General features: G+C 66.1%; 53 protein-coding genes and 1 pseudogene (1 of these 54 cut by a window edge). 14 read left to right on the top strand and 40 right to left on the bottom strand.

The window, feature by feature from the left end; all coding sequences use genetic code 11:
- Positions 1-18: 18 nt before the first annotated feature.
- The 12 genes from ACQHI0_RS11065 to ACQHI0_RS11010 all read right to left on the bottom strand — a co-directional run bounded on the left by ACQHI0_RS11065 (position 19) and on the right by ACQHI0_RS11010 (position 12,182).
- The gene (locus ACQHI0_RS11065) at positions 19-846 is read right to left on the bottom strand and encodes an alpha/beta fold hydrolase (RefSeq protein ID WP_427907842.1); all 828 of its coding nucleotides are present in this window, start codon (positions 844-846) and stop codon (positions 19-21) included.
- A 164-nt stretch (positions 847-1,010) separates the two neighbouring features.
- The gene (locus ACQHI0_RS11060) at positions 1,011-1,202 is read right to left on the bottom strand and encodes a hypothetical protein (protein WP_427907841.1); all 192 of its coding nucleotides are present in this window, start codon (positions 1,200-1,202) and stop codon (positions 1,011-1,013) included.
- 219 nt (positions 1,203-1,421) lie between these two features.
- Positions 1,422-2,843 carry a three-helix bundle dimerization domain-containing protein gene (locus tag ACQHI0_RS11055; RefSeq protein ID WP_427907840.1) on the bottom strand — a complete coding sequence of 474 codons (1,422 nt, stop codon included), beginning with the start codon at positions 2,841-2,843 and terminating at the stop codon, positions 1,422-1,424.
- Positions 2,844-3,059: 216 nt separating this feature from the next.
- The gene (locus tag ACQHI0_RS11050; protein ID WP_427907839.1) at positions 3,060-3,647 is read right to left on the bottom strand and encodes a DUF308 domain-containing protein; all 588 of its coding nucleotides are present in this window, start codon (positions 3,645-3,647) and stop codon (positions 3,060-3,062) included.
- The gene (locus ACQHI0_RS11045; RefSeq protein ID WP_427909135.1) at positions 3,644-5,953 is read right to left on the bottom strand and encodes an ATP-binding cassette domain-containing protein; all 2,310 of its coding nucleotides are present in this window, start codon (positions 5,951-5,953) and stop codon (positions 3,644-3,646) included. The genes ACQHI0_RS11050 and ACQHI0_RS11045 overlap by 4 nt, the downstream gene beginning before the upstream one ends.
- Before the next feature lie 140 nt (positions 5,954-6,093).
- The gene (locus tag ACQHI0_RS11040) at positions 6,094-7,299 is read right to left on the bottom strand and encodes a GNAT family N-acetyltransferase (RefSeq protein ID WP_427907838.1); all 1,206 of its coding nucleotides are present in this window, start codon (positions 7,297-7,299) and stop codon (positions 6,094-6,096) included.
- Between the two features lie 118 nt (positions 7,300-7,417).
- Positions 7,418-7,582, bottom strand: coding sequence for a hypothetical protein (locus ACQHI0_RS11035; RefSeq protein ID WP_427907837.1), 165 nt, complete (start codon positions 7,580-7,582; stop codon positions 7,418-7,420).
- 112 nt (positions 7,583-7,694) lie between these two features.
- Entirely contained in the window at positions 7,695-9,137 is a 1,443-nt protein-coding gene (locus ACQHI0_RS11030) for a S8 family serine peptidase (protein WP_427907836.1), read from the bottom strand.
- 69 nt (positions 9,138-9,206) lie between these two features.
- On the bottom strand, positions 9,207-9,479 hold the full coding sequence (locus ACQHI0_RS11025) for a hypothetical protein (RefSeq protein WP_427907835.1): 273 nt from the start codon (positions 9,477-9,479) through the stop codon (positions 9,207-9,209).
- On the bottom strand, positions 9,476-11,026 hold the full coding sequence (locus ACQHI0_RS11020; RefSeq protein ID WP_427909134.1) for a radical SAM protein: 1,551 nt from the start codon (positions 11,024-11,026) through the stop codon (positions 9,476-9,478). The genes ACQHI0_RS11025 and ACQHI0_RS11020 overlap by 4 nt, the downstream gene beginning before the upstream one ends.
- 5 nt (positions 11,027-11,031) lie before the next feature.
- On the bottom strand, positions 11,032-11,430 hold the full coding sequence (locus tag ACQHI0_RS11015) for a hypothetical protein (protein ID WP_427907834.1): 399 nt from the start codon (positions 11,428-11,430) through the stop codon (positions 11,032-11,034).
- Complete coding sequence (locus ACQHI0_RS11010; protein ID WP_427907833.1) at positions 11,427-12,182, bottom strand: prolipoprotein diacylglyceryl transferase; 756 nt, start codon at positions 12,180-12,182, stop codon at positions 11,427-11,429. The genes ACQHI0_RS11015 and ACQHI0_RS11010 overlap by 4 nt, the downstream gene beginning before the upstream one ends.
- Before the next feature lie 231 nt (positions 12,183-12,413).
- On the opposite strand from ACQHI0_RS11010, the gene ACQHI0_RS11005 reads away from it, so the two are divergent.
- Positions 12,414-14,126: a glycoside hydrolase domain-containing protein gene (locus tag ACQHI0_RS11005; RefSeq protein WP_427907832.1), complete on the top strand. Its 1,713-nt coding sequence runs from the start codon at positions 12,414-12,416 to the stop codon at positions 14,124-14,126.
- A gap of 52 nt (positions 14,127-14,178) precedes the next feature.
- Here the strand turns inward: ACQHI0_RS11005 and ACQHI0_RS11000 are convergent, their stop codons facing one another.
- From ACQHI0_RS11000 to ACQHI0_RS10955, 10 genes are all read right to left on the bottom strand, one after another.
- Complete coding sequence (locus ACQHI0_RS11000; RefSeq protein ID WP_427907831.1) at positions 14,179-14,394, bottom strand: hypothetical protein; 216 nt, start codon at positions 14,392-14,394, stop codon at positions 14,179-14,181.
- A 31-nt stretch (positions 14,395-14,425) separates the two neighbouring features.
- Positions 14,426-15,376: a hypothetical protein gene (locus ACQHI0_RS10995; RefSeq protein ID WP_427907830.1), complete on the bottom strand. Its 951-nt coding sequence runs from the start codon at positions 15,374-15,376 to the stop codon at positions 14,426-14,428.
- Positions 15,377-16,122: 746 nt separating this feature from the next.
- Positions 16,123-17,076, bottom strand: a complete 954-nt coding sequence (locus ACQHI0_RS10990; protein ID WP_427907829.1) for a recombinase — start codon at positions 17,074-17,076, stop codon at positions 16,123-16,125.
- A complete protein-coding gene (locus tag ACQHI0_RS10985; RefSeq protein ID WP_427907828.1) occupies positions 17,073-18,350 on the bottom strand; it encodes a site-specific integrase in 1,278 nt (425 codons plus the stop codon). Before ACQHI0_RS10985 ends, ACQHI0_RS10990 begins: the two co-directional genes overlap by 4 nt.
- A gap of 139 nt (positions 18,351-18,489) precedes the next feature.
- Positions 18,490-19,554, bottom strand: a complete 1,065-nt coding sequence (locus ACQHI0_RS10980) for a zinc-dependent alcohol dehydrogenase (RefSeq protein ID WP_427907827.1) — start codon at positions 19,552-19,554, stop codon at positions 18,490-18,492.
- A gap of 88 nt (positions 19,555-19,642) precedes the next feature.
- Complete coding sequence (locus tag ACQHI0_RS10975; protein ID WP_378629248.1) at positions 19,643-20,875, bottom strand: MFS transporter; 1,233 nt, start codon at positions 20,873-20,875, stop codon at positions 19,643-19,645.
- Positions 20,876-21,071: 196 nt separating this feature from the next.
- Positions 21,072-21,956 (bottom strand): intradiol ring-cleavage dioxygenase, encoded by an 885-nt coding sequence (locus ACQHI0_RS10970; RefSeq protein WP_427907826.1) that lies wholly within the window; start codon positions 21,954-21,956, stop codon positions 21,072-21,074.
- Positions 21,953-23,029 (bottom strand): maleylacetate reductase, encoded by a 1,077-nt coding sequence (locus ACQHI0_RS10965; RefSeq protein ID WP_427907825.1) that lies wholly within the window; start codon positions 23,027-23,029, stop codon positions 21,953-21,955. The genes ACQHI0_RS10970 and ACQHI0_RS10965 overlap by 4 nt, the downstream gene beginning before the upstream one ends.
- Complete coding sequence (locus ACQHI0_RS10960; protein WP_427907824.1) at positions 23,029-23,430, bottom strand: nuclear transport factor 2 family protein; 402 nt, start codon at positions 23,428-23,430, stop codon at positions 23,029-23,031. Before ACQHI0_RS10960 ends, ACQHI0_RS10965 begins: the two co-directional genes overlap by 1 nt.
- Positions 23,427-24,317 (bottom strand): NAD(P)-dependent oxidoreductase, encoded by an 891-nt coding sequence (locus ACQHI0_RS10955; protein ID WP_427907823.1) that lies wholly within the window; start codon positions 24,315-24,317, stop codon positions 23,427-23,429. The genes ACQHI0_RS10960 and ACQHI0_RS10955 overlap by 4 nt, the downstream gene beginning before the upstream one ends.
- A gap of 404 nt (positions 24,318-24,721) precedes the next feature.
- On the opposite strand from ACQHI0_RS10955, the gene ACQHI0_RS10950 reads away from it, so the two are divergent.
- Complete coding sequence (locus tag ACQHI0_RS10950) at positions 24,722-25,468, top strand: cupin domain-containing protein (protein WP_427907822.1); 747 nt, start codon at positions 24,722-24,724, stop codon at positions 25,466-25,468.
- A gap of 22 nt (positions 25,469-25,490) precedes the next feature.
- On the opposite strand, the gene ACQHI0_RS10945 is transcribed toward ACQHI0_RS10950, so the two are convergent.
- Positions 25,491-26,699: an acetyl-CoA C-acetyltransferase gene (locus ACQHI0_RS10945; protein WP_427907821.1), complete on the bottom strand. Its 1,209-nt coding sequence runs from the start codon at positions 26,697-26,699 to the stop codon at positions 25,491-25,493.
- A gap of 18 nt (positions 26,700-26,717) precedes the next feature.
- On the bottom strand, positions 26,718-27,497 hold the full coding sequence (locus ACQHI0_RS10940) for an IclR family transcriptional regulator domain-containing protein (RefSeq protein ID WP_378710897.1): 780 nt from the start codon (positions 27,495-27,497) through the stop codon (positions 26,718-26,720).
- A gap of 254 nt (positions 27,498-27,751) precedes the next feature.
- On the opposite strand from ACQHI0_RS10940, the gene ACQHI0_RS10935 reads away from it, so the two are divergent.
- Positions 27,752-28,498, top strand: a complete 747-nt coding sequence (locus tag ACQHI0_RS10935; protein ID WP_427909133.1) for a CoA transferase subunit A — start codon at positions 27,752-27,754, stop codon at positions 28,496-28,498.
- On the top strand, positions 28,495-29,148 hold the full coding sequence (locus ACQHI0_RS10930; protein ID WP_427907820.1) for a CoA transferase subunit B: 654 nt from the start codon (positions 28,495-28,497) through the stop codon (positions 29,146-29,148). Before ACQHI0_RS10935 ends, ACQHI0_RS10930 begins: the two co-directional genes overlap by 4 nt.
- A 76-nt stretch (positions 29,149-29,224) precedes the next feature.
- Here the strand turns inward: ACQHI0_RS10930 and ACQHI0_RS10925 are convergent, their stop codons facing one another.
- The gene (locus ACQHI0_RS10925; protein WP_427907819.1) at positions 29,225-29,854 is read right to left on the bottom strand and encodes a TetR/AcrR family transcriptional regulator; all 630 of its coding nucleotides are present in this window, start codon (positions 29,852-29,854) and stop codon (positions 29,225-29,227) included.
- A 77-nt stretch (positions 29,855-29,931) separates the two neighbouring features.
- Complete coding sequence (locus ACQHI0_RS10920; protein ID WP_378710899.1) at positions 29,932-30,810, bottom strand: hypothetical protein; 879 nt, start codon at positions 30,808-30,810, stop codon at positions 29,932-29,934.
- Between the two features lie 173 nt (positions 30,811-30,983).
- On the opposite strand from ACQHI0_RS10920, the gene ACQHI0_RS10915 reads away from it, so the two are divergent.
- Positions 30,984-31,775, top strand: a complete 792-nt coding sequence (locus ACQHI0_RS10915; protein WP_378710900.1) for a hypothetical protein — start codon at positions 30,984-30,986, stop codon at positions 31,773-31,775.
- On the opposite strand, the gene ACQHI0_RS10910 is transcribed toward ACQHI0_RS10915, so the two are convergent.
- A complete protein-coding gene (locus ACQHI0_RS10910) occupies positions 31,729-33,084 on the bottom strand; it encodes an MFS transporter (RefSeq protein WP_427907818.1) in 1,356 nt (451 codons plus the stop codon). The genes ACQHI0_RS10915 and ACQHI0_RS10910 overlap by 47 nt on opposite strands.
- Positions 33,085-33,322: 238 nt before the next feature.
- Between ACQHI0_RS10910 and ACQHI0_RS10905 the strand changes: the two genes are divergently transcribed.
- The 6 genes and pseudogenes from ACQHI0_RS10905 to ACQHI0_RS10880 all read left to right on the top strand — a co-directional run bounded on the left by ACQHI0_RS10905 (position 33,323) and on the right by ACQHI0_RS10880 (position 38,651).
- The gene (locus ACQHI0_RS10905) at positions 33,323-35,218 is read left to right on the top strand and encodes a TetR/AcrR family transcriptional regulator (RefSeq protein ID WP_427907817.1); all 1,896 of its coding nucleotides are present in this window, start codon (positions 33,323-33,325) and stop codon (positions 35,216-35,218) included.
- Positions 35,219-35,404: 186 nt separating this feature from the next.
- On the top strand, positions 35,405-37,240 hold the full coding sequence (locus ACQHI0_RS10900) for an acyl-CoA dehydrogenase (protein ID WP_427907816.1): 1,836 nt from the start codon (positions 35,405-35,407) through the stop codon (positions 37,238-37,240).
- Positions 37,241-37,292: 52 nt separating this feature from the next.
- Entirely contained in the window at positions 37,293-37,490 is a 198-nt protein-coding gene (locus ACQHI0_RS10895; protein WP_427907815.1) for a TetR/AcrR family transcriptional regulator, read from the top strand.
- Positions 37,448-37,912, top strand: coding sequence for a TetR/AcrR family transcriptional regulator (locus ACQHI0_RS10890; protein ID WP_427907814.1), 465 nt, complete (start codon positions 37,448-37,450; stop codon positions 37,910-37,912). Before ACQHI0_RS10895 ends, ACQHI0_RS10890 begins: the two co-directional genes overlap by 43 nt.
- 27 nt (positions 37,913-37,939) lie before the next feature.
- Positions 37,940-38,218: pseudogene (locus ACQHI0_RS10885) on the top strand (TetR/AcrR family transcriptional regulator); the annotation flags it as partial.
- A 97-nt stretch (positions 38,219-38,315) separates the two neighbouring features.
- Positions 38,316-38,651, top strand: coding sequence for a TetR-like C-terminal domain-containing protein (locus tag ACQHI0_RS10880; RefSeq protein ID WP_427909132.1), 336 nt, complete (start codon positions 38,316-38,318; stop codon positions 38,649-38,651).
- Positions 38,652-38,685: 34 nt separating this feature from the next.
- Here the strand turns inward: ACQHI0_RS10880 and ACQHI0_RS10875 are convergent, their stop codons facing one another.
- Genes ACQHI0_RS10875 through ACQHI0_RS10850 form a run of 6 tightly spaced genes read right to left on the bottom strand, consistent with a single transcriptional unit; the run spans position 38,686 to position 45,901 of the window.
- Positions 38,686-40,143: an NAD-dependent succinate-semialdehyde dehydrogenase gene (locus tag ACQHI0_RS10875; protein WP_427907813.1), complete on the bottom strand. Its 1,458-nt coding sequence runs from the start codon at positions 40,141-40,143 to the stop codon at positions 38,686-38,688.
- On the bottom strand, positions 40,140-41,135 hold the full coding sequence (locus ACQHI0_RS10870; RefSeq protein WP_427907812.1) for an alpha/beta hydrolase: 996 nt from the start codon (positions 41,133-41,135) through the stop codon (positions 40,140-40,142). Before ACQHI0_RS10870 ends, ACQHI0_RS10875 begins: the two co-directional genes overlap by 4 nt.
- A complete protein-coding gene (locus ACQHI0_RS10865) occupies positions 41,132-42,589 on the bottom strand; it encodes a flavin-containing monooxygenase (protein ID WP_427907811.1) in 1,458 nt (485 codons plus the stop codon). Before ACQHI0_RS10865 ends, ACQHI0_RS10870 begins: the two co-directional genes overlap by 4 nt.
- Complete coding sequence (locus ACQHI0_RS10860) at positions 42,586-43,701, bottom strand: alcohol dehydrogenase catalytic domain-containing protein (RefSeq protein WP_427907810.1); 1,116 nt, start codon at positions 43,699-43,701, stop codon at positions 42,586-42,588. Before ACQHI0_RS10860 ends, ACQHI0_RS10865 begins: the two co-directional genes overlap by 4 nt.
- Positions 43,698-44,939, bottom strand: coding sequence for an MFS transporter (locus ACQHI0_RS10855; RefSeq protein WP_427907809.1), 1,242 nt, complete (start codon positions 44,937-44,939; stop codon positions 43,698-43,700). Before ACQHI0_RS10855 ends, ACQHI0_RS10860 begins: the two co-directional genes overlap by 4 nt.
- A gap of 41 nt (positions 44,940-44,980) precedes the next feature.
- On the bottom strand, positions 44,981-45,901 hold the full coding sequence (locus ACQHI0_RS10850; RefSeq protein WP_427907808.1) for an alpha/beta hydrolase: 921 nt from the start codon (positions 45,899-45,901) through the stop codon (positions 44,981-44,983).
- A gap of 263 nt (positions 45,902-46,164) precedes the next feature.
- Here ACQHI0_RS10850 and ACQHI0_RS10845 point away from each other — a divergent pair, with 263 nt between their 5' ends.
- Complete coding sequence (locus ACQHI0_RS10845) at positions 46,165-47,856, top strand: sigma-54-dependent Fis family transcriptional regulator (protein WP_378629293.1); 1,692 nt, start codon at positions 46,165-46,167, stop codon at positions 47,854-47,856.
- Between the two features lie 253 nt (positions 47,857-48,109).
- Here the strand turns inward: ACQHI0_RS10845 and ACQHI0_RS10840 are convergent, their stop codons facing one another.
- Complete coding sequence (locus ACQHI0_RS10840; protein ID WP_378629295.1) at positions 48,110-49,012, bottom strand: hypothetical protein; 903 nt, start codon at positions 49,010-49,012, stop codon at positions 48,110-48,112.
- A gap of 297 nt (positions 49,013-49,309) precedes the next feature.
- On the opposite strand from ACQHI0_RS10840, the gene ACQHI0_RS10835 reads away from it, so the two are divergent.
- Entirely contained in the window at positions 49,310-49,504 is a 195-nt protein-coding gene (locus ACQHI0_RS10835; RefSeq protein WP_427909131.1) for a type II toxin-antitoxin system ParD family antitoxin, read from the top strand.
- A gap of 86 nt (positions 49,505-49,590) precedes the next feature.
- Here ACQHI0_RS10835 and ACQHI0_RS10830 read toward each other — a convergent pair whose 3' ends face one another.
- The 6 genes from ACQHI0_RS10830 to ACQHI0_RS10805 all read right to left on the bottom strand — a co-directional run bounded on the left by ACQHI0_RS10830 (position 49,591) and on the right by ACQHI0_RS10805 (position 56,420).
- Positions 49,591-50,412: a DNA-binding protein gene (locus ACQHI0_RS10830; RefSeq protein WP_378629297.1), complete on the bottom strand. Its 822-nt coding sequence runs from the start codon at positions 50,410-50,412 to the stop codon at positions 49,591-49,593.
- Positions 50,409-51,845: a hypothetical protein gene (locus tag ACQHI0_RS10825; RefSeq protein WP_427907807.1), complete on the bottom strand. Its 1,437-nt coding sequence runs from the start codon at positions 51,843-51,845 to the stop codon at positions 50,409-50,411. Before ACQHI0_RS10825 ends, ACQHI0_RS10830 begins: the two co-directional genes overlap by 4 nt.
- A gap of 98 nt (positions 51,846-51,943) precedes the next feature.
- On the bottom strand, positions 51,944-52,729 hold the full coding sequence (locus tag ACQHI0_RS10820; protein ID WP_427907806.1) for an AAA family ATPase: 786 nt from the start codon (positions 52,727-52,729) through the stop codon (positions 51,944-51,946).
- A complete protein-coding gene (locus ACQHI0_RS10815) occupies positions 52,726-54,282 on the bottom strand; it encodes a Mu transposase C-terminal domain-containing protein (RefSeq protein ID WP_378630019.1) in 1,557 nt (518 codons plus the stop codon). Before ACQHI0_RS10815 ends, ACQHI0_RS10820 begins: the two co-directional genes overlap by 4 nt.
- Positions 54,283-54,916: 634 nt before the next feature.
- Positions 54,917-55,078, bottom strand: a complete 162-nt coding sequence (locus ACQHI0_RS10810; protein ID WP_427909130.1) for a zinc-ribbon domain-containing protein — start codon at positions 55,076-55,078, stop codon at positions 54,917-54,919.
- A 91-nt stretch (positions 55,079-55,169) separates the two neighbouring features.
- Positions 55,170-56,420, bottom strand: coding sequence for a hypothetical protein (locus tag ACQHI0_RS10805; protein ID WP_427907805.1), 1,251 nt, complete (start codon positions 56,418-56,420; stop codon positions 55,170-55,172).
- A 554-nt stretch (positions 56,421-56,974) separates the two neighbouring features.
- Between ACQHI0_RS10805 and ACQHI0_RS10800 the strand changes: the two genes are divergently transcribed.
- Positions 56,975-57,474, top strand: partial view of a hypothetical protein gene (locus ACQHI0_RS10800; RefSeq protein ID WP_427907804.1) — the start only. The gene runs 670 nt beyond the window's last position; only the first 500 of its 1,170 coding nucleotides appear in the window; its start codon is at positions 56,975-56,977; the stop codon falls past the right edge of the window.

The raw sequence follows: 57,474 nt of genomic DNA, 5'->3' as shown, positions 1-57,474 counted from the left end.
GGGTGCGAGCGACCACGCTCACGGCTCGTCGAGTACTTCTTGGAGGCGGGCGGCGAAGGTGGCGGGGTCGTGGACGAATCCGGTGTGGTCGCCGGGGAACAGGACCGGGTCGACGCCGAGCGCCGAGGCCAGTTCGCGGGCGGTGTGATCACAGAACTGCCCGGTGGACTCGGCACCGATCCCGACGATCACCCGGGTGGGAATCGAGCGCAGCAACGGCGGGTCCGGAACCCAGGCGGTGGTCGAACGCAGCTCGTGGGCGAACCAGAAGCGTTCGCTGGCAACCTGTTGCGGGTCGCGGTCGCCGCCGAAGATCTGTTCGAGCATCGGCTCCGGGATGGGAATCGCGGCCTGGGCGAAGAACTTTCGCCAGGCGCCGATCACCGCACCGGTGTCGTAGGTGGCGATGATGTCCTCGGTGAGCGCGCGCTGGGCGTCGGCGTCGGGCAGCAGTTCGCGCAGCGGCGGTTCGTGGGCGACCACGGTGGTGACCAGGTCGGGGTTGGTCTGGGCCAGTGCCAGCGCGGAGACGGCGCCGCCGCTGGATCCGAAGACCACGGCCGGGCCCGCGTCGAGGTGGGTGATGAGCCCGGCGAGGTCCGCGGCGCGGGCGAGCACCGTCGAATCCTGGTTCGGGTCGTCCAGGGGGCTCGCGAAATGGCCTCGCGGGTCGGTGGTGAGGACGGTGTTGGTGGCGGCGAGTTGTTCGGCGGCCGCGGCGAACGAGGCGGCGTTCATCGGCGCACCGACGAGGACGAGCAACGGTCCCGCCCCACGGACCTCGTAGTACAGGCGGGCGTCCGGCACCACGAGGGTGCCGGTGGTGACGGCGGAACTGGCGGTCATGAGGCTCTCCCGGATCTCGGCTACAGGTAGCACTCATAGAGACGGTGCACGCCGCGAGAACTCATCGCTCGCTACGAAAATTCTTTTCCCGCAGGATTTTCCGCAGGTCAGAGACATTTCGACCAAAGGGGCCTGGCCGCCCTCGCAGCGAGAACCGCTGACCTCTAACGACGGCGGCGCAGCTCGTCGGCCCGAGCCCGCAGGGTCCCGGCGACCAGTTCGCGCCCCTCGTGCGCCAGATCGACGACCTCACGAGCGCTCTTGCGCCCGGCATCACTGAGGATCGCGGCGAGTGCGGTGCCGGTGCGGCGCGCCGCGAACGACAACTCGTCGAGCAGTTCCTTCTGATAGCTCATCGAACACCACCCACGACAACTGGTTCTCGACCGTGATCGGATTGATCCATCGTGGGACTCCATTCGCAGCGCGGGCCAGCTCGAGTTACCTGGCAATGCTGAGTGTACAGTCGTGCACTGAACTGGTGTCAAGACCTTCGGGGCCATTGCTTCAGCGCCGTCCGCACCGACCACGAGTGCCGCACAGCGAAAGCTGCACAGCACCGGTGGCGGGCGGATTCAGTTGTAGGAGTTGGCGACCCCGTCGAGCAGGTGCTCGAGGGTTTCGTAGGCGGGCACGTCGACCACGTCGATCAGGTCGGCGGCCACCGGTACCGAGCGCTCGGCGGCGACCGAGGTGAACTGGGCGGTGTCGCCGGTGCGGAAGCCGTGTTCGGCGGCCAGGCGGCGCAGTTCGGGGTTGTCGGTGAGGAGTTTGCCGATCTTGTCGCCGGTGCCGGTCAGCGGGACCAGGGTGTGGCTCGACAGAACCGTGGGGGTCGGGTAGGTCAAGACCATGTCCGGCTTGATCCGGCCCTCGCCTGCCGCTTCGACGAACTGTGCCTCGTAGATGCAGACCAGCGGGGTCGGGCCCATACCGTTGGTGAGGTACTGGTTGAACGGCCCTTCGCTGCTGTTGTCGGTGTAGCCCTGCGCGAGGAACAGTTTCGACAAGGCGGGCAGCACGTGCTGTTCGGCGGTGGCCCCGCGCACGATGGTGTGGTCGTTGGCCACGTAACTGGCGATCGACAGGTACATGGCGGCGGAGTTGGAGCTGCGCGGGTCGGTGGTCGAGACCAGGATGTTCTTGGCGACCGGGTAGGTGGTGTTGTCGGGCAGGTCGTCCCACTGCACACCGGTCCCGGCCAGCTCCAGGTACTTGTTCATGTCGAACGTCGAGACCGGACCTGGTTTGATCACCCCGGCCGCGGTCAGCAGGTCCGCGATCGGCCGGTAGGTGGCGATCGCGATCGGTGACGAGAACGGGGTGTACTTGGTGGTGATGTTGCGTTGACGCTGGATACGTTCCGCGGCCGGAATGCTCGACGGGAACGCGAAATCGAAGGCGCCGAGGTCGACGGTGGTCGCGATCTGCCGCGAACCGGCCGGCTCGACCTGCACCTGGATCCCGTTGTCGGCGAGCACCTGCACCACACGCTCGTCGGCGAAGAACGACATCTTCTCCGACCCGACCACGCCACGCACCACCGTGGCCGGCGTCGCGACGGTGGCGGCGGGAGCGTCGGCGCCGCCGGGCAGCAGCACCACACCGGCGACAACACCGGCCACGACCACGGCCGCGCCGACCGACAAGGGCACCACCGCGCGCCTGCTCAGCCTCCGCGTCGCCTGCTCCTCGGAGCTGTTCGTCTCGCGCGCGATCAGCTCGGCGGCCCGCACACTCGCCGTCGGGGCGGGCACCCGCACCGTCGGATCGGGATCGGCGAGCTCACGGCGCACGATCCGCTCGACCAGGATCGGCACGAACTCCCGGATCGGCTTGCCGGTGAAACGATGGTGCGCGGCGCCTACCGCCGACGTCACCTGGTCGACGGGGACGTTCTCGGACAGGTCTTCGACCAAACTCTCGGTCATCCGCCGCATGGCCAGCTCTTCACGCTGGACGGCATCGGCAGCTACGCCGGGGACTACGCGCGACACCACACTTCTCCTGGGCTCACAATCGGGGGAGCGAACGCGGCGCACCGAACACCCGTGCGCACGCCGCGGGCCACGCTACCGTCGCGCAGCACAGTTACCCCAGCTGCGAGCGAGGGTGCACGCAGAGTTCAGCGCGCGCTCGGCTGCCCGCAACGTCGCGTTGTCCGTGAGTTCGCGTAAACCTCCAATTGCGCACTCACAGTGTGTGATTCGCTACTACAGCTCGGTCGCGGCGCGAATCGGCGCGACCGGCTCCTCGGTCGCAGGCCCGTGCGCCGCATCCCACGCCGCGCGACCGAGCCCACCGGCGAGCAGTTCCATGACACCGATCACGACCAACCCGGTACCGGACATGGTGGCCAGCCCGGTGACCGTCTGGAACGTGATCGCGATGATCGCGATGCCGATCACGGTCGTGACGAGCCCGCACACCTCGTGTATCCACCCGTCGACGACGGTGTCGTCCCATGCCGCGACCAGCGCCTCCACGATGCCGCGCACCGACCAGCCGATGCCGATCCACAGGGCGAGCAGTTCGATATTGCCGCCGTCGAAGACCAGCCCGGCCAATATCCCCGTCAGGCCCGCACTGACCAAGACCAGCACCCGGAGCAAGAACGCGATCCGCGCCATCATCGCCAGATAGGCCTGCACCGTCGTGCTCAGGATCAGCGAGACCCCGAACAGTATCGCCAGGATGTTCTCGTCGCGCCCCGGCCACAGCAGCAGCGCCAGCCCGAGCGCGAACGAGCACCCACCGGCGACGAGCATCGCGCTCCGGGTCCGATCAGCGTCGCGGTTCATGCCAGTCGCTCCAGCAGATAGGGCGAAGTCCGGCTGACCGGATTGTTCGCGACCTGTTCCGGTGTCCCCTGCGCCACGATCCGGCCTCCCTGCCCGCCACCGCCCGGCCCCATGTCGATCACGTGATCGGCGGCGGCGACAACGCTCATGTCGTGTTCGACAACGACCACGCTCGCGCCGCTGTCGACGAGCGAATTCAGTTGTGTCATCAGGATATCGGTGTCGGCCGGATGCAGGCCGGTTGTTGGTTCGTCGAGCAGGTAAACGGTGTCGCTGCGCCGGGCCCGCTGCAATTCGGTCGCCAGCTTCACCCGCTGCGCTTCCCCGCCGGACAGTTCGGTGGCCGGTTGCCCGAGGCGCAGATAGCCGAGGCCGACGTCGCGCAGGGTGTGTAGTGCGCGCGCGACCACTGCCACGTCGGCGAGGAAGCCGGCGGCGCGGTCGACGGTCATGTCGAGCACCTGCGCGATCGTGGTGTCGCGGTAGGTGATCTCGAGGGTTTCGGGGTTGTAGCGCGCGCCGCGGCAGGCCGGGCACGGACTGTAGGTGCTGGGCAGGAACAGCAGCTCCACGGTGATGTACCCCTCACCCTGGCAGGTCGGGCAGCGTCCCTCGGCGACGTTGAACGAGAAACGGCCGACACCGTAGCCGCGGGCCTTGGCGGCGTCGGTCGCGGCGAAGAGTTTGCGTACCGTGTCGAACAGGCCGGTATAGGTGGCCAGGTTCGACCGTGGCGTGCGCCCGATCGGGGCCTGATCGACTTCGACGACGCGCACGATGCGGGGATCGGTTGTCGCGGTGATCGAAACAGCGTGCAGCAGAGTCGATTTGCCGGACCCGGACACACCGGTGATCGCGGTGAACACACCGAGGGGGATGTCGACGTCGAGATCGCGCAGGTTGTGGCTGGTGATCGCGCGTAATCGCAGCTCGCCGGTGGCGGTACGGGCCGCGCGGGGCGGGCGCACGATCTCGCCGAACAGGTAGGGCCGGGTGACCGACTCGCTCACCTCACGGAGACCGTCGACGTCACCGGCGTAGAGCACTGTGCCGCCGTGTACGCCCGCGCCCGGGCCGATATCGATGAGCCAGTCGGCGTGGCGCACGACGTCGAGGTCGTGTTCGACCAGGAACACACTCTTGCCCGAATTCTTGAGCCGATCCAGCACTTTCGTCAGGGCGGCGGTATCGGCGGGGTGCAGTCCCGCCGACGGTTCGTCGAGAATGTAGACGACACCGAACAGGCCCGACCGCAACTGCCCCGCCAACCGTAATCGTTGCAGCTCACCGCCCGACAACGTCGGGCTTTCCCGATCGACGCTCAGGTAGCCGAGGCCGAGCTCGATCAGCACGTCGATCCGCGAGGTGAGGTCCTGGGTGAGCACCGCCAGCGCGGTCGTGCCGCAGGTGTAGGGCCGCAACACCTCGACGAGCTCGCTCAGCGGTTGGCCGGCGAGTTCGGTGATGTCGAACCCGGCGAACGTCACCGCGAGCGCTTCGGGTTTGAGTCGTCGCCCCTCGCACAGTGGGCAGACGGTGGTGTGCAGGTATTCGGCGGCGCGGGCCTTGGTGGCCTCGCTCTTGGATTCGGCGTGGGAGCGCAGCAGCAACTGCTCGGCGCTGGTGTAGGTGCCCTGGTAGGGGCGGTGGATGCGATGGGGTTCGCGCACGGGTTCGACTGTGACGACCGGTTTTTCCGCGGTGAACAGGATCCAGTCGCGGGCGGCGGGTGCCAGTTCACGCCACGGGCGGTCGATGTCGTAGCCGAGCGCGCTGAGCACATCGCGCAGGTTCTTGCCCTGCCAGGCGCCGGGCCACGAGGCGATCGCGCCGTCGCGGATACTCAGCGACGGGTCGGGGACCATCGACGCCTCGGTGGCTTCGTGGATCACGCCCTGGCCGTGGCAGCGCGGGCAGGCACCTTCGACGGTGTTCGGGGAGAACGCGTCGGAGTAGAGGCGGTTGGTGCCTTCCGGGTAGTGACCCTCGCCGGTTCTGGGCGGGCTCTCGGGATAGTCACCTTCGCGGGACATGAGCATGCGCAACGTGTTCGAGATCGCGGTGACGGTGCCGACGGTCGATCGCGACGACGGCGAGGACCGGCGTTGAGCCAGTGCCACCGTGGGCGGTAGACCGGTGACCGCGTCGACGTCGGGGGCTTCGATCTGGTGCAGCAATCTGCGGGCATACGGGGCAACCGACTCCAGGTAGCGGCGCTGCGATTCCGCGTAGAGGGTGCCGAAAGCCAACGACGACTTCCCCGAACCCGAGACACCGGTGAACGCGACCAGGGCGTTTCGCGGCATGTCCGCGTCGACATCGCGCAGATTGTGGACCCGGGCGCCACGCACCCGAACCGAAGAATCGACCTGGTGCGAATCCACAGCTACCTACCGTACTCCCGAGGTAGTGCGCAGTGAGGCGAACGCGCCCGTTGTCGTTCAGGTCAGAAGAACCAGCCCAATTGTGGTGCGCGGTCGGCGGTGAACGCTTCGTCGAACGCGCGCAGCACACTCGGGTCGTCGACCTTCAGCCGGTGAGCGGCGGCGAAAGTGCTCGCGCGCTGACCGCCGAAGTAGAGGGCGCCGAGGATGTTGATGTCGGCGCTGAGTGTCGCTGCGCGGGTGGTCGGTTCGCATTCGGCGATGCCGTCGCGGATCCGCAGGGCGAAGTTCCCGCCCGCGCTGCGGAACGGGTCGTGCACGGCCAGTACGGTGTCGAGGTCGGCGCGGTAGGTGCGGGCGGTCAGTGCCGCAGGCACGTCCATGACCCGCGCCCACAGCGAGTCGCCGCGGCGGGTCAGCTGCACCGCGCGGGGGTCGGTGAGCATGTGGGCCAGGGGATCGTCGTCGGCGATTTCGGCTTCCACGGTGTCGACGAGGTCCATGCCGAGCAGGACCCGCCACAGTGCGGCGTGCGCGTCGGGGGTCACGGCACGGAACTCCCACACCGAGGCGATGTCACGGTCCTCGCGCCGGGAGCGCCGATACAGGGCGTACCCGTCGGCGTGGAGCAGCACGAACAAACTCGTCGCACCCTGACGGTGACGCTCCACATCGGCGAAGAACAAGTCCCACTTGGCGTTCGGGCGATCCTGTGCCCCTGCCGTCACCTTCTGCCAGCGTTCGTAGATCTCCCGGATCCGCGGGGCGGCGTCGACGAGCGTCTCCAGGGTGACACCACCGGGGCCTGGTGTGGTGGAACGGAATTCGGCCCGCCGGGTGTCGATGCGGATCGAGGTGTCGAGAATGGCCACTTCGTACCCGAAGCGCCCGTAGATCGTGCCCTCGCTCGCGGTGAAGATGGTCAGCGGCACCCCGTCGGCCTCGGTCCGCGCATGCTGGGCGGTGTAGAGCTCCCGCAGAATCCCGCGTCGCCGGTGCGTTGCCGCGACCGCCACCCCCGACACACCCGCGGCCCGCACGGTTCGCTCCCCCGGCACCGTCACCGTCATCGTCCGGTCGACGGTATGTCCGACGATCCGGTCACCCTCCACGGCCACCAACGACCGTTCGACCGGAAAGATCTCGCCCCGGAACTCGTTCTCGTCACCCCCGTACCGCATCCCGAACCCAGCCTCCTGCAACCCGGTGATCGCAGCCAGGTCCGCTTGCGTACCCGCCCGAACGGAAACACTCTTCGCCGATGCCATCCTCGTACCATCCCACGCCACCCCACCCCCGCACATCTGGTTATCGGCACCACGAAGTCGTCTGCGCGTCGCGCCTAGCTCCTGCACGCCGATTCCGGCCGATTCGAGCCCGCAGGGATCAGGCGTGCCGCTGGTCGGCGGCAGGGTCCGCGGCACCGATTTCGGTCGCCGCCTGCTGGAAGGCGTCGGCGGCCCGGGCGAAGTAGTCGAAGAGGGACTCCCGCTGTTCGGGCGTGTAGCCGCCGATGATGTCGCCGATCTTGCGGCGCGCGGGGGTGAGCACCGCGTCGACCGCCGAAAGATCTGACCGGGGTCTGTGTCACCTCCGACGTACGCAATCACGGCGTTGCCGAATGCACGTACCAAGCCAGAAGCGAACGATGAGAGCGCTGGTGCTACTCGCTCGCGATCATGGCCCGGAGGTCGGGCAGGCTGCCGATGCGTTGGGTGGTCGGTCGCCCCGGTGCCGCGGTTTGGGCTGAGCCGGTGGTGCGCAGGAGGGTTCGGATCTGGTCGGGGGTCGCGCGGGTTCGGGCTCGGCTGCCCTGGTAGGCGGCGATGGCGCCGACGACGATCGGGGAGGCGCTGGAGGTGCCGCTGAATTCGTCGGTGTACCAGAGGTCTTCGTCAGCGCCGCCTTGGAGGTCGCCGTAGCCGGTGGTGGTGACTTCGCGGCCCCAGCCCTGGGCGTCGAGGCGGGCGCCGTAGTTGGAGAAGTCGAGGCGGGACCGGGCGGGGCCGTGGTCTCGGCCGTGCAGACCCGGTGGTGGGGCACCCGCGCCGACCAGGATGGCACCGGAGTCGGCGGGGCCCGCGCGGAACGGGTTGTGCCAGGTGGCGGGGAAGTCGCCGGGGCGGCTGTCGTAGACGACGTCGTCGAGGTTCTCACCGCCGTTGCCCGCGGCTTCGACGACGACGATGCCGCGGCTCACGGCATAGCGGATGGCGGCGAAGTCGTCGGGCCACCATTCGACGGCGATGTAGCCGCGCTGATCGGCGGTGCCCTGGTAGTCGAATCGTGGTCCGGGACGATGCAATTCGATGAGGACGATGTCGCCGGGGTGCAGCGCGTCGGCGGCCGAGCGGATCGCGGCAGCCGAGCCGATACCGAAGATGGAGATGGCTCTGATATGAGCCTCGGGAGCGATTCCGGTGACGCCGACCGCGTTCAGGTCACCGCTGATCTCACCGGCGACAGCGGTGCCGTGATTGCGCCAGCCCAGATCGGCCGACGCCGTGCCGCCGATCATCCCGCCTTGATTCTGCCGCAGGTCTTCATGGGTGAACCGCCACGCGCCCTCGACGTCGATCACCCGCACACCGGTGCCCAGCCCGCCGGGCTGGCCGTGCGCCCACACCGCATCGATACCGTGGGGTGCCGCGTCCAGATAGGCCTGCCTGACCCGGAAATCGGGTGTCACGGCCGGTGCGCGCGGTGCGACGATGTTCTCCGCGAGAGGTGCCAGTGGCGGTTCGGCCGCGGGCTTCACATACGCGGCGGCGACGGTGTCGTCCTCGCGCAGTCGATGGGCGAGGTCACCGAGATCACCCAGCTCACCGTGCACCGAGTAATAGCTGAGGTACTCCCCCGCCACGGGCGCCTGCGAGGTGCCTGCCAGCCTGGCCGCGAGCCGATTGTCCGGCCCGAAGATCGGCACCAGACGCGCTGCGGCGGGCAGCAATTCATCGACCCTGGTGCGCACGGAACGGTTCTCACGCAAAGCGATCGGGGTGATCTCGGGGCCGGTCGGCGCGGTGACGACGATCAGTTCCCCCGGCGCGACGGCGGGTGCGGGCACCCCTGATCGGCGCTGCCTGCTGGATCGAGTGGAGGCCATGGCTACCAGTCAACCGTGCGCCGCGCTCGCCCGCTACCGTTCTGCCGCACCAGCATTGGCGACACGCCGTCACCACACCGCGGCGACGACCCCGACCACGGCGATCGCCCCGACATACACCAGTACCAGCCGGGTATCGCGCAACCAGCAGCGACTGCGCCGCAACCCGGCCCGCCACGCTCGCCAATATCCGGCGAACGCGAGCGCACCGAACCCCACCACCGCCCACGGCCCCACCAACCACGTCAGCAACGCCACGGTCGCGACCACACACAACGTCAATGGGTCGTGCGGTCGCTGCCCGCGCACCGCTTCCTCGTAGTAGACCCCGCGCTCGCTCACCGCACCTCCACCGGCAGCAATGCCCGCCCGGCCGGTGCGACCGCCGGCAACCGCTGCCGCGACAACGCTGGCCAGGCCTGCACCGCGCAGAACGGCGCGCACTGATCGGCATCAGCGCGGGTGCCCACGTGCACGCAACACTGGGTGAGCCGCTCCTCGATCATCGTCGACATGTCCATGAACGGTTTCACCGTAATCCGCACGACCCGTTCCCCGAGCAGCGTCCGCAACCGCTGACGCCGCCCCGGCAGTGCCGACGAGGCCAGTGTCAGCAGGGTCGACATTCCCAGATCGCAGTTCTCACAGATATTGCGCCATACCCGCCCGATCTCCGGATGCGACAGCGACGACTGCTCCGACAGCAATCCCAGCAGCGATTCCCGCACCGCCACCCGCAGCTCGGCGGGCAATGCCGAGTCCGCGATCCGGTTCGACACCAGCCCCAACTGCTGTTTCAACCGGTCGTGCCCGATCAGCGAGACCAGCGACCGCCAGTCCCCCGCGTCGTCGCGCAGCAGGTAACCGACCGAGCAGCAGTGCGGGTGCGAGCACGGCAGCGCGGTGAGGTCACGCCAAGTCACCAGCCCGTCGGTCTGCGGGCCCAGCCGGCGCAGTACGCCGGTGTGGGTGAGCCGCCGCATCGGGTCGATCGTTCCCGAACGCCCGGAACCGAATTGGGGCTGGATCGAGACGCCGCCGACGAACGGCGTGGCCATGGCGGTGCGCAGGACGGCGCCGATCTCGTCGTCGTTCACGTCCAGCGCCACCGTCATCACCAGGGTGGTGAAGACAGAGTTCGCCGAAAGCCGTTGCAGCGCCTGCTGTTTACGCACCCGCAAGTCGCCGCCGCGATGATGGCGGGAGGCCTTCGCCGTTTCCCCGTCGTACTGCAGATACACCTCGACCCGGTCGCGATGGGCACGTAGCAACGCCACCAACTCGTCGTCGACGGCGATCCGCAGACCGTTGGTATTGAGCAGGATCCGGGTGATCGGCCGCGCGGTCAGCTCCGCGAGCAACCGGGCCAGCTGCGGATGCAGGGTCGGTTCGCCGCCGCTGAGCATGAGCACGTCGAGGCGCCCGTTCTCGCGGGCCAGCCGCTGGTCGACATTGGCGAGCACATCCTCCACCGAGACCACGCCACGCAGTTCCGGCGAGGAGTCGGCGAAACAGGTGGGGCAGCGCAGGTTACAGCTGTCGATGATGTCCTCGAGCAGGATGCAGGTGTGCTGGGTCTGCATCTCGGGCAGCCCACGCAGATACGCCGAGGGCACCGGGTCGAAATTTCCCGCGGTGTCGGGCAGGTGCGCTTTGGTCGGCGCGGTCCATTCTTCGAGGTAGGCCAGGATTTCGGGGTCCTCGTCGTAGAGGGTCCGCACCATGCCGTGGGTTCGGCAACCGCGTTCGAGCAAGACCTGGCCGTCCCGTTCGGCCAGCCACCCCGACAGCCGCTCGACATCGGGCAGCGGTGTGTCGGGGTGTTCGTCGTGGCAGCGGGGGCAGAACGCGGTGACATAACGCAGGATTCGATCGCCCCGCAGCGGCATTCCGGTCATCGCGCCATCCCGAAGAAGCCCGTGTACAGCTCCGGGTTGATGGCCGTGCACAGACCTGCGGTGAACACGGTGACCAGCGACCAGCCGATCATCAGCCCCAGCCCGAACCCTTTGGGCGCGGGCCGTTTGCGCCGGATCAACAGCCAGCCACCCCCGAAAGCCGCTCCCGCGCTGGCCACCGCGGTGAGCCCGAACAGCACCTTGGTCGCGGTGTCGTCGTTGACGGAGGCGACCACCATGAACATGAAGAACCCGGCTATCGCGTTGGCGACGATGAACGCCATCGCGCCCGCCAAGGCCATCGCCGCGACCTGCCCGCCCTGCCCCGGCGGTTTGCCGCCCTGATCCGGTGGCGGGGGTGGCATGTTCGGGGGCGGTCCGGGAGGAAAGTTCATGCCGCGACCTTTCGTCGAAGTACACCGTCGTAGTTGCCGCGCCGGTAGCCGACGGTCCAGCGCACCGCCACCAGGACCAGGCCCGGCAGCAGGAACCATTGCGGGCGTGTCAGATCCAGCCACACCGTGTCGTTGGCACGGGTGAACTCGACCAGAAACCGGAATATCGCGTACGCCCCGACGTAGAGGGTGAACAGCTCCCCCGGTGTGCTGATCCGGTCCCGCAACCACCACAGTGCGCCGAATGCGGCCAGCTGGAACACGATTTCGTAGACAAAGCTCGGATGCATCGCCACGCCGGCCACGCATCCGGGGCACTGCGGAACCGTCGCGGGCGCGTGGATTCCCCACGGCAGGCTCGTCGGCCGTCCCGGCGCTTCGGTGAGCAAGCATCCGATGCGACCGACCGCCATGCCGAGCGCCACCGCCGGTGCGAACAGATCACCGGTCCGCTCCCGATAGCCGATGATCCGTTTCGCGATCAGCACACCCACATACGCGCCGAGCAATCCGCCGAGCACACTGCGCGCACCGAACATCCAGCTCTCATACGGGTCGAGCGTCGCGGCCAGACTCGACAACCGCATGCCGATCGCCCCACCGACCAATGCCCCGGTGACCGCGACCAGCGACTCCTCGCGCAGTGCCTCCCGGCGCCTGCACTCGAGGAAGAACACCACCGCGGCGACAGCGACTCCGAGCGCGACGAAGAACCCGTGCGTCGGGATCCCCCACATCAGCTGCGCCGTCATGGCGAAAGAGTATCGGGCCACACCGTCACCGGACGTGAGTGAAACTACTCCTCATTGTGGGTACTACCCTGTTCGTCGGCGAACGACGATGCGGGAGTAAGTGTTTCATTTAGAATGAGACAGGGTGAGTTTCTCACTCCGGTACCGATCCTCGGGCACCAGCGTAAGTCATCGCGATAGTTCCACCATCTCGGAATTCCATCGGATACGCAGTCATACAGGGGGTCAATCATGTCCACAGCTGTCGATTTCGCGGCCAGGCTCATCGATCCGCGGGCAATCGCCGCGGCGGGCCATTCCGCGGTTCTCGCCTACATCTCACCGAGCAGGCCGGGCGCGAACTTCGGTGCCAAACCGATCACCGCCGACTACGCCCGCGCGCTCATCGCCGCCGGGCTCGACATCGTCTCCATCTGGCAGTACGGCAAACCCGGCGACGCGACACCGTCGGACTGGACCACCGGTTTCGACGGCGGTCGGCGGATGGCGGAGCAGGCCATGGCCACCCATCTGAGCGTGGGCGGGCCGCGACAGGCACCGATCTTCTTCGCCGTCGACGAGGACATCTCGCTGTCGCAGTGGAACAGCACGGCGGTCGAGTTCTTCCGCGGGGTCAACTCGGTGCTGGGTACGGCATGGACCGGGATCTACGGGCATGCGCGGGTGTGCGCGTGGGCGATCGAGGACGGGGTGATCGGTGCGCGCGGGGAATTCAGCTGGGCCTGGCAGACGCGGGCCTGGTCAGGGACCGAACGGGAACCGCGCGCCGTGCTCTACCAGCGGGTGATCGACACCCCGAGCAACCCCGGACCGCTGATCGACGGCACCCGCGTCGACGTCAACGACATCCTCGCCCCCGATTTCGGGCAGTGGGCGCTCGACCGCGAGGTGTCGGTACCGCAGTTCACCGAGATCGACCGGCTCGGCGGCTCGCACTCTGCGCGCGACGGCGCCCGGGTCACCAACTTCCTGCTGCACACCCAGGAAGGCAACGGCACCGCCGAATCCCTTGCCGCCTACCTGAACAACCCGGACAACGGAGTGTCCTACCACTACACGCTGCGCGATGCGGTGGTGGTGCGGGTGGTGCCGGAAGAGCTCGCGTCGTGGTCGGTGCTGTCGGCGAACCCGTTCACCGTGAACCTGTGCTTCGCGGGCAGCCGGATCGCGTGGTCGCGTGCACAATGGCTGGCCATCGACGGCGATCTGCGGATCGCGGCGTTCCTCGCGGTACGCAGCGCGCACCGGCACGGGTACTCGACCGAGGTGATCGAGCCGGATTACCACGTGGGCGAGGGCATCTCCGATCATCAATACGTCACGCGGGCTCTCGGCATCGGCTCGCATACCGATGTCGGCCCGAACTTCCCGTGGGATGTGTTCGCCGCCCATGTCGCCTCGTTCGCCGGGGGTACCGGACAGACCGCGATCGATGCCCGTGCGGCCGCGTCCCCCTGGTTGGGCGCGCGCCGCACCGACGGCGAACTCACCACCCCGGACAGGTCAGGGCGTTTCGCCGAATTCGAGCACGGTTACGTGTACTGGCATCCGGCCACCGACGCCCATTCCATCCCGACCGCGATCATGGCCAAATACGCCGAGTTGGGTTGGGAGGCAGGCCCATTGGGATACCCGACGGCCGAGCACGCCGAGCTCCCCGACCCCCGCGGCACCGGGCCCGGGCTGGCACAAGCCTTTCAAGGCGGCACGGTCTACCGCCGCGCCGCGCAACCCGCGCACTGGGTGCACGGTGCGATCGGCGCGCGGTGGGCGGCGGCCGGTCACCAGAACGGCGAACTCGGCTGGCCTGCATCCGACGAGATCGCCCACGACGACGGTGTTTACCAGGCGTTCGAGTTCGGGCGGATCTACTGGGTGCCCGAACAGATCGTGGCACTGCGCAATTCCGGTGATCCCGACACGCCGTTGGCCCGCCCCGCGTAGAGATCGTCGACGCCGCGAGATCCGGCGCTGACGTGAACCCACCAAACCCGAATCAGGACAGCAGGATCGCGAGGGTGGTGGCGCCGGCGCTCAGCACGAGCGCCGCCACCACCAGGATCGCGATCAATCGCGTCCGCGATGACGGGGCGGTGTAGGTGTCGTCGGCGTTCAACATGTCGTTGATGTCGATGGCGGCGAACTCACGCGTCGATTCGAGAGGGCCGGGCTGCTCGGTCATGTGGATACGGTAGTCCAGGTCGCTACTCACCGCCGCATCATGAGGCTCCTCGGCGAGACCCTTATGGCCGCGGCACCGGCGTGCGGGCGGCGGCGAGGAGTTCGTCGAGTTGCGCTTCGGCGCGTTCGGCGCGGGCCAGGGTTTGTTTGCGGGCGTCGTCGAGTGCGGCCCATCGTTCGGCGGCTTCGGCGCGAACCTGCTCCAGGGCGGCCGCCGATTCGTCCCGGCGTTGCTGTGTTTCGGTGCTGACGGTTCGGCGTAGGTCGGCCAACTCGGTTCGGGTGCGGTCGAGCTCGCCGCGTGCGGTGTCGAGTTCGGTGCGGGCGCGTCGCCATTCCTCGCGCGCTTCGGCGGCGGCTTCTACGCGTTCGGCGGTGGCTTGCTCGGCGCGTTCGGTGGCACGGTCGGCGTCGGCGGCCCGCTGGATCGCCAGGTCGCGTTCGGCGTTCGCGGCGGCGATCCTGGCCTCGGCATCACGGCGCTGATGGGCGATCTCGGTGTCGGCGCGCTGTTCGGCGCGGGCGACGGTGTCGGCGGCTTCTTGTTTCGCTGTGTCGATGTCGTCGGCCGCTTGTCGTTGCGCCGCACGGACTTGCGCCTCGGCCTCGCTGCGTGCCGCGAACACGTCCTCGGCGGCCTGGCGGGTCAGCACGTCCACCGAAGCCACCACTTCGTCCCTGGCCGCTAGTGCCTCACCCACGGCCTGCTCGGCCTGTTCCGCGGCGGTGACCGCCTCTTCGGCCACCGATTCCGCCAGCGCCCGTGCTTCTTCGGCTTCGCGCCGTGCCTGTTCTGCTGCCACTGTCGCCATTTCCGCCTCGGCGATTCGTCGAGCCGCGTCCGCTTGCGCGGCCTGGACCTGCGCCTCGGCCACCGACGGGTCCCCGATCGTCTGCAGTTCGGCCACCGCCGCGTTCAACGTGGTCCCCAACTGCTCGGCCAGCCCACGGAACTGCCCGAGCAGTTCATCGGCCCGCAACCGCGCCACCGTCACCGGCCCCTGAGTCGTCACAGTGACAGTTGCCGCGGCACTGTCGGACTCCTGTTGTTGCCGTTGCCTTTCCCGCCATGCCCGCCACCGGGTGTGGTCCGGGTGATCGCAGTACTCGGAGGGACGACCCGGTCCACCGGCGCGAGTAATGGACCGGGCACAGCCTGGATAGTTGCAGACATTCGACACGAGAGAATCGTAGCGTTGGTTTCGTCATTCACACACGTATTAGACGAAACGAAACGCGTGTCGCCCCTGGGGAAGTTGAATCCGACCATCCGTGTCCTGACCACCGATAAGTGAACATTATCGGCGGTCAGGACACGGGCCGGTTTCAAATGACCTTGAATAATTTACGTTTACGTTTGTGAGACCCGTCATCAAAAGGTCAGTGCCGCGACCAGGCGATACGTCGGTCGTGTCAGTAGAAGGCGTCACTGGATGTCAGTAGTTGAAAGCCAGCTGGAGGTAGTTGGCGTCCACTTGTATTGCGGAAGTGACGCTTCCGGCGTCCGGCGCAACGCCGTCTTCAGCAAGGCCTGGTATGGATGCCACAGGCACCGCTCCCCCGCCTAGTCCATGTCCAGCGCCACAAGGAGGAGGCAGCTGAGGGCTTTTGCTGTCATCCCATGACGTGCGTCATGTCATGTCAGTGCGGATGACCTGGCGCTACGTCACTCGATGTCAGTGATTGCGTCACTGGAATGTCAGTCGATTTGGACGGGTGTAGTCGACTTCCATCGGGAACAACGGATCGCCGCTTCGTCTCAGGTCCAGTGGAGTCGGTTCAGGATCTCGTCATACCGGCGCGACACCTCGTCATACACGTTGTCGAGGTCGAGGTCGTCAAACAGAGTGACTGCGTTCTTGCGTGCCTGCACACCGCGGTCGTGGACGTCTGGAAGCGGCGAGTCAGGGACCAACGAAAGCTCGGAACGGCCGGGACGCGCATCGCCGCGGTCTGGTATTCGGGACCGGTGCGACCGAACTTGCCCCGAGAGGTGGTTTCGGACGATACTGCGGACCGAGGTAGCGGCCATGTGCGTCATCGGCAGCGGCGGTCGGCCGTCCCGGTCGATGGACACCAGCAACGGCACCGCGAGCTGCGTGGAGTCGAGCGTGCTGGGCTGGCGAGCTCCGGTGGTGAGCCAATCCCGAGCCGCTGCCATGGTGGCGGGCGCCTGAACCAGCAGCGGAACAGCGGCGGTCCATCGGTGCAGCACCGCCACCGGACACGAGTCCTCGTTGTCGGTCGCGTGCAGGACCGCCAGCGGTACGGAGCCGATGATCACCTGATCAGGGTGAGATTCGAGATCGCTGAGACGGAGTTCGGCGATGGTCTTGTACGGCAGACCCGCGGCGGCGAGAACGAGCATGGCCGCGTCGCGGCGCCCGAACAGCCCCTCGGGCCAGCCCCATTCCGGCAGCGGCAGCACTTCCTGCACCCGAGCCCTCAGCGTAGCGGTTCGGTCGTAGCGGGCTGCGGTGAGCGCATCACGCAGTGCAGCGGCACGTCCTGGCGGAGGGTACCCGAAGGTGGTGTGTGCGTGGTTGATCGCGGCGAGGCGTCCACGCTGGGTGCTGTCCGCGGCGGGGTGGCTGATCAGGTAGTCCAGGATCACCAGCGGGCCAGCCGGTAGGAACGTCTCACCGCGAGAGCGTGCCCAGTCGGTGAACCGGGCCCAATCGTAGCGATACCGTGCCGCGATCTGCCAGGTCATAGCAGCGGCAGCAGGGTGACGGCGTTGTCGGCCAGAGGCGCATCCTCGCGTTGGTAGCGGCGGACCATCGCTTCGGATTTATGGCGGGTTTGGCGCATGATCTGTCGTTCGGTCGCACCGGCTCGGATCGAATCCGTCACGAATCCCGCGCGCAGGCTGTGTCCGCTGAAGGTCTTGATCTCGGCGGTGGTGTAGCCGAGGGCGCGTAGGTGTCGGCGCAGGATGTCGCCGAGAGACTCAGCACCCAGCGCTCGTCCTGTCGAGAGATTGCCGTGCCGGTCGATGCTGCAAAACGCGGGCATTTGCTGCGGCAACTCGGTGAGTTCGCCGCGACAGATGTGGTGGTCGAATGGATCAGCGGGATTGTCTCGGTCCAGGTGTAGTTTGACGGCGCCGCGACCGCCGCTGCTCTGGGCTGTCAGAACGGCACGCCACCGTACCCACGCACATGGCGGGCACACCGCCGGGTCGCTCGCACGCGGTACTGGGACGGTGACCGCGCTTTCTTGGTCGCCCTTGCTCTGCTCGATCACGATGTGGAGACCGTCAAGCCGGTGTTGCCGGATATCAACGGCCCGACGCTGGCACAGTTCAGAGGCCCGCAAAGCACCGGGGAACGCCAACAGGATCAGGGCCGGGTCACGAAGTGCGGCGAGGCGGCGGGCAACGGTGGTGGTATCAACGCGAGGCACGGCGACCAGATCACGAATGTCGCCGGTCAGCAAGGGAGCCGCACGGCGTGCGCGACGTCTTCGGCGCGTGGTGTCACGGCGGATCCCGGCGAGAGCTTCCGAGACCACGGATGCGCTGCAGGGAGAAGGGAGGCCGGCGGCGCGGTGCCGATAGGCGATGGCAGCAGCCCATCGTCCCAGTGTATCGGCCGAATAGGTGTGGTGGCCTTGGGAATCGAGGGCATCGGCGGCTTCGGTGAGATAGGCCGAGACAGTCAACGGGTGGGCTGGGACCGCCTGCCGGCCTGCAGAGCCGCACCATGATTCGAAGCGTCGCCAGTCCTGGCTGTAGGCGCGACGTGTGTTGGGTGCTTTTGCGGCAATGACGTTGCGGCGGACTCGGTCCAATTCCTGCTCGGACAGCACCGGTTCGACCGCGACTAGCACGTCGTGCGGTTGTTCGATCTCGTTCATCGAGCCCATGCCAGGCAGTATGCCCAGCCCCACCGACAGGTTCGCCGTCGTCAGCCTCTTATTGGCATTACCTCTCACTGCTGCTCGGTTCTCGATCTCTCGGTTGCCGCTGCCGACTGACACCGGCATCGACCCAGCCTCCGCCCGCCCGCCGACTGTTCCGGAGCGCGAGAGTGGGCTGACACATCTTTCTTTGGTGAGACTCCGGAGAAGAACAGTTATCCGGAACCAGGCCAGACGGATACGGGCGCTGACAATCCCGAACCAGTCATGCGCCAGGATCGATAAGGATCTTGCCTTCCACCTGCCCTGCGGCGAGCCGATCGAGTGACGCGCCCAGATGTGCCAGTCCTACCGGAGTCTCGGCGAATTCGGTGCCGAGCAGTGAGTCTGCCGCGAGGATATGCAGCGCGGCGGGGAGGTCGGTGTCGCAGACGTGGGCCAGCGTCGTGTCGAGGGTGATCTCACGGAAGATCATCGAATGCATGTCGAGGGCGGGCTTGTCCTTGGGAATGCCGACGGCTTGGATACGGCCGCCGTCGACGACCATCTCGAGTGCCGTCGCCAGCTGTCCGGGGGCCCCGCTTGCCTCGATCACGACGTCGGGTTTGCGGCCGTTTAGTGCATCGGCGAGATCGGCGGCGATGGACTCCGACGGAGTGAGGGTGCGATCGGTGCCCAGACGTTGCGCGCGGTCAAGGCGGCTGCCGGGAAAGTCGATGACTGTGATGTCGAACTCGCCGAGGTATCGCAGACCGGCGAGGACGAACGAGCCGATCGCACCGGCACCGATGATGACGACGTTGTCGCCCTCGCGCGCACCGGACCGGCGAGCCGCGTGGATGCCGACAGACAGCGGTTGGGCGAGTCCGGCGTGGTCCAGGGGCAACCCGGTGGGCAACGGACATAGTGTCTTCGTCGGGACCGCGACGAATTCGGCCATCCCGCCGTGGAGGTTCAGCCCGAGGGTCCGGTACTGCGTGCACTGGTTGGTTCGGCCTTCGCCACATCGTCGGCACTTACCGCACCAGACACCGGCACCACTGGCGACCAGGCTGCCCTCGGTGAGGCCGGAACCCGGGTCGGCTTCGACGATCTCGCCGACGAATTCGTGGCCGGGGATGATCGGGCCGAGGTGCCCGCTGTGAGGGTGGCGGCGTTGCACGGGAAAGGTTTTCGGTCCGGCGGTCCACTCGGAGGCGTCGGTCCCGCAGATTCCCGAGCGCAGCACCCGCAGGAGTGTTTCCCCGGTGCCCGGAGCGGGGATGTCGACTTCTTCGAGTCGGATATCGCGGGGGCCGTAGTAGACGGCAGCTTGCATCGTCGATGGCACAGCAGTGTCTTCCTCGTCGAGATGGTGGATAGGGTTCGAAGGCCGGCAGATGGTCTGGGTCGCCATGAGCGACCCAGACCATCGGTTGTCACACCTTGACGGGTTCTCCGTCACGTGGGTCGGTAACCGGTTGGGCGACAACGTCATCAGTGACAGTGCTGCCGCGGGGCAGGAGCAATGCCACCACTGCGGCGAGGCCGAAGAATCCCGCGCACACGATGAGGCCGCCCTGGAATCCGATGCTCGCCGCCAGTCCGGCCAGAGCGAACGGCGCCAGCGCCGAGACACCGCGACCGACGTTGAAGCAGAACCCGGCGCCGGTCGCGCGGGCCCTGGTCGGGAACAGTTCCCCGAGATAGGAGCCGAACAGGCCGAAGAAGGCGGTGAACGCGCCGAACAGCGGTCCCATCCACAGCAGGGCGGTCTCCTGGGTGGTGAGTGCGTAGATCGGCAGTGTCAGCGTGACGCCGAGCAAGGTGATGATGATCGTCCGGTGACGGCCGATGTGATCGGCGAGGTAGCCGAAACCGTTGTAGCCGAAGAACATTCCCAGATTCAGCATCGTGATGAACAGCGCGACCGAGGTCGACGGCAGCCCACGCTCGGTGGTGAGGTAGGTCGGCAGCCAGGTCATCGCACCCCAGTAGCCGAACAGCGCGAGCGCCGCCATGAGGGTGCCCAGTAGGGTGCGCCGGCGCAGCGAGGAGCCCAGCACATCACGCACGGAGACGACATCGTCGGCGTTGTCGGCCTTCTGAGCTGCCCAGGTGGCGGATTCGGAGAAGAAGATCGCGACGATGGCGATCGGCAGCACTACCGCGCAGCCCGACACCAGGAACATCAGTCGCCAATCCGGCAGGAACCAGCCCGAGATCGTGGCTGCCATCGCACCGCCGGCGGGGAAAGCGCTGATCACGAACGCGGCTGCGCGACCACGATGCTTTTCGGGCCACGTCTCGACCACGTAGGCCGAGACCACGCTCCAGACTGCGCCGAGCCCGATACCGGCGAGGAACCGCAGCAGCAGGAAGACCTCGTAGCTCGGGACCACGTAGATGGCGGCAGTGAAGATGCCGAAGATGCTCAGCGCGGCGAGCAGTGCCTTTTTACGCCCGAAGTTGTCGGCCACATAGCCACCGAGGACGCTGCTGACACCGATGCCGACCAGGGTGGCGGTAGCCAGCAGGCCGCCCTGGGTGATCGTGATGCCCAAGTCCTTACGGATGGACGGTAGCGCCATGGAGAGTAGGACGATTTCCAGGGCGTCGAACAGGTAGGCGAGGAAACACCCGCCGAGCACGATCCAACGTGTACGTCGCATCGTTGTACCTCCAGTGTGAGCTGCTGGGGGTCGTGCCCGGGCAGCAGTGATCTTCGAATTGCAGGGAACGGGTGTTCGCTGCACAGGTGGAACCGGCACCGAGCAATCGCCTGCCGGTGCGTAGTTCCGGCGAAAGGCATGGCGGTGCCGTTCGATCCGGACCTCGACGGGTCCGGTCGTGTGTGTGACGGGGGCGCTAGCGGCCGTCGTGGGTGGCCAGCACCAGGTCGAACGTGATGCTCGTCCAGCCGTCCTGCGGGTGCGTCCCGTCGGGAGCGGTGGTGTCGGTGTGGTGGACGGCCTCGACGACGAGGTTCTCCTTCACTCCGAACACCGCGTCGCAGTCGAGGTAGGGGTCGCCCGCGACGAAGATATGGGTGATCAGGGGCCGGAAATCCGGCGCGGTGACCATGTAGTGCAGATGCGCGGGGCGCATCGGGCCGCGGGCGGTCGCGGTCAGCAGGTCGCCGACCGGGCCGTCGTGGGGAATCGGATACGGCGCGGGCAGCACCGACCAGAATCGGTACTCGCCGTTCGCGCCCGAGCGCAGCCAGCCGCGACCGGCCGAGCGGTCGTCGGTGTACTGGACGTCGTAGAAACCGTCGGAGTCGGCTTCCCACACCTCGATCCGTGCCCCCGCGATCGGCTCGCCACCGCTAGTGCGAACCTGGCCCGAGACGTAGCAGGGCAGACCTTTCGCGCCCCGGGCGATATCGCCTCCGAGCGGAATCTCCGGTGCGGAATCGACGAAGAACGGACCGAACACCGTCGACTCGGTAGCGCCGGGCTCGGCGGGTTCGTTGATGGCCACCGTGAGCATGGACAGGCCGAGCACATCGGAGAGCAGAATGAATTCCTGACGCCGATTGTCGGTGATATGCCCTGCGCGAGTGAGGAATTCGATCGCCGACTCCCACTCGTGTTCGGTGAGCCGGACGTCGCGGGCGAAAGAGTGCAGGTGCCGCACGAGACTGTGCATCACCTCGCGAAGCCGAGGATCGGGCGTGGCGTCGAAGCTGGCCAGCACCTCCTCGGTGACGGCCTGTTCCTTGTCGACGGCGGTAGCCGGGTCGCCGGTCATGCCGTCGGCCCTACGGGGTGCGATCCTGCCCATGCACCGTGCAAGATCGCGCGAAGCCCTTCCGCGGTGACTCGGGTCGGGTTGTCGGCCGGGGCGATCGCCAGGATGTCGTCGATCACGTCGTCGATACCGGACTCGTCCATGCCGAGCTCACGCAGCCCCGCGGGGACGCCGACCGCACCACCGAGTTCACGCAGGCCGTCGACGATGTCGACTCGCCCGAGTGCGCGGCCGATCCGGTCGGTGGCCTCGCTCGCGTTGGGTGCGTTGTAGGCCAGTACGTAGGGCAGCACGATGGCGTGTGTATGGGCGTGGGGAAGGTCGAACGCTCCGCCGAGGACGTGGCAGATCTTGTGGTGCAGACCGGATCCGGCGATGGCGAACGCCGATCCGGCCAGGTAGGCGCCGAGCAGCAGTTCACCGCGGCTGGCCAGGCCGGTCGGGGTGGCCGCGATGGTGGTCAGCCCGTTGACCAAGTGACGGATGCCGTCTTCGGCGACCGCGCTGGACACCGGGCTTCGCCGTGGTGCCCAGAAGGCTTCGACACAGTGCGCTACTGCATTGAGTCCGCTGGCGACCGAGAGTTCCACCGGCAGAGTAAGGGTCAGCTCCGGGTCGTAGACGACGGTCTTGGGCAGTACCCGTCGATCGGTCCCGGTGGTCTTGCGCCCGCGCTCGGTCAGACCCCACACCGGGGTGACTTCGGAGCCGGCATAAGTCGTCGGCACAGCGAGGACCGGCAGACCGGTGGTCAGGGCGACGATCTTGGCCGTTCCCGTCGTCGAGCCGCCGCCCACCGACAGCACTACATCGGCGTCGGCATCGAGTGCGACCTTGCGGGCGAGCTCGGCGACCTCGGCGGGCACATGGGGACGGACCTCGGAGAAGGTTGCGACCACCCGATCGGCGAACGGTGCGCACAGCTGTGTCGCGGTGCTGTTCTCGGCATCGGTGGCGATGAGCAACACGCGGCGCGCGCCTAGCAGGTCGAGCTCGGTGAGCAACTTGGTGCGCGCGGCGCCGGCGCCGAAGACGACCCGGCCCGGCAGGCCGTCGTAGGTGAACTGTGTCATCAGATCGCTCCCGGGATGACCGTAGGTCCGTAGCCCAGCAGCAGCCACCGATCGCCGTCGCGCACCCAGACCGCGAGCGCGCTGTTGGCGAGTTGTTTGCGCACCCCACCAGCGGTGATGTCGGCGCGCATTTCACCGGAGACCAGCACGGTGTCGCCGACGACGACGATCCGGTGCACGGGGTGCTCGATCTGGTGGTAGATGTAGAAGCCGGTGCGCAGTTTCTCCAGGTAGCTGTCGAGGGTATCGACCACGGCGTTGGAGTGCGTGTAGAGCAACTCGGGGTGCGCGAACGCGGCGAAGCCGTCGACATCGCCTGCGACCACCGCGGCGTAGCGTGCGTCCTCGAGCGAGCGGATGGTCGTTTCGATCTCGGCCGTAGCGAGGGTGTCGCTGGTCATGAGAGGGCTCCTGTCTGTGGTGCGGTGGAAAGGGTTTCGCGCAACATCACGCCGTTACGGCGGCGCAAGACGGTGAGGACTTCGGCCATGTCGGCCTGACCCAGCCCGGTGGCCACGGCGTCGTCGAGGACGGCGAACGCGGCTTCGGATCCGGGCAGGATCAGCCGGTGGCGGTGGGCCAGCGCGAGAGCAAGGCCGAGGTCCTTGCGGATCAGCGATACCGGCGCCGCGACCGGGGTCGACTCCGGCGCGAGGTAGGCCTGCTGCTTGTAGCCGACATAGGGTGCGCCCGCCGCGCTGTTGCGCAGGATGTCGTAGAACGTATCCGGGTCGAGGGCACCGGCTTCGGCGAGCAGAAGTCCTTCCGCGACAGCCTGACTCAGCCCGGCCAGGACGGCGTTCACCGCGAGTTTGGCCGTGGACCCCGAGCCGACGGGTCCTGCGTGGAACTGGGCGGTGGTCATCGCGGCCAGGACCGGCTGCGCCCGCTCGAACTGTTCGGGCGTGGCGCCGACCATCGTGGTGATAGCTGCGGTTTCGGCCATCGACACACTGCCCGACACCGGGGCATCAATCACCGCGAGGTGCGGTAGGTCGGCGAGTTCGCGGACGACCTCCGGGCCGACGGTACCCATCACGATGTGCAAGTGGCCGGGCGCGACGGTGCGCAGACCCTCGATCACCAGGTCGCGGGTGGATTCACCATCGGGCAGCATGCTGATCGTCAACGCGGCGGCGGCCAGCGCATCGGGGAAGTCGACGGGGCCGACCCCTTCGGGCGCTTGCTCGACATGGGGGTCATAGGCGAGAACGGTATGTCCTGCCGCGGCCAGGTGGGCGGCCATCGGCCTGCCCATTCGGCCCAGGCCCGCGAATCCGATCAGCACGGCCCCTCCCCCGCTACGCAGGCTGTCGCCGCGAATCGGTGAGCGGTGGTGAGAGGCGGAGAAAAGCAGGTCGACCGAAGTCGCGCAATCGGGAAAGACACGAGTCTCCTTCGTCGTCGATGACGGGGAACGGGGCTGAAGCCACCGCGAATGTGTTCAGTATCATTAAACATATAGAGAGTGATGTCAACCACGGAACAACGGTCACCACATCTAGCGAGGCTCACCAGCGGTATTCGAATCGCCGAGAAGAGGCACCTCAGGCGCAGAAGCCCGCTCGAAAACGGCACGTCGGGACGGGCTACCACGGTTAACGATGCGCCGCAGGTAGTGTTCACTCATAATGAACCCGTAGTGTTCACTGATAGTTGATTTTGTTTCGGCGAGTAGACAGAGGTGCGCTGATGCAGGACAGGATCGGGCCGGCGTTGAAGCAGGCGCGTCTGGATCGGGGTTCGAGTCTGCGCGGGTTGGCGGCCGCGGCGGGCATCTCCGCCAGCCAGCTCTCACAGATCGAGAACAACAAGTCCCAGCCGTCGGTGAGCACCCTCTACGCCCTGGTCAACCATCTCGAGGTCTCCCTCGATGATCTTCTGGGCCTGCGGTACGGCCGCGCCGAGTCCACCGCCGAACCGGCCGGGCACTCGGGCACGAGCCGGTCCTCCGGAGTGGTTCAACGCGCCGCGGACAACCCGGTGCTGGAAATGGCCAACGGGGTCCGGTGGGAAAAGCTCGCGGTCGACCCGCACGCAGGCGTCGACGCCCTGCTGGTCACCTACGAGCCGGGCGCCGCGAGCTCGGTGGACCGAATGCCGATGCGCCACTCCGGGACCGAGTACGCCTATCTTTTCTCCGGGGAGTTGACGCTGCTGCTCGACTTCGACAGGTACATCATCGGCGCGGGCGACTCGCTGTGCTTCGACTCCACCCGGCCACATATGTACGTCAACCAGTCGAGCGAACCCGCGCGCGGCGTGTGGTTCGTCGCGGGCCGCCACGAATCCGGCCCCACCCGGGCATGGGTCGCCGCACAGCTCGGCGAGTCCGACACCGCATCACCCCTGCGCGTGACGAACGCGGTCGACGCACTGGATCTACTCGGCGCCACCGCCGTACGACCACCCGCGGTCAAACCCGGCCGCGACAGGTAGTCGCGACCGGGTCCCGGGTGGATCAGAGGCGTTCGAAAACGGCCGCCAGCCCCTGGCCGCCGCCGATACACATCGTTTCGAGGCCGTAGCGGCCTTCGCGGCGGGTCAGTTCGTGCAGCAGGGTGGCCAGGATTCTGGCGCCGGTGGCGCCGACCGGGTGACCGAGGGAGATTCCCGAGCCGTTGGGGTTGACGCGCGGGTCGTCGGGTTCGATCTTCCAGGTCCGCAGCACGGCCAGCGTCTGGGCGGCGAAGGCCTCGTTGAGTTCGATCACGTCCAGGTCGTCGAGTGTGAGATCCAGTCGCGCGAGCGCTTTCTCGGTCGCCGGTACCGGTCCGATGCCCATGGTGGACGGCGGTACGCCCGCGACCGCCCACGACGCCAGTCGAGCCATGGGGCGCAGCCCGAGTGCTTGTGCACGCTGCGGTGTCGTCACGATACAGATAGCCGCGCCGTCGTTCTGACCGCTGGAATTTCCGGCGGTCACCGTGGATTCGGGATCGATACCGAGACGGATCGGGCGCAGCTTGCCCAGCGTGTCCAGGTCGGTATCGGCTCGTGGATGCTCATCGGTGCGCACCAGCAGTGGCTCCCGCTTGCGTTGCGGCACAGCGACACTCACCAGCTCCGCTTCGAAGCGGCCATCACGTTGCGCGGCGATTGCACGCTGGTGCGACTGCACTGCGAGCGCGTCCTGGTCCGCGCGGCTGATCGCGAACTGCGCTCGCAGGTTCTCCGCAGTTTCGATCATGCCGCCGTCGACCGGAAAGTTCTTGCCACCGGCGGTGATTCGCGCACGCGCGAGGCGGTCGTGCAACACCGGCCCGTCACCACGGATGCCCCAGCGGATGTCGGTGGCGTAGAACTCGGTGCGGCTCATGGACTCCACGCCGCCCGCCAGGACGAGATCACTGCCGCCGGATTGCACCTGCATGCAGGCTTGCAACACTGCCTGCAGACCGGACCCGCAGCGCCGGTCCACCTGGATGCCGGGCACGCCGATGCCGAGGCCGGCGTCCAGCGCGGCGATGCGGCCGATCGCGGGCGCCTCGCCGTTGGGCGAGGACTGGCCGAGGATGACGTCGTCGACGGTCGTGGAGTCGAGTCCGGTGCGGGTGATCAGTTCGGTGATCACGGCCGCGGCGAGGTCTTGCGGTGCGATGTCTTTGAACACCCCGCCGAATCGTCCGACCGGGGTTCGCAGTGGTTCGCAGATAACAGCTTCGGGCATAGCTCTTCCTCGTAGGTGTCAGGTGGTGGATCGGATCCGGGTGAGGTCGTGCTCGATCGCGGCACCGGTCTCGAGCAGGGCGGGAACCAGGGAGTCGCGGACCTCGCGCAGCGTGTAACGGGCGGCCTGGGTGGAGATGTTCACCGCGGCGACGACCACGCCGTGCTGGTCGCGCACCGGCGCCGCCATCGACCGCAGACCGTGCTCGAGTTCCTGGTCGACGACGCAGTAGCCGTCCGCGCGGACCTGGGCCAGCTCCGAGCGCAGTTGTCGTTTCGTAGTGACCGTCGTGTCGGTGAGGGGCGTCAGCTCGATCGCGGCCAGATAATTCTCCAGCGCGTCGGCGTCGAGGTCGGCGAGCAGAACCCGGCCCATCGAGGTGGCGTAGGCGGGGAAACGGGTCCCGATGTTGATCGACACGGTCATGATCCGGCTGACGGGGACACGGGCCACGTAGACGATGTCGGTGCCGTCCAGGATCGACACCGAGGTCGACTCACGAACCTTCTCGGCCAGCGCCTCGAGGTGCGGGCCCGCCAGATCGGGCAGGCTCAGGCTGGACAAGAAGCTGTACCCGAGCTCGAGCACGCGCGGCGTGAGCCAGAACTGGTTTCCATCCGAGCGCACATAGCCGAGCTCGACCAGGGTGAGCAGGAAACGCCGGGCGGTGGCCCGGGTCAGGTCGGTGGCCTGGGCGACCTCGCTGAGGGTGCGCCGCGGATGTCGGCCATCGAAGGCCCGAATGACGGCGAGGCCGCGCGCGAGGGACTGCACGTAATCCGACGACGGTTCTGTCATGGCTGCGGTAACTCCTTCTCCCACTGGGCCCGATGGCGTCCACCCCGCGGCGAACGTCGGTGCACCGAGCCGGGCCCGAGGCTACGTCGCGACGGCCAGGCACGAGGCTCGGCATGCACGAAGAACGCGTGTTCATGATGTGAACACAAGTCCGTATTGCGAACACGCTACGTCCACAGCTCCAGCCTACGCAAGTGTTCGTCATACGAACGAGGGTGCGCATTGCGAACATCTCGGCTAGCATCGCTGGCGTGATGGACAAAGTCATTGCGACGGCCACCGAGGCCGTCGCCGATATTCAGGACGGCGCGTCGTTCGCGGTCGGCGGATTCGGCTTGGTCGGCGTGCCGCAGGTACTCATCGACGCCGTACTCGCCCACGGCGCCACCGATCTCGAGGTCGTGAGCAACAACTGCGGCACCGCGGGTGTCGGATTGGGCGTGCTCCTCGAGGCTCACCGGATCCGCCGCACGACCAGCTCCTACGTCGGATCGAACGCGGAGTTCGCGCGTCAGTTCCTCGCCGGCGAACTCGAAGTGGAACTGACGCCGCAGGGCACCCTGGCCGAACGGATGCGGGCGGGCGGTGCGGGCATTCCGGCGTTCTTCACCCCTGCGGGCGTCGGCACACAGGTCGCCGACGGCGGCCTGCCGCTGCGCTACGACGGCGACGGCGGGATCGCGCTGGCCAGTCCCCCGAAGGAGACGCGCGTCTTCGGCGGGGTGCCCTACGTGCTCGAACACGCGATCGTCACCGATTTCGCGCTGGTGCACGCCTGGAAGGGCGACCGCCACGGCAACCTCGTCTACCGCCGCAGCGCGCGCAACTTCAATCCCCCGGCCGCCACAGCGGGCCGAATCACCATCGCCCAGGTCGAGCATCTGGTGGAACCGGGCGAGCTGGATCCAGACGAAGTGCACACCCCCGGCATCCACGTACAGCGCGTGGTGCACGTGGGCACAGTCGAGGTCGGAATCGAGAACAGGACGGTGCGGCCATGACGTGGACACGCCAGGAGTTGGCAGTGCGGGTGGCCGCCGAACTCAGTGACGGCCAGTACGTCAACCTCGGCATCGGGATGCCGACGTTGGTACCCAACTATCTGCCCGACGACGTCACGGTCGTCCTGCATTCGGAGAACGGCGTACTCGGCGTGGGGCCCTACCCGACCGAGGACGAAGTCGATCCCGAGCTGATCAACGCGGGCAAGGAGACGATCACCGTTCTGCCCGGCGCCTCCTATTTCGACTCGTCGCAGTCCTTCGGGATGATCCGCGGCGGCTGCGTCGATGTCGCCGTGCTGGGCGCGATGCAGGTCAGCGCCCACGGCGACCTGGCGAACTGGATGATTCCGGGCAAGATGGTCAAGGGCATGGGTGGCGCGATGGACCTGGTCCACGGCGCGAAACGTGTCATCGTGATGATGGAACACCGTTCCCGCAGCGGCGAACCCAAGATCGTCGAGCAGTGCACCCTGCCACTGACCGGGTTGGGTTGCGTGCACCGGATCATCACCGAGATGGCCGTGCTCGACATCGGCCCCGACGGGCTGACACTCGTCGAAATGGCGCCGGGCGTCAGCGAATCCGACGTTCGCGCGGCCACCGGAGCAGATTTCACAGTCGCGCTCGCGACCGCTTCCGCCCGATGAGATCCGGTGTGAAGCCCGTGCCGAAGGGGGGTGCGGGCCTCACACCGACCTGGCCCGTTTGCGAAGCGTGGTCTCCTCAGGCCCGTTCGCCGTGGAGGGCGAGTGTGTCGTCGATGCAGCGTGCGATGAACACGTCATCGATCGCCTGTTCTCCGACCAGTAGCCTGAAATATAGTGGTGCGGAAAGGGTTTCGAGCACAGCGCGCGGATTGACCGATGCCGGGAGTTCACCGCGCGCCACCGCGTTCGTGATCACCTGGGAGCTCCGCTCGAAGCGATCGTTCCAGAATTTGCGGCGCGCGGCGTCGACTTCCGGATCGGACGACAGAGCCACGGTGGTGCCCACCAGCCGCGCCATCCCCGGGCGCGAGATCAGGTCGGAAACCTGTCCGGCCAGCACCGCCAGATCCGATCGCAAGTTGCCGGTGTCCGGCGCGGGATTCCCGACGGCGGCGAGCTCGGTGACAGCCTCGGCGATCAACGCGGTCCGGGTGCCCCAGCGGCGATAGATCGTCGTCTCGGCGACACCGGCGCGGGCCGCGACATCACCGATGGTCAAACCCTCGATCCCGTGCTCGGTGACCTGCTCCAGGGTCGCGGTCAGAACAGCGTCACGCACCCGCGCCGAGCGTCCCCCGGTCCGCTTACGCGGAGCCGGGGGTGTCACCGACTGTTTGTCGTCGGCATCGAGTCCACTCTGATCCATGGTCCAGTTCTACTCGACGGCCACGCCGTACGCCCAATACCGACCGATGGGACCGACGCGTCCTGCCCCACCCGGGGTCAGCGCAGATATGCCTCGATCCAGTTGCCGAACTCGGTCGCGAGATGCCACTGGTGCTCGCTGATGTACAAGCCGGGCACCGCCGCGGGAAACGCGACTTTCAGCTGACTGCGGAACCCACCGCCGGGCTCGTCACGGAACTGATGGCAGACCCCGCCGATCAGTTCACCGTCGGCGAGCTTGGCCGCGCCGGCGACCGCGAACGGGTAGGACGGGTCCGCGGCGACCACCACCTTCGCCGGGTCGGTGTACTCGACGAGGAACCGGCTGGCGAGCATGGCTCCACCGGTCACCTCGACGACCTCCTGTCGCCCATCGGGCATGGTGGCGATGATGTAGTGGTCCGGGCACGCGTCGGTCCAGAACGCCTGATCATTGCCCACCCGCGCCCGGTCGAACGTGTCGATGAAGCCCTGCGCGGTGCCGCGATCGCTGGCGATCTCGACGGTCGACACGGCCCAGCGTCCACCCGAGGCCGCGAGCGTTGCGCGGGTGGCGGCCTCGGAGGCGACGAGCTCACCGGCAAGCAGCTCACGCAATCCGGTGGAGCCGATCAGCACCCGAGCCCGTGCCAGCACCGCTCGAGCGGCGGGGATGTCGTCGACGTCGATCGCGAAGCGGGCGAGCAGTGAGTCGAGCTCACCGGTCAGCAGGCCGACATAGTCCTTGCGCAGCCGCGCCGCGGCGACCGACAGTCGACGCCGTTCCCACTCGACGACCTTGCCCTGGTCGACCAGGCGACCGTCGATGTATGTCCGCAATCCGGCGGCCGACGGACCAGGGGTGGCGAAAGTGGTTCCCGCACCCGCGTAGGCAACCGCCGCGGTGGCGGCCGTCACGCCGGCCGTACGGACGATGAAGCTTCTTCTGGTCAGCATTGACCAATTCCCTTCAGTTTAAAGCTAGATCAACTTGCGATAACACAGCTTCCGTTACCGTCGTCACCTTGTCAACGGTCGGCGCATAATTAACGCAATACGAACTTGCGTTTCCAGCCACAGGAAGGCAGTCTTAACGCAAGTTTCAGTAGCTTTAATGAGAGGTAGTCGCTGTGGACGATCCCATCGAAATCCGAACATTCCTCGGCGAGGAGGGCGTCACTCGCCAGCAGGTGCGCGCCTGGGAAGCGCGGCGCGCCGAAGCGGTGCTGAAGAGGTTCGCCGCACGCCTGGGGCGACGCGGAGTAGCCGAACTCCTGCCCGATTTCACGATCGGCAGGGCACTCGACGCGCCCCTCGACGTCCAACGCGAAGCCCTCATCGCTATGAAGACCGAGCTGGGGCACGCGGGGATCTACGCCATGCTCAAGCGCGATCTGGCAATCTCGGACCGAATGGCGCGAATCGGTGTCGCCACCAGCCGAGGTCGAGCCAAGTACTCGGTCACCCGACTCGAAGTCCCCCACTACTCCGCGCAGCGATTCGCGGACTGGTTCAACGACCTGACCATCACCGACGCCGAGGTCGACATGGTGGCCGCCACCCCGGACCACTACCTGTTGCGCGGCCTGCCCGACGGCCGTCAAGAAGTCGTCGAAACGACCGGCGGCTCGCCCACGGCGTCGCGGTTCCTCGTCGACTACACCAGAACCGAAGCGCTGACCGTTCCCGTCGATCCCGACTACCCCATCCAGATCGCGGGCCAAGCTCTGCTCGACGACGGCCTGGTCATCGGCGGCGTCCGCCACCAATTCCGCGACCGCGACGGCACTCTCGAAGCCCTACTGACAGTGCAGTTCCCGGGCAATCTGCCCGACCGGCTCATCCACCAGCACCAATGGCACCTGGCCGACGAGTTCAGCAACTGGATGATCGCCGCAGCCCCGGTTGCGGCGACCGCCTGACACCGAGAACCGCACGGACCGATGCCCGGCCCACCGATATCGGTGGGCCGGGCACCCGGCAGCGGCGGGCCCGACCCCTCGATGGCCGGGAGATTATTTCTCCGGCACGCGCCGCGCGGCAATGACGGTGGTAACCCAGCGCCAGAACCGCCACCACAACAATGGCTCCATCCAAGGTCGTGCCCGCCGTGCGCAATCCCCAGTGATTCGCGGCGAGACCTTGTCCGATCACCGGAATCGAGGTCGCGAGGTAGGCGACGACGAAGTAGGCCGAGACCACTTCCGCGCGTCGGGTCTCCGAGACGGCAGCGAGCAGGGCGGCGATGCCTTTACTGAACGACAAGCCCTGACCGATGCCGCAGAACGCCGCACCCATGACCATGAGCGCGAACGCTTGGGCGGCCAGTGCGGCGATGAGAACCAGCCCACCCACCGCGAGCAGTGCGCAGCCGATGACGATCGCGACCGGCGTCGACATCCCACGCCCGATGATCTGCGCCGAGGCCGAACACAGGAACAGGGTGGCGATCACGAGCGCGGTGATCGCGTGGTTGTCGATGCCGATGACATGGGCCAGGAACGACGGGGCGATGGCGCTGAACGATCCCATGACCGCGAAGCCCGCCCCTGCCGCCAGCGCCGCACGGGCGAAAGTGGCACGCGCTTCGGCAGGCACCACCGGCTTCTGCATTCTCGGGCGGGCCCGACAAGTCACCTCGACCGGTTCGGCGATGAACCACACCCCGACGGCGGCCGCTGTCAGCAGGATCAAGTCGATGATGAAGGGGCTGCGCAGCGGCGCCGAACCGTACTCCGCGATCAGACCGCCGGCCAGGACCCCGAGCCCGAGCCCACCGATATTCGACGCAGTGGCCACCGCCGCGGCGCGGTGGCGCCACGAAACCGGAGCCGTGTCGATGACTGCAGCGGTGGCAGCGCCCGCGTAGATGCCTGCCGAAATACCCGACAGCAGTCGTGCGCCCATCAGCTGCCAGACCGGTCCCGCGGTCAAGAACACCACCGCGCCGACAGCGGAGAAAGCGATGCCCGCGAGAAGTAGTGGGCGGCGGCCGAATTGGTCGGACCAGCGGCCGAACAGGATCAGCGCGGCGACGACGCCCAGTGCGTAGGCCGCGAAGATGGTCGTGGTGGTGAGCACGTCGAAGCCCATGTGCTCGGCATAGAGCGCGTACAGCGGGGTGGGCAGCGTGGTGCCCATCATGACGACCGTGAAGGCGAAGACCGTGGTGACGAAAGCGAGTGGACCCGCCCGTCGCGTCGTCGCGACGTCCGCTGCGGATGCAACCATGACCGGCCCTCCCTCTCTGTGCGATCAATCCTTAACGCCATAAATAATTGTGTTAAGACTGTCTCCGATTCCGGACAAACACAAGGGCTCACACCTCGCGCACCGCTAGCCCGGACAGGGCGAGCCAGAGGCAGTATTGTGAATACGAATGTATCCATAATGCGTGTGAGCAGGGGCGCAGCACCGCAAGGCGCACACCGCACGGAGACCGACAGCATGACGACCGAATGGAGAAGCGGTGGGGAGAATCACGCCGGCAGTCCGAAGCTACGCGGGCCTGACGGCCGACGAGCGGCGGACCGAGCGGCGGCACCGCCTCCGGCACATCGCCCTCGAGGCCTTCGCCACCGGACCCGGCTACCGCGAAATCCGACTGGCCGAACTCTGCCGAACCGCGGGGCTGTCGACCCGGCAGTTCTACCAGGAGTACAACACCCTCGAAGACCTCCTGAGTGAACTGTTCCTGCACGTGAACGACACCGTCGAACAGCGCGTCCTCGACGCCGCCCGACAGACCGTCGGTCGACCGTTGATCGACCGGGCGACGGCGATACTGGGCGCCTACCTCTCGTACTTCACTGCCGATCGCCGCTGGGCCCGGGTCGCTTTCGTCGAAATAGTGGGAGTCAGCGAGCGGATGGATCTGCAACGCCTGCAGGTCCGTTCGCGCTGGCTGGACCAGCTGTGCGACACGTTCGACAGCTTCGCCTCCGACGGCGAGATCGCCCCGGACGACTTCCGGCTCAGCGCCACCACGTTCGCGGGTGCGGTCAACGGATTGATGCACGACTGGGCGATCGGCTGGATCGATGCCACCCCGGAGCAGCTCGCCGACAGCCTGCAGCGCATCCTCTTCGGAATTCTGGGCACACCGGGCCCGAAGCAATCGCAGGTGGACCCGCCCAGCGCCGAGCAGACATCGGTTCGCCGCAGACCACGCAACCGCAGGGAGATCATTCTGCGCACGGCCGCGACCGCTTTCGCCGAGCGTGGCTTCCACCGCACCTCGATGACCGATATCGCCTCGGCCACCGGCGTCACCCATGCCGCGGTCTATCGACACTTCCGCACGAAGCAGGAGCTCCTCGGTTCCTGCCTGCGTGAAAGTCTCGACCTGATCATCTCCCGGGTCGATACCGCTCGCGAGAATCCGGGCGATGTCGGTGTGGCACTGCACGAGCTGGTCCGGGTCACGCTGGAAATCCGCGGTGTTGCCCGGCTGTGGCAACTCGAGTTCCGGAGCCTGAGGCCGGTCGACCGCAGCGGCATCCTGTCTCGCGCGGTTCGCCTGACCCAGCGCATCAGAGAGACCGTCGGCCAGCGTCGCCCGGGGCTGGCCCCGAGTGATCTGGAGGCGCTGAGCTGGATCGTTCTGTCCGTGGTGACCAGCCCGTCCAACCATCGCATCCAGCTGCCGACGGATCGATTCGTCTCGACGCTCGACGCGGTCCTCGGTGCCGTGGTCGACGTCGATCTTCCCGGCGGCGACGCGCGGACACCGATCGTCGAGTCCGGCGACACCGGACCAGACACGCGATCCGAGCCCGACTCCCGACCGGAGCGAATGATCATCGCCGCGGCACAGCTGTTCGAGGAACGTGGTTTCGGCGCGGTGAGTATCGAGGACATCGGTGCCGCGGTCGGGGTCAGCGGGGCCGCGCTCTATCACCATTTCGCCGGCAAGACCCAACTGCTCAACGAGATCATCGACCGCAACAACGAATGGGTCGAGATCTACGCCCAGCGCGCGCTCGCCGAGGGTGCGAATCCGCAGGCATCGCTGCGGCTCCTGCTGCGGTACTACGTGGAATTCGCCATGGATCGCACCGATCTCGTCGGTACGGCGGTCAGCGAGATCGGGCACCTCCCCGATGACGCCGCTGCCAGGTACCGCCGCATCCACCGTGAAGGCAATATCGGCTGGGCACGGCTGCTGCAGTCGATCCGCCCTGAGCTGTCTATGCCGACCGCCCGGGTGTTGATCCACACGATCACCACAGTGGTCACCGACTCGGTGCGCAATCCCCGGCTGACCCGGCGTGCCGACCTCGCTGACCTGCTGTGCGTTATCGGTGAGCGAATCGCCATGGCCGATGTGCCCTACTCGCCGATACCGCAGTCGGTCTCGCAGTGACTTAACGGCACTGAGACTGTGAACTCCCAGATCAGTTGGTGATACAGACTGTCCAGCAACCTTATCGCAGAGTTACTTAGGTTGCATGGATCGGATTGCTGCGCCATCATGGCTCCGGCAGCGCGCCGCGCGCCGCGTTTCAGCACCCGCTCGAACGAGGCGGGTCCCGTCGAGAGGGATGAGCCGGTGGGCCACTACAAGAGCAACGTTCGAGATCTGGAATTCAATCTGTTCGAGGTGTACGGCCTCGATACCGTCCTCGACGCGGGCGCCTTCGGCGACCTGGACAGCGACACCGTGCAGATGATGCTGTCGGAGGCGGCCAGGCTGGCGGAGGGGCCGCTCGCGGACCCGTTTGCCGACACCGACCGCAACCCGCCGGTTTTCACCCCGGCCACCCACTCGGTTCGACTACCGGAACCGTTCAAGAAGGCAGTGCGCGCCTGGCACGAGGCAGGCTGGTGGCGGGTGGCCAAGAGCGAGGCGATCGGAGGCGTGCCCGCACCTTCCATGCTCGCGTGGGCGATCAGCGAGCTGATCCTGGGCGCCCAGCCCGCGGCCTACATGTACCTCACAGGGCCGACGATGGCCGATATCCTCACCGGGATCGGGACGCAACAGCAGCAGCGCTGGGCGACGCACATCGTCGAACGTAACTGGGGCGCGACGATGGTGCTGACCGAACCGGACGCCGGCTCCGACGTCGGCGCGGGCCGCACCACGGCAACCGAGCAGGAAGACGGATCGTGGCACATCCAGGGCGTGAAGCGATTCATCACCTCCGCCGACTCCGACGACCTTTTCGAGAACATCGTCCACGTGGTCCTGGCCCGCCCCGAAGGAGCCGGGCCCGGAACCAAGGGCCTGAGCCTGTTCATCGTCCCGAAGTTCCACTTCGACGACGAAACCGGCGAGCCCGGCGAGCGCAACGGCGTCTTCGTCACCAACGTCGAACACAAGATGGGCTTGAAGGCCTCGGCCACCTGTGAGCTGACCTTCGGCGGACACGGGGTACCCGCGGTGGGCTACCTCGTCGGCGACATCCACGACGGCATCGCTCAGATGTTCAAGGTGATCGAGGAAGCCCGAATGATGGTCGGCACCAAAGCTATCGCTACTCTTTCCACCGGCTATCTCAACGCCCTCGACTATGCGAAATCTCGGGTCCAGGGCTCTGATCTGGCCCGCTCCCTGGAGAAGAACGCCGCGAAGGTCGCCATCATCAACCATGCCGACGTCCGCCGGTCGCTGATGATGCAGAAGGCCTACACCGAGGGCTTGCGCTCGATCTATCTCTACACAGCAGGCCATCAGGACCCGGTCTTGGCCCGCCAGATCTCTGGAGCCGACGAGAACCTTGCCGAACGCGTCAACGATCTGCTCCTGCCGGTAGTTAAAGGCGTCGGCTCCGAACGCGCCTACCAGTATCTGACCGAATCCCTGCAGACCTTCGGCGGATCCGGATTCCTCCAGGACTACCCGATCGAGCAGTACATCCGCGACGCCAAGATCGACTCGCTCTACGAGGGCACCACCGCGATCCAGGCGCAGGACTTCTTCTTCCGCAAGATCGCGCGCGATCGCGGGGTGGCGCTGGCGCACCTGCTCGACCAGGTCCGATCCACCGCCGGGTCCGATGCCGATGGCGGGCGCCTCAAGTCCGAGAAGATTCTGCTCGCCCACGCGCTCGAGGACATTCAAGAAGTCGCGGGCGACCTGACCAAACACCTGTTCGCCGGGCGCGAGGAGCCGACCGAGCTCTATCGGATCGGTCTGCATGCCGTGCGTTTTCTGCTGGCCGTCGGCGATCTGCTCGTGGCATGGCGGCTGATCGTCGCCGCCGACATCGCGCTCGCGGCTCTGGGCACCGAGGACGGTCTCGACGAGGCCGAGTTCTACCAGGGCAAGGTCGCCGTCGCCTCGTTCTTCGCCACCACGGTCCTGCCACACCTGACCGCCGAACGCGCGGTCGTGTCCAGCACCGACCTCGCTGTGATGCGTCTCGACGAATCGGGATTCTGAAGACCGACGCTGTCGGCCGGGTGCACCCGTTCTTCCTGGCCGACGGCCGACGATGAGTGCGGGCGAGCAGCGGCACGACAAGATCAGTACGCGCAGGATCGCGCGCAGAAACCAACTCCTCGACATCGCACGAGAGGCGTTCGTGGCCAGGGGATACCACGGTGTCACCATGGCCCTGCTCGCTCGCCGGGCCGACGTGACCAACCTGTGCTCTACGACTACTTCTCCAGCAAACTCGACCTCTATCTGACGGTCGTCCAGTGCATGCTCGACGACTTGGTCGCCACAGTGGACCGAGCACTCGGCTCTGCCGAGACCGATCGGAAGGTCGTCGACTGCACGGTCGCGGTCTTCTTCGACCTGATCGATCACGAGGGCATTTCTAGCCTCACGCTCGTTTTCGGTGGCGGCGTGCCCAGTGAGCCGTCGGTCGAACTGCGAGTCCGCGCAGCACTGTCGAGCTGTGCGGGCACCATCGCAGAACGACTGTGCCCGCACGACAGCGAGCAGGCACGGGCGCGAAGGCTGGCCTTCGGCTTGGTCGGCGCCAGTCTGACCGCTGCCTCGGATTGGCATCGGGCCGGAATGCTCGTACCCAAGCACCACGCGGTGGAAGCGATCAGCACCTTGTGCTGGCACGGGCTACACGGCCTCGACATTCGATCATCATGAAACTAGTTGGTGCACAACATCTTTCGTATGTCTCATATCACCACATTGCCGAGCGGGACACCCTTGCGCCGGGTCCGCCCGGCTTCCAATGTTGATCGCAGGGGGGCCAGCGGTGGAGGTGCAATGGTGGGTGAGCAGAAACGTCGGCGGCCCGGCGGGCGATCCGCGCGAGTACGGGAATCCGTCATCGACGCGACACTGAAAGTTCTGGCCGACAAGGGGTTGACCGCGTTCGCGGTCGCGGAGGTCGTCGCCCTGTCCCAGGTCCATGAGACAACCATCTACCGACGCTGGGGCTCACGCGAGGACCTCATCGTCGATGCCTTGTCGAGCGCGGCAGGCTTGTCTGTCCAGGTCCCCGACACCGGCTCGATTCGCTCCGACCTGGACGAGTTGTTGAAACATCGTCAGCGAATGTCTCGGCACACCGACGGGCCGGCTCCTGAACCAAGCCTTGTCCTTCGGCGGCGACGACCCCCGCTGGACAAGGCTGCGAGACTCCTTGTGGGATGCCACGCTGCGACCGATCTACCCGATCACCGAACGCGCGGTCCGCAGGGGCGAGCTGCCGGTCGGCATCGAGCCACGAATGTTGCTCGAAACCTTGCTCGCCCCTTTACAGTTGCGGGCCTTGAAACTGAGTGATCCCCTCGATCCACAGCTGCGAATTCGCTTCATCGACATGATCCTGCACGGTGCCGCGAGCGCGGTCGCCGCAGAGGACGATCCGGGCGGATGACTGGGACGATGATCGAAGCGGCGGTCGTGGCGTGTCAGTTCGTGAGTGCGACATATTTGGAGTCGAGGTATTCGTCGATGCCTTCGACGCCGCCTTCGTGTCCGAGGCCGGAGGCTTTGACGCCACCGAACGGAGCCGCGACATCGGACAGGACTCCCCGATTGACCGCGACCATGCCGGTCTCCAACGCATCGGTGACTCGCAGGGCGCGGCCGAGGTCACGGGTGTAGAGGTAGGCGGCCAAGCCGTACTCGCTGGCGTTGGCTCGGTCGATCGCTTCGGCTTCGTCGCCGAAACCGGTGACGACCGCGACCGGACCGAAAATCTCCTGGTCGAGAATGCGCGCGCGGACGGGGATCTGGTCCAGGACCGTGGGCGGGTAGAAGAAACCTGGACCCGGCAGGGGTTTGCCGCCGGTTCGTATCCGGGCACCGGCCGCGACCGCTTCGTCGACGAGCCCTGCGACCCTGTCGAGCTGGGCGGCACTGACCAGCGGCCCGACTGCGACGCCTGTCCGATGTCCGGCACCGACGGTCAACGCGGCCATGCGTTCGGTCAGCCGGGCCGTGAATTCCTCGAGCACAGCGTCGGCGACCAGGAAGCGGTTGGCGGCCGTGCACGCTTGTCCGCCGTTGCGCATCTTCGCGGCCATCGCACCGTTGATCGCGGCGTCGAGGTCGGCATCGTCGAAGACCAGGAAGGGGGCGTTGCCGCCCAGTTCCATCGAGGTGCGCAACACCCCGGAAGCCGCTCGGGCGAGCAGGATTCGCCCGACCCGCGTGGAACCGGTGAAAGTGAGTTTCCGCAGTCGGGGGTCGGCGAACAGCGGCGTCGAAATCGATGCGGCATCGGAGGTCGGCAGCACCGAGAGGACACCGGCGGGCAGGCCTGCTTCGGCGAAGATCCGTGCCAGCGCCAGCATGGTCAACGGTGTCTCGGCCGCGGGCTTGACGATCACAGTGCAGCCCGCGGCCAGTGCCGGACCGATCTTGCGGGTTCCCATGGCCAACGGGAAATTCCACGGAGTGATCGCCAGCACCGGCCCTACCGGTGCTTTGGTGACCAGGATCCGGCCGTTGCCGGCTGGTGCGGGCGTGTATCGGCCCTGAACGCGCACCGCTTCCTCACTGAACCAGCGCAAGAACTCCGCGCCGTAGGCGACCTCCGCGCGACTGTCCGGCAGGGCGCGTCCCATCTCGGCGGTCATGAGCAATGCGAGATCTTCGGCGCGCTCGGTGACCAACTCCCATGCCCTGCGCAGGATCTGGGAGCGTTCGCGGGGTGCGGTGACGGCCCAGGGGCGCTGGACTCGATCGGCCGACTCGATGGCCCGCATCGCATCGATGGCGCGGGCGTCGGCGACGGTGGTCAGGGTGTCGCCGGTGGCCGGGTCGAGGACCGGGTACCGGTAGCCGTCGGTGGCATCGACCGCTGCTCCGTCGATCCATAGGCCCTGCGGGGTGTCGGCGATCACTGCTGTTGCGTCGATCATCGTTGTGCTCCTTCGGGTTCACCGGTCGGGGCGAACCCTCGGTCGACCTCCTCATGGGCGATGGCGGCCAGGAAGACGCAGGCTTGATCCAGCACGGCCCGACCGGTTGCGACCACCCCCGCCGAGGTGAACAGGCCGTGCGCGTGCCGGGGCAGATGGATGTGGGTGATCGGCGCTCCGCACGCGGCCAAGGTCGCGGCGTAGTCGATGCCTTCGTCGCAGAGCGGGTCGTTGCCGACCGTGGACAAGAAGGTGGGGATCGGGTACGGGTGCAGGCCGGGGTTGAGATCCGGTGCGTCCCGTGGTGTCGCGATACCGCCGAGGTAGAGGTCGGTGAACCAGTGCATTGTCGCAGCGGTCAGCGGAAATCCCTGCTGGACACGGTGATAAGAGGCGGTGTCCATGGCCAGGCTGAGTACCGGGTACAGCAGCATCTGGGCGCGAACGCGGGGACATTCCGCGGCGATCGCCGCGGCGAGCTGGCCACCGGCGCTGTCACCGCCGACGATCACCCGTTCGACATCGAGACCGTGCTCGATTCCGTGTTCCATCAGCCACCGGGTCGCGGTGCGCATGTCGTCGACGGCCGCGGGATACGGGTGCTCGGGGGCCAATCGGTAGTCGACCGAGACGACCGCCACGTCGGCATGGGCGGCGAGGTAACGGCACAGCGTGTCGTGGGTGTCCGGGCTCCCCATCACCCACCCGCCACCGTGGGCGAACAGCAGTACCGGGCGCGCGGAGCGGGCCGGGTAGTTGCTGTACAACCTGATCGGAAGGTCTTGCTCCGCACCGATGTTCATGTCCTCGACCCGAGCTAGCTCGACCCGAAGCAGCCCGTTTCTTGCGCAGCCCGCGGTATAGGCCGCGCGCGCGGCGTCGACACCGAGGGTGTCGAACGATGCGCTGCCGTTGTCGCGGAAGGCGCGAATGAGAGCTCGTTGGTCGGCGGCTACGTCGTCGAGGCCGCGATCGGGTGATTCAGTGCTCACGAACGCACCGCTTCGGGTCGCGTCCGCGCCGTCACCAATCGCCGGTAGTCTTCGACGGTGCCGCACCAGTTGTTGATGACCTTGCCGTCGCCGTTCTTGTACCAGGACGAGCATTCGGAGGTGAACGCCGAATCCTCCAGCTGTACCTGCAGCCACGCGTTGTACCCGCGGATCGCGTACTCCTCGACATCGATGTTCAGTTCGCTGTAGGCACACAGCCGTTCGACGGATTCGGCGATGAATTCGTGCTGCACTTCGAGCATCGCCACGATCGAGTTGTGGTTGAGGTTGGTGTTGGGCCCGTAGACGAGGAACATGTTCGGGAAACCGTCGACGAGCATGCCCAGATACGCCTCAGGGGTAGTCCCCCATCGCTCGTGCAGCGATCGGCCGCCGCGGCCGATGATCGCGGTGTCGCCTTGGAAAGACTGGCTGGCGAATCCGGTGCCGAAAACGACCACATCCAGTGGGTAGAACTCGTCGTTGTCGACGAGTACGCCGTCGGGGGTGAAGCGCAATATGTTCGCGGTCTCCACGGTGACATTCGGCTGGGTCAGGGCCGGGTAGTAGTCGTCGCTGCGCAGGATGCGCTTGCATCCGAAGTCGTAGTCGGGAGTCAGTACGACACGCAGATCGGGGTCGGCGACCTGGCTTTCCAGATGTCGGCGGGCATCATCGGCACCGCTACGTTGACCGTCGGTCCCGCGCCTGGTTCGATCGAAGCCCTCCTCGCGTTCGTTGTGAATGCGCTCGCGCAGCGCGTGAAAGGTTCCCGGGTCGTTCCGGTGCGTATCGAGTTCGGCGGTGGTGAACACCTGCTGGTTGCGGGGCAGGATGTAGTTCGCCGAACGCTGGAAGACCACCAGTTGCTTTGCCGACGCGGCGATCTCGGGGACGTACTGGACCGCGCTCGCCGCCGCCCCGACACTCGCGACTCGCTTGCCCGTCAAGTCGACGGTGTGGTCCCAGCGCGCGGAGTGGAACATGTTGCCGCGGAACGAGTCCTGGCCCGTGAAGGTGGGGATGTGCGGTGTACCGAGCTGCCCCCACGCGGGAATCAGTGCGCGCGTGTGGAACTCGTTGCCGTTTCGGTCGGTCACCACCCAGTGCGACCTCGACTCGTCCCACTGCGCCCGCACGACTCTGGTGCCGAGGCGGATATGCTCGGTGAGTGCGAAGTGCTGCGCGAGATGGCGCAGATAGCTCAGCAACTCGTCGCGGCCTGCATACATTCGCGACACCGTGAGGTGCGGTAGGTAGCTGTAGCAGTAGATGACCGACTGGGTGTCGCACGCGGCGCCGGGATAGGTGTTGTCGCGCCAGACACCCCCGATCTCGTCGCCTGCTTCCAGCAGGCAGAAGTTGCGCACGCCGTGGCGTGTCAGTTGGGCGGCGGCGCCGAGGCCACCGAAACCGGCGCCGATGATGAGCGCGTCGTAGAGGTGTTCGGTCATGTGTCGTCTCCGAAGGTGATGATTTGACGTATCTCGTTGCCGCCGGCCAGGCGGTCCATGGCGGTGTTGATGTCGTCGAGGGCGATGCGCGAGGAGATCAACCGTTCGACGGGTAGGCGCCCCTCTCGCCACAGCCGCTCGTAGCGAGGGATGTCGCGGGCGGGGTCGGCGGAACCGAGGTAGCTGCCGACCAGGGAATGCGCACGGCTGGTGAGCCGCAGGGGCGAGAGGGTGATCTGCGCCTGCGGATCGGGTAGTCCGACCGTGACCGTGGTACCGCCGACCGCGGTGCACGCGATCGCTGTCTCCAGTGCGCGCGGATGGCCTGCCGCCTCGACGACGATGTCGGCCTCGACTCCATTGTCGATAGCTTGGGCAGGCGTGAACACGTCGTCCGCGCCGAGCGCTCGGGCGGAGTCGAGTTTGTCGGCGAGGGTGTCGATGCCGATGACACGGCAATCTCGTTGTGCGAGCGCGACCAGCAGCGCAGCCATCCCCACTCCACCCAGACCGACGACGGCGATCGTGTTCCCCGGCACCGGCGCGCGCACATTGAGCACAGCACCGCCGCCGGTCAGCACCGCGCATCCCAGCACAGCCGCGACCTCGGCGGGAACGTCGTCACCCACCGGCACCACCGAGCGCCGGTCCACGACGATGTGGGTGGCGAAGGCCGATACCCCGAGGTGATGGTGCACGGTCGAGCCGTCGTGGGTCAGGCGGCGACCGCCGTCGAGCATGACGCCGTCCGCGTTCGCCGCTGAGCCCGCTGGGCACGGCACGCGTCCCGCCGTGTCACAGGCCGCACAGTCGCGGCACCGCGGCAGGAACGTCATCACGACGCGAGTTCCCGGCGCGATGTCGTCGACGCGGGAGCCGACACGTTGCACCGACCCGGCGGCTTCGTGACCGAGCAGCATCGGCAATGGACGTGGCCTGCTCCCGGTGAGCACCGACAGATCCGAGTGACAGACTCCGGCGGCCTCCACCCGAACCAGTAGTTCGTTCGCTCGTGGATCCGCCAGGTCCAGTTCGCAGATTCGCAGCGGCCTGGACTGGCTGAACGGAGTTTGCGCGCCCACTCGTTCGAGCACCGCACCGCGGATTTTCACAGTTTCACTCCGTCGTCTTCGGCAGACAATGTGTCGTCGGACAGGACAGTCGCCGGGCTGTAGCGCTCGGGCAGCGCGATGACGGCGACGGCCGCGAGCAGGAACAGCCCACCGCAGAGCGCGAAGCCGATGGCGAAACCAGTGGTGCCCGCCAGGTAGCCGAGCAACAGCGGGGCCAGCGCCGAGATACCGCGGCCGACGTTGAAGCAGAACCCCGCACCGGTCGCGCGGAGCTCGGTGGGATACAGCTCGCCGAGATAGCTGCCGAGAATGCCGGTGAACACGGCGAAGAAGGCGTAGGCGGGCCCGAGCACCAGCAGTGTCGTCTCGTTGGCGGCCACCACGTAGAGGGGAAGTACCAGGCCGGTCCCGAGCAACGACGCGATGAGTGCGCGCTTTCGGCCGACCTTGTCGGCGATGAATCCGAAGACGTTGTACCCCAAGAACATTCCCAGGTTCAGCACACTGATGAACACCGCGACCGTGGTGGCGGGGACCTGACGGTCCTCAGCCAGGAAGGTGGGCAGCCAAGCGCTGGCTCCCCAGAAGCCCAGCAATGCCAGCGAACACACGGTGGTGCCCAGGACCGTGGAGCGAATCAGCTCGCGGCCGAAGATCTCCCGGGTGTTCGCTGTCGGCGCTTCGCCCGCCGCGCGGCGAGCGCTGACGTTGTCGAGCCATTCGCGCGATTCGGGGAAGAACCGCCAGATCAGCACAATCGGCACGATGACGCCGACCCCGGAGACGAAGAACATCGCCCGCCAGTTCGAGGCATAGGTGCCCGCGATCAGCGCTGCGAGCATGCCACCCACCGGGAACGCGCTCATCACGAACGCGACGGCGCGGCCCCGTTCCCGCTCGGGCCACGACTCGACCACGTAGGTCGACACGATCGCCCACACACCGCCCAACCCGAAGCCGGCGACCAACCGCAACACCATGATCCAGCCGAAGCTCGGCATCACCGCCACCGATGCCGTGCACACACCGAATAGCACCAGGCTGCCCAACAGGGCCACCTTCCGGCCGTGTTTATCGGCGATCCGGCCGACCGTGACCGAACTGGCGCCGATCCCGAGCAAGGTCGAAGTGGCCAAGAGGCCACCCTGCACGACACTGATACCGAGGTCTGCGCGCATCGACGGCAGAGCCAGCGACAGAATGACGATTTCCAGCGCGTCGAACAGATAAGCGGTGAACGATCCGATCAAGATGATCCACCGAACGGGAATATTCATCTAACGACCCCATTGTCAATAAATGTGTGCGGGACTGGGTTTCAGTTCGAAGAACTGAATGCGGAGCCGAACCAATCGGCGGCCTTCGCGGCGGCGACATTGGTGTCGCGCTGGTCGGAATACAAACTCATGTGACTGACCGAGGGCAAGATCTCGAGACGTTTCGCCGGGCTGGCAATGTCGTTGAATGCCGCGATCTCGCGGTCCCACATCGTGATGTTGTCGCCCTCGGCGACGATCATCATCACCTTCTTGTCGAGAATGCGCGGCAGGAAGGGAAACACCGAGTAGTTCAGCAGCAACTCGGTGGACTCGAGCGTGCTCCAGTGCTCATGGCGCTCGGCTTCCCCGGACTCCCTCAGCTTGTTGAACACCTCCCCGATTCGCGGGAAGGGCCAGGTGGACAGTTCTTTCCACGGTTCCAGCGAACTCATGCGCAGGCTCGCACCTTCGCCGCCGCCGGCGCGAATCCTGCGGTCGGCCAGGATCGTGGCCTCCAGCTCCGCGAACGCGACTTCACCGTGCGCACGACGCATGTTGTCGTAGCCTTCAACCACCGGGACCACGCTCACTGCGGCCTTCACCCGGCTGTCGGTGGCGGCCAGCACCAGGGCGTGCCCGCCGCTGTAGGAGATGCCGAACACCCCGAGCCGTTGCGCATCGACATCGTCACGAGTTTCGACATAACTCAGTGCGTTCTTGTAATCGGCGATCTGTTCCCATGGATCGATGTGCTGGCGTCGCGCGCCTCTGCTCTCACCGAATCCTCGATAGTCGAATCCGAGGAATTGCACCTGCTGCTCGGCCACGATTCGCGCGACATGCGGAAGCACGATTTCCTTGACGTAGCACCAGCCACCGCCGGCGACCACCGTGGGCAACGGACCCTCCACACCATCGGGCCGGAACAAGGTGCCGACCAAGGTCTCGCCATCGCTGTGAAATGTGACGCGCTCTTCCATGAGCTGTTCCTCCGCTGCATCGAGAAAGAATTGAATTCGGCGAGTGCCGTGAACGAAGGCTATGTGCGCCGCGTCACCTCGCAGTGTCTCGATTTCGAGATCGCACCGACCGGCACCGGCGTCCTTCGGCAGCGCGGCTTTGTGTCGCAGATCTGAGACACTCCTCGCCGATGTTCGGGGTTACCATCAGGGCGAGTGTGTTGCCGGTCACACAAGGTGGTGATGCGAATTACCCGTGCTGAGCAGCGACGATGAGGAGAGCTATGAATGATCAATCGCTGATTGCCGCGGCGCGGGAAGCATTTCTGCACGAGGGAGTGGAATCTGCGGATGTCCGCCCGGCCACCCTGCGTGCGTGGAAGCGCGCCAAGCTCGGCGGCGTCCGCCCCGACACCGAACCGGCCGTGGTCTTCGCTTCCGCGATGAACCCCGACAGCGCACTGCTGCGCGCGGTCCGACCCGTGGTTCACGACATCATGGCCCAGTTGGGCACCGCCGAGTTCGCGATGATGGTGACCGACCGTGATGCCTACATCGCCGACCGGTGGGTCTCCAGCACCTCGATGGGCACCCTGCTCGATGGCATGGGGGTACTGAAGGGTGCACGGTTCGACGAAGCCAGCGTCGGATCGACCGGGCTCGGAACCGTGCTGGAAGAACGCGCGATCTCCATCGTCGACGGCGCCGAACACTTCAACCGATGCTTCGACCCCGTCGTCGCTGTCGGAGTGCCGGTGATCCGGCCCGGCAGCGGAAGCATCGAAGGCGTTCTCGACCTCGTCTGTCCCACCGGCGCCCCCCACGAGGTCCTCGCCGCACTGGTCGAGCGCGCCGCCCGCGATGCCGGGGATCGCCTGCTCAGCGGATACGCCGCCGACGACCGCGCCCTACTCGACGCCTTCCTGCACGCCGATCGCCGAGGATCACGTCGGCCCGTGATCGCCCTCAACGATCGCATCATCATGGCGAACACCCTCGCGTCGGCGCTGGTCGGTTCCCGCTACTCCCACGACCAGCTGTGGGACTCGGTCCAGCGAACCATCGCCCTGGGCGGGCAACCACTGCGATTGACCGCAGGCGACGGCTCTCCCATCGATGTCGGGCTGCGGCTGGTCCACAATTCCGGCGATGTCGCGGGCGCCTTGCTGCAGCTGTCGACCGCACCGACCGAACCCACCCGGTCGTCTTCCACCTCGGACTCCGTCTCCGCCCTCGTCGACGCGATACTCGACGAACTTCCCGGCCGCAGCTGGCTGTGGCGATCAGCCGTGCACGCGGCAGCGCGAGCAGCCACCACCGAGGGCCGCCTGCTCCTCTACGGCGCGCCAGGTGTCGGCAAGACCGCCCTGGCCGGCGCGGTGAGCGGCAACCGCATCACGGTCGCGAGAAAAGCGAGCGAAGGCAAGCTACTCGGCGACCTCACCCACCGCAGCTCCGATGAACTGGCCACGCTCGGTGCCGAACTGGACGCCCACGATCGCGGCTTCGCCGTGGCAACCCTGACCGCCGAGCGCGCCGAGGACATCGACCCTCGCCTGCTGACGATGTTCGAATACGTCGTCGAGGTCCCCGACCTGTCCCGCCGCCCCGAAGACGTCACCGATCTCGCCGAAATGCTCATCCGCCGACTCAGCGAAGGCACCGTCGGACTTGCCGCGTCAACCATTCGTGAACTCTGCCAACGCGATTGGCGCGGCAATATCGCCCAGCTCAACCGCACCCTGCGCGCCGCACTCGACCACACCACTGGCCCTCGCCTACAACCCGCCGACCTACCCACCACCACCGCGCAGACCTCCTCCCACAAACGCCTGAGCCATCTGGAACAAGCCGAACGCGAAGCGATCGCCGCCGCACTTCGACGAGCCAACGGAAACAGACTCAAAACCGCCGAAGCGCTCGGAATCTCACGCGCCACTCTCTACCGGAAACTAGCAGCGCTGGGATTGGGCTGAATACACGAAGCTCTGACCCCAGGTGACCGAGAGGTACCGTCAAATCAAGGTCATTACTCGACACCCTGGTCGCGAAACTGTTGACGGCGACAGTGCTCGAAGTCCTCGCGGCGCGCAAACCTGACTCCATCGGCTTCACGGAACCGCAGCTCCGTTATGCCGACTTGTGACTAGGGGAGGTCAGCGCGGGGATCCATGGGGACCGGCATGGTCTCACGCCCGGCCTGCCCCGGCCATCCGAGGTCAGGCTCAATCAGGCGGCGCGGCTGGCCGCCGTGGCCTTTCGGAGCGCAGCGCGTCTACGGGTTTCGGCTTTCGCGCGCTCGCCCCGGCGTAGCTCGGTGTCTTCGATCCTGATCCATCCTTGGGTTTCCAGCCAACGTTGTTGTGCGCGAGCATCCCCGGCGTTGAAGAAGAGTGGAAGGCCTTTGGCGTCGGTGGCCAACTCTGCGAGTTCGGACCAGGTCGGGCTGCAATTGTGCAGGCGCCGATGGATTCCGATGTGGTTGGCGACGAGATAGCCGACAATCGGTGCTGGAGCAGCAGAAACATGGTCCCCATGGAATCGGATGTGAAACTGCCGCCCGGTACATAGCGAGTGTGGGTTCCGGTTGTAGGCAATCCATCCTGCTCGCTCGAGGGTTCTAAACATCGGACCGCGCGCGATGCTGTACTCAGGGACGCAGCCTTCGGACAACACCCACCAGGAGGTCAACGCCTCGGATCGCCATGCCTCCTGCCACGTCGGGCCAACGCCGAAGCGCGCCCAGTGCATAGCGATGGCCTCCGAGACGAGCTCTCCGAACCTGTCTCGCTCGGCTCGAATGACCGACGTCAGTCGCTTCGTTTCTGCCGATGTTTCTGCTTTGCCGACCGAGGCGTTAAGCATGGGTGGCCCGGTGACTGCTTTCATTACCGCGTCAGGTGTGGGTACTTGCCCGGCTTCGAGTATCCACAACACCAGCTCGGCCTTGTCGCCGGTGCACGTGGCGAGATCCAAACGTTCTCGCTTGCTGAAACCGTATCGTTCTGGGTCTACTGCACGCGACAACCTGTGTGCGGCTTCGACGTCCCCGGCTAGTTCGGTCGCGGCCAGCCACGACTCAGCTCGGGGGTCGACACCTACTTGGCGTCCTTTCACGATCACTGTGGACATCGCTCACTCCGATCTCATGTGATGTGGTCAGTCGCTCTAGGCGAAGCCGACCTTGCCGGGCTCGCCGAGCTTGGAATACGCGGACCACTGACTAGTCCGATCGAGAAGGTCGCCCACGGACGATCGACTCGGCATTATACGGCGTTTACAGATCAACTGGAAGCACATAAGACGTTTACGCTCTTGATCATTTCGCGTTTGACAGATGAGCGGGCGAAGTATGGCCAACCCCGGAAAGCCATCGATCAATCCGACCGCTTTGGCGACGACCCCAGTGCAGCTCCTTGATGGCACCGTCTGACCAGTTCAGAACGGTTAGCAGCAGCAATTGGCCGTCTCGGGCTATGGAGAGGAACCCGCAAGCTGGAAGCGCTACGGGCTGCCGTCGCGGCTGGCGAGGTTAGTGGGCCGTCCACCGAGCTCGATTTCGACCGCCGCATCGAAGAGGTGAAAGGCTTGAATGTCGCCACTCAAGACCTTCCTGCGCCTTAGTTGCTGACATGGCAGCGGTCGGTCGTTGACGCTTCTCGATTCTGTCTCGTCGAAAACGGTTGTTCAGCAGCCGATCTTGCGGATGGTCAGCCTGCCTGGAGGGGCGGTCCGGCCAAGCCCAATGCGTACATCACGTCGGGGTGAATCTGCAGGTTGGCGACCACCTCGTAGGAAGTCGTGAATTCGTCGGCACTGTCACGGTGGCGGGCGAACTCGTCACCGACGGAACTTCGGCGTCCGATGGCGATGCACTGGTTCAGTAGCGCGGTCTGGCGCTGAAAATGGCTCCCGGCCGATTCCGCCGGCCACATATCGGGCTCGCCGGGGAACGGCGCGAGTATCTTCTGCCGCACCAGGCGCAACAAGTCTTCCGCGAGCATTGGAGTCAACGCGACCCGACGTGCGTCCTCCTCGATCAAGCGATCATCGACCGTGCCGGACACCGTGCCCGGCACGACTGTCAACGTGAGGTATAGCTCGGTGCCCGATAGTTGCAACGCAGTGCCTGCCAACTGGTCGCGGACGACATCGATGGCTGCATCGAGGCGGGCGTGTGTCCATGCGAGCCGTCCCAGCACTGTCTGTGTCGTCGCCCCGCCTCTGGAGGCAAGCACCCCTAGTAGCAGGGTTGCGTCAGCGGCATCTTCGCCCTCCGGCGCCGCGTGGGCGATCTCCGAGGCCTCGTGTGCGGCGTTGTCTGGTTCGATCACCAATTCGGCCCACGTCAGTCCGAGCAGGGTGCGAAGGCGTGAGAGCACCGTGAGGGTGACGGTGCGTTGGTCGGGATCGCGCTCGCTGTAGGGGTGCACGCCAGTCGCCTGGCATAGCGTCTGCTCGGTCAGGCCGAGTTCGGCGGCGCGTCGGCGGATTCGCGAATAATTCAACCGGGACGGCCCAGGGGGGATCATCGGACGTATCCGCGGTCGTTGTGCAGCGGTGTCGCGACGTGCCAGGCGCGCACTGTGCGCCACCAGCGACAGCTGGCCGGTGTCCTGTGTGCGGGAGCGAGCCCGGCGGCCTCAACCTGCTGGGCGATCTTTGGCCCGGTTAACTGCGCGGAGGCTTTGAATAGCGGCTTGTCCGGCGCCAATCCTTGCAGGATCGCGTAGGTCCGGGCAGCGGCCAAGAACGGCCGCGATGCCTCGGGCATCGCTAGCACACACCAATCCGGCCTTTCCCAACGTTGTGCGGTGTTCCAGCGCAGTGTGCCCCCCTCGTCGGACACGGCCGCGACAGGGATCCGCATCAGGTCCTCGGTATCGAACCCGGTGTAGACCGCGACCGCGACCGCGCCCGCGTAAGCAGGATTGACGACTTCGCTGCGCAGATGAGCAGCGACTTGGGGGGTGATCGGTATCCCGGTCAGACCGGGGCCGGTCAGATCTACCAGGTCCGATGGCATCTGCAGCAAAACGCCGTGTAGCAACGCGCCAGCTTGCGCGCCCCGCAACAACGTGATCGCGTGTTGGGCAGAATGCGCGCGAGCTACGAGACCGGTGACAAATCGGTGGACTTCCTCGGCGTCGTCGAATTCCTGGGGAAAGGTGGTCAGACCATGCCCATACCCCACACAGAGCAGTCCAGCCGCCAGCCGACGCAACTCCGCCTCGCCGTACCTCTGGGCCAATGCCTGCGCTCCCACGATCAGTTCGCTACCGAGCCTTCCCCGCGGCAACAACTCGCCGATATGGCCCCCCACGCCCGCCGTCGCGGGGTCGGGCAGGGTCGCCGACCATCGGCACGCCGCGTCCATGCCCTGCCGATAAACCGCGTCCACCCGGGAGAACTCTTCGAGCGACAAACGTCGGAAGGCATCGGCACGAAAGCGTGCCACGTCGGTGTCGGGCACCATCGGCAACGGCCGGGGCGTGCGCGAGGCCAACGGGGCGGATCGCCGTGCGTGCCTGTCGCGCAGTACGCGATCGGCACGATGGACCACCCTCGGCATGACACCGTCGGGAAAGCGGGCCAGAGCCTCTTCTTCTCCAACGCCATGGCACACCAACACCACTTGGGTGCCGGTGTCGCGCCACAAGCCGATCAACGCCGTCCATCCGGCCTCAGACAGCCGGTGCGCACGCAACACGATCACCCGTCGCACGTCATCAGCGCGAATCCAGGACCGCACCGCGATCCACGCGGATCGTTCGCTGCCAATGTGTTGGCCTTCCAACCTGCGTGCCGAACGGCCTAGGGCGACGAGGATGTCGTGGGCCAGCATCGCCGACCCGCGGGTTCCTGGCGTCGGGTGGACGGTGATGATGCCAGCGCTCAAGTTACTGCCCGCCAGCAAGGTCGCGGTGATGTTTTTGTCGTCGGCGGGATCGAGCAGCAAAATCATGCGCTGTCGGTGGCGACGACGCGGCGGCAGCCAGCACCATCTCAGTTCTGGGGCGAGCTCGTCGTCACTGACAGGGAACATCGCCGACCCGGGCGTGCTCATCCAGTTCGTCCGCTGAGTTTGGAGAACACGTAACCAAGGACGTCATGATCGACGGTGTCGCGTCCGGCTTTGTTCAGCGTTCGGGCGGCGTGGGAGGTGATTTTGGCCCAGGAGCGAAAGTTGCCGTGGCCGGCATGGGTATCGGCGTAGGCGATGATCTCGGGGTCGGCCTGGGCCCAGATCGGGTGGTAGGCCGGGATCACGGTCAGTACTTGTTCGGCGGTCATCCGCCGAAACTCCTGCCACACGTATACTCGCGAGCTGAGCATCGGCTCGCGCCGCAGCACTTCGTAGCAGTCCCCTCCGCCGACAAAGACGATCGCGATTTGGGTGCGTTGGTCGTCCCACAGATGTCGCCAGTACTCGAAACACTCTCGCGACAACCATTGAGCCTCATCGCAGACAAGGATCCGGAATCGTTCCGCGAGAACATCTTTCAATATCAGGTCGAACTCGATCGGTTTGGCTGGCGGCCGCCCGCTCACAGCCAACGCCGTAAACAGAGTGTGCCGGATGTCGCGTGGCGTGGGGCGAGCCCGGAACTGGACGCGACATACCAGCCCCGGTGCGAGCCGACACAAGGCCGCGTTTACCGACAAAGTCTTGCCCAGGCCAGCGTCACCATGCACACACATCATCGCCTGTGCCTCGATCACATCGGCGAGGTTGTCGTGCGCCATCATCAGCGCCTCGGTCGCCACCACGTTCGCTCCCGCCAAGCCTAGATAGTGCTCGGGGACAGGATCGCCATAGTTGTTCTCAGGCGTGGGTGTGGCCGTCATGGCTTGTCCTTCTTCAATTCCCGCTTGGGTGAAGGTTCTATCGGCCGTACCCACTCCGGTGGTGGATGTGACAGTGGGATGACGAGTGGCCGTGCCAGTTTCGCGAGTTCTGAGTCGCTCCGGGCACCCAGCTCCTGCTTCGCTCGCTCGACGGTCATCATGTCCAGCGGTTGCGCAGGCTCGGCTCGGGTGACCGCGGCGTATCGGATCCGCCGTGAGCGTTCGGCCGCTGCAAGGTCGGCTCGCAACTGGCGGGCGCGGCCGGCGCGGGCACGTTGGACGTCGCGGATCATCTGTGGGGGTGCCTGGTCAGCCAAGATCGCGGGCCCCAGGTGGCGGCCGGTCTGGGCGTCGAACACCTCGATCTCGTGGTGATGGTTGGGCATGTATCGCACCCGCACCTTCGCACCGACAAGGCCGACCATCCAGTCCGCGATGTAGTGGCGGCCCTTGCCGCGCGCGACGCCTTTGGTGGAGATCACGCGCGGTTTGCGATCATCTTCGAGGGTGAACATCCACAACCGGTCGCGGTCGAGCTCTTGCAACGGTGTCGGATCGGCCAGCCAGCTGTCCAACGGCGAGACCCCGTTCAAACGGTCGATGTCGTGGTCGGTGCTGTTGTTCCAGGTCCTCACCCAGTCCAGCAGATCGGCGACGAACGCTTCGAATGGCAGCGCGGGCGCATCGGGATCCGCCACCGCACCGTTGACCCCGGTTTGAGAATGGGTGTAGCGAGGCATGCCCTTGAAGAGCATGCGCTTGACCGCGCCGTTGACCGTTTCGACCGCACCTTTCAGATACGGGGTATACCCCGGCAGCACCACCACGCGAGTCCCGAACACACCCAACGCGTCCTGCACCGTCGATGACAAGAAATCCTTGCCCTGATCCATGCGCACCACCGTGGGCAACCCGCCTGCCGGGCCGTAGGGCTCCTCGGTCAGGATCGACGCGCGCAGCGACGCCAGGATCGCTTCCCGATTGGGGAACCGTGGTGTGACCGCGACCCCCATGATCAGGCAATATTGCCGATCAACGAACCAGGTCACCCAGGGTTTCGCTAGCCGATCACCCACATCGACTTCCACCGAGGCCTCGACATGATCTGCCTCCCACTCGGCATTGCGGTAGGTCGAGGGCCGTTTCAAGAAGACATCGAACTTACGGCGCTCCAGTTCCCCAGCACGCAATCCCGCGCGGTCACCGCGTGAGACATCCTTGCGCAGCGCGCGCTGCACGGTCACCAGGCTCGGAGCTGGGGCGCCGCCTTGCTCGGCTTGTTCGACGAGTTCGCGGTGCAACGCCGCGGCGTTGCCGCGCCAGTAGGCGAATCGGATCCGCAGCCGGTGGTCGATCCGGAACCGTTCACGCTTGCGCCACATCGGTTCCGCTGCCCGCCGTGCGGCAACCCACCTCCACGCTGTCCGTTCCGACACACCGACGGTTTGGGCGGCCAACCTGACATGGTGGCTGGTCAGATCCCCGTGCTGATCCAGCACGGCCAGCCGGTCTGCCGCCGCCTGGCGCAATGCAAGAACCGCCGGGTCGACCATGACACACCGCCTCCCGCAGAGTTGTTGTGCACTGCGACCAGCCGAGCCTGGAATCCGAAGCTTCGTCCTTGAGAAACTCGATCTGAAATATTCGACCACGTATCTGTCGACAAGGTCAACGAAAAGTGCTGACGTTGCGGCAACGCAGTTCACTGACATTGCGGTGGTGCATGGTCGTCAGTCGGGCGTGCGGACGTGTCGTGGCTTCGAAGCGTCGATCGTTCGTATGGCACTGAGCAGTGACCCAGGCCTACTGCGGCCGGACCGTGGTCCCCTTTCTGGTGTAGGAGTGCTGCGGTGTTGCGTCCGATATGACTCCTTCCGTCGCGATCACAACGCCGACGCCGGGCATCTGTACATCGCGGCGACCCCGACCCGCCCGACGCTGCGCCTCCGGGTCGGCGCGATCTGCCGACCACCACCTGCCGAAACGACCAGTGACGGTCTACAGGGAATCTGTCGGGCTGGGCGCTGACCTCGGCGGGAATCCGCTCCAGTTTCAGGCCGTCAGCCAGAGCATGAGGTACCAGGTCTCTAGCCTGACCGCAGCGACCGCGGTGTCGACGACGAGCGACTAGCCTCGGCGCACCATCGGTTTCGACCGGGCGGCGGGCGCGCTACACGATCGGGTCCATCAGATAGATGTGTTCTCGCGTCGTGGACGGCGATTGCGGCACGCGGGGCGGCTCAGCACCGGATTGGCGCGGTTCGACGGCAGTGCACACCATTGGTGCCCGCAAGGATCGCAGCGCCACCACCATGGCTGGTTGCTTCGCGCAACGATATCGGTGACCAGCGCATCATCGTTCCAGCTAGCCGATTTGCTACTTCAGATCACACGTCGCGCAGAGAAGCGATCGAATGCCGGCCCGTAGCTCACACCGCATTTAGCTGGCCGGACTCGCAAGCCGAGCATTGGCCTCATACAGAAAGTAGAACTGCGCGTTCTTGGCAGTTTCCAGATCTTTCCATTGCGCCTGCATTGCTCGCAAGGTGGCCATCGGTATACCCAGCGCGGCAGCGACTCCGCCTCCAAGTAGCAAAGTTGTCGCCGCGGGGGTGCCACCGGCTGCGCCGGCAGCGACAACCATGCTCCCAAGCCCTGTCAGTCCAGCCAATCCCGCAGCATCAGAGATTCCCCGCCGCAGTAGGTCGCGGTAGCTGGAGTTCTCGGCGAACAGCTCATCGATTTCATCCAATGCAGGAGCAATTTTCGCGGTCCATTCATCCGCTATGATGTGCGGGAATTGAGGGTCTTCAGGATTGAGGTCTATATCCTTGGAGATCTGCTGTACGCCTTCACGGAACTTGCCGAGCGGCTTCCGTAGATCGGTCCGGATATCCAGGATCTCATCAATTGTGGCGTGTTCGAAGTATGGGAGATGGTCGAAGAATCCGTTGGCTAGAGCAGCGTTCCGGCCACGTCGACGAGCAACCTGCACCGGCGCGAGAATTCCTGCGTCGACGCCTTTCCTGACGAGGTCACCTGTCACTTGATCGAAAAGCGGGTAGCTATCTCCAGTAAGAAGTGTATTCGAAACACGATTGAAGTATTCAAAGGTTCCGATTGTAGACTCGCGGTCATCGCCGAATGTCGTGAGGTCGACATTATCCATCGGCTCGATAGTCAGAATTCCTTCGTTGATTGCCAGTTCCAGTTCATCGTAGCCACAGTTCGCCAGGGTATTCACCGCGTTGGCGATCAGCAATTCCTTCGTCGGGCGCAGCACCTCGAAGAACTGCTGGATTTCTTTCTTCTGGGCGCGGCGGTCAGCACGCGACGTGCGGTCGTACTGATCGACCATCTGATTGAGTCTCTCCGCCTCATCGGGCGCGTAGACCGGGGCCCCCTTCGCCGCGAGCCGCAGGTACTCGATGTCTCGCGCCTGGCGGTATCCAGCCATCAGCTGCAAATAGGACATCTGTGGGCTGATCAACGTCACCGAGTCCGCGTACAGCAAGGCCGATCGACACAGCTGTAACTCACCCTGGATGCTCAACGGACCCGAAGGCGCAACTGCCACAGTCATCTGCATCCGCGTGACAGTCCGGTTCTTCGGGATCTCGCCGCGCCCACACTTCTTGCCCAACTCAAGCCCTTCGAGAGGAGGAGATCGTGCACCGGGGTGGCCGATCACCCAGGTAGATCTTAGCTACACCGACTCCATGCGATGGCAGCCCCAGGGTGGGGGCTCTGAATGCAGTACTACACATCGACTTCTGTTGCGTGAGCATACAATTCGCGATCAACGCATCTCCTGTGCGAGCTGGCTCTGTTGGCCGGACGGGGTAGCGAAGAGGTGGCTCCTCGATTCGCTATCCGTCGGCCTTCTCACCAGGGTCCTGAGCAGGCTCAGCTGTCGGGCAGAACATCTGCTGGCTGTTCCTGCCCTCCGCGGCGTTGCGGAGTGCGCGTCCGCCTTCTGGCTGTCATCGACACTGGCTTGGGTTTTCGCGTTGTCGAACGCACAACGGTCTCCGGCGCTGGAACGGCCAGCGAGCCGAGGTGGACACGACCAGGTGTACAGCCGCATGCCGCGAAAATGCGTGGTGACAATGATCTGACGGAAGTAGCTTTGGAGGAAGTCAGAGCAGCTTCGGCAAGGCGGCAGATAGCTGATTGCAGCCGCAGAAGACCTGAGAGGTAGCAATGCCATATAGTTCCGCACGCGATCTGCCTTCCGCGGTCGAGATGTACCAGCAGCTGGAGACCTATCAGCCGCTGGCACGCCTCCTTCCCGAAGATCAGCGCCCCGACTTCGACCAGCTACACCAGAAGCTTCGGCACATCACCGACACTGTCGACGCTTTCGGTGAGCTGCTCGGCCCACGAAACTGGGTCTTCCACGATCAGCTGAGCCTTGACCGCATGGCAACGTTGATCCAAGAAAGCGGTGGTAACCATGAGGCGGCCGAAAGTGCGCTGGTTGCCTACTACCAGGAAGAAGGCACTCTTCGGTTCATGACGCTTCGAGCCGGAAAGCACAAGGCGATACGTCCACGACAGCATCTCATCAACTTCGCACTCACCGACTACGAAGCCGGACGGTACTACGCAGTAGTTCACGTCCTCATGAGTGTCATGGACGGTTTCGTCAACGATGTCGACACGAAGCTACGCAAGGGGTTGCACGCACGGGAGGAGAGCGAGGTCGATGCATGGGACAGCGTCGTCGGTCACCACATGGGGCT

Source organism: Nocardia sp. FBN12 (genome assembly GCF_050320175.1).
In the GTDB taxonomy this organism is placed as follows: Bacteria; Actinomycetota; Actinomycetes; order Mycobacteriales; family Mycobacteriaceae; genus Nocardia.
The sequence above is the reverse complement of the archived record's forward strand: the minus strand, read 5'-3'. Positions and strand labels throughout refer to the sequence as shown.

Bases quoted from the DNA above. Each gene is read 5' to 3' on its own strand.
- ACQHI0_RS11010 (WP_427907833.1), bottom strand. From the start codon at position 12,182: ATGACGGCGCAGCTGATGTGGGGGATCCCGACGCACGGGTTCTTCGTC.
- ACQHI0_RS10895 (WP_427907815.1), top strand. From the start codon at position 37,293: ATGAGTGCGGGCGAGCAGCGGCACGACAAGATCAGTACGCGCAGGATC.
- ACQHI0_RS10935 (WP_427909133.1), top strand. From the start codon at position 27,752: ATGGACAAAGTCATTGCGACGGCCACCGAGGCCGTCGCCGATATTCAG.
- ACQHI0_RS10830 (WP_378629297.1), bottom strand. From the start codon at position 50,412: ATGATCCCCCCTGGGCCGTCCCGGTTGAATTATTCGCGAATCCGCCGA.
- ACQHI0_RS10845 (WP_378629293.1), top strand. From the start codon at position 46,165: ATGAATGATCAATCGCTGATTGCCGCGGCGCGGGAAGCATTTCTGCAC.
- ACQHI0_RS10910 (WP_427907818.1), bottom strand. From the start codon at position 33,084: ATGGTTGCATCCGCAGCGGACGTCGCGACGACGCGACGGGCGGGTCCA.
- ACQHI0_RS11030 (WP_427907836.1), bottom strand. From the start codon at position 9,137: ATGGCCTCCACTCGATCCAGCAGGCAGCGCCGATCAGGGGTGCCCGCA.
- ACQHI0_RS10960 (WP_427907824.1), bottom strand. From the start codon at position 23,430: ATGACCAGCGACACCCTCGCTACGGCCGAGATCGAAACGACCATCCGC.
- ACQHI0_RS11060 (WP_427907841.1), bottom strand. From the start codon at position 1,202: ATGAGCTATCAGAAGGAACTGCTCGACGAGTTGTCGTTCGCGGCGCGC.
- ACQHI0_RS11020 (WP_427909134.1), bottom strand. From the start codon at position 11,026: ATGCCGCTGCGGGGCGATCGAATCCTGCGTTATGTCACCGCGTTCTGC.
- ACQHI0_RS10940 (WP_378710897.1), bottom strand. From the start codon at position 27,497: ATGACAGAACCGTCGTCGGATTACGTGCAGTCCCTCGCGCGCGGCCTC.
- ACQHI0_RS11040 (WP_427907838.1), bottom strand. From the start codon at position 7,299: ATGGCATCGGCGAAGAGTGTTTCCGTTCGGGCGGGTACGCAAGCGGAC.
- ACQHI0_RS10950 (WP_427907822.1), top strand. From the start codon at position 24,722: ATGCAGGACAGGATCGGGCCGGCGTTGAAGCAGGCGCGTCTGGATCGG.
- ACQHI0_RS10945 (WP_427907821.1), bottom strand. From the start codon at position 26,699: ATGCCCGAAGCTGTTATCTGCGAACCACTGCGAACCCCGGTCGGACGA.
- ACQHI0_RS10990 (WP_427907829.1), bottom strand. From the start codon at position 17,076: ATGACCTGGCAGATCGCGGCACGGTATCGCTACGATTGGGCCCGGTTC.
- ACQHI0_RS11015 (WP_427907834.1), bottom strand. From the start codon at position 11,430: ATGAACTTTCCTCCCGGACCGCCCCCGAACATGCCACCCCCGCCACCG.
- ACQHI0_RS11050 (WP_427907839.1), bottom strand. From the start codon at position 3,647: ATGAACCGCGACGCTGATCGGACCCGGAGCGCGATGCTCGTCGCCGGT.
- ACQHI0_RS10975 (WP_378629248.1), bottom strand. From the start codon at position 20,875: ATGCGACGTACACGTTGGATCGTGCTCGGCGGGTGTTTCCTCGCCTAC.
- ACQHI0_RS10820 (WP_427907806.1), bottom strand. From the start codon at position 52,729: ATGACGGCCACACCCACGCCTGAGAACAACTATGGCGATCCTGTCCCC.
- ACQHI0_RS10920 (WP_378710899.1), bottom strand. From the start codon at position 30,810: ATGCTGACCAGAAGAAGCTTCATCGTCCGTACGGCCGGCGTGACGGCC.
- ACQHI0_RS10855 (WP_427907809.1), bottom strand. From the start codon at position 44,939: ATGAATATTCCCGTTCGGTGGATCATCTTGATCGGATCGTTCACCGCT.
- ACQHI0_RS10825 (WP_427907807.1), bottom strand. From the start codon at position 51,845: ATGATTTTGCTGCTCGATCCCGCCGACGACAAAAACATCACCGCGACC.
- ACQHI0_RS10965 (WP_427907825.1), bottom strand. From the start codon at position 23,029: ATGACACAGTTCACCTACGACGGCCTGCCGGGCCGGGTCGTCTTCGGC.
- ACQHI0_RS10985 (WP_427907828.1), bottom strand. From the start codon at position 18,350: ATGCCGGTGTCAGTCGGCAGCGGCAACCGAGAGATCGAGAACCGAGCA.
- ACQHI0_RS10925 (WP_427907819.1), bottom strand. From the start codon at position 29,854: ATGGATCAGAGTGGACTCGATGCCGACGACAAACAGTCGGTGACACCC.
- ACQHI0_RS10865 (WP_427907811.1), bottom strand. From the start codon at position 42,589: ATGACCGAACACCTCTACGACGCGCTCATCATCGGCGCCGGTTTCGGT.
- ACQHI0_RS10815 (WP_378630019.1), bottom strand. From the start codon at position 54,282: ATGGTCGACCCGGCGGTTCTTGCATTGCGCCAGGCGGCGGCAGACCGG.
- ACQHI0_RS11045 (WP_427909135.1), bottom strand. From the start codon at position 5,953: ATGCCGCGAAACGCCCTGGTCGCGTTCACCGGTGTCTCGGGTTCGGGG.
- ACQHI0_RS10840 (WP_378629295.1), bottom strand. From the start codon at position 49,012: ATGTCCACAGTGATCGTGAAAGGACGCCAAGTAGGTGTCGACCCCCGA.
- ACQHI0_RS10875 (WP_427907813.1), bottom strand. From the start codon at position 40,143: ATGATCGACGCAACAGCAGTGATCGCCGACACCCCGCAGGGCCTATGG.
- ACQHI0_RS10930 (WP_427907820.1), top strand. From the start codon at position 28,495: ATGACGTGGACACGCCAGGAGTTGGCAGTGCGGGTGGCCGCCGAACTC.
- ACQHI0_RS11065 (WP_427907842.1), bottom strand. From the start codon at position 846: ATGACCGCCAGTTCCGCCGTCACCACCGGCACCCTCGTGGTGCCGGAC.
- ACQHI0_RS10970 (WP_427907826.1), bottom strand. From the start codon at position 21,956: ATGACCGGCGACCCGGCTACCGCCGTCGACAAGGAACAGGCCGTCACC.
- ACQHI0_RS10850 (WP_427907808.1), bottom strand. From the start codon at position 45,901: ATGGAAGAGCGCGTCACATTTCACAGCGATGGCGAGACCTTGGTCGGC.
- ACQHI0_RS11005 (WP_427907832.1), top strand. From the start codon at position 12,414: ATGTCCACAGCTGTCGATTTCGCGGCCAGGCTCATCGATCCGCGGGCA.